This is a genomic window from Fusobacterium mortiferum ATCC 9817, assembly GCF_000158195.2.
GTDB lineage: Bacteria > Fusobacteriota > Fusobacteriia > Fusobacteriales > Fusobacteriaceae > Fusobacterium_A > Fusobacterium_A mortiferum.
Genome location: NZ_GL987988.1, coordinates 431,728 through 489,398, shown reverse-complemented (window position 1 = coordinate 489,398; position 57,671 = coordinate 431,728). Strand labels below are relative to the sequence as shown.

The window sequence follows — 57,671 nt, the reverse complement described above, 5'->3', positions numbered from 1 at the left end:
AATTAAAGAGAGCTACTCATGCTGTAACTGAAAATGCAAGAACAGTTGAGGCAGTACAAAAATTAAAAGAGGGAGATATCAAAGCTTTTGGAGAACTTATGAATCAATCTCATATCTCTTTAAGAGATGACTATGAAGTTACTGGATTTGAACTTGACTCTTTAGTAGAAGCTGCTTGGGAAGCTGAAGGAGTAATCGGAGCTCGTATGACTGGAGCTGGATTTGGTGGTTGTACAGTAAGTATAGTTAAAGATGAAAATATAGATGCTTTCATTAAATCTGTAGGAGAAAAATATACAGCTAAAACAGGACTTGTAGCTGATTTCTATGTTGCTAAAATTGGAGATGGAAGCAGAAAGTTAGGTGAATTTTAATGAGTATATTTAAAGATATAAAACTTTTACTTGCCTTTGGATTAAAAAATGGACTAATAGGAAAGTATGATAAAATAATTGCTAGAAACGAAATACTACACCTTTTAAGATTAGATGATTGGGAAAATGTGGAATATAAAGAGGAAGAGATTCCTGAATATCCAACAGAAATTTTAAACAGAATATGTGATTATGCAGTAGAAAAAGGTATCATAGAGGATACAATTACTATGAGAGACCTTTTTGATACAGAGATTATGGGAAAATTAACTCCTACTGCTACTCAAATAATAGAAAAATTTGAAAAGATCTCTCAAGAAAAAGGAATAGAAGAAGCTACTAATTTCTATTATGACTTTGCTCAAAAATCTAACTATATCAGAACTGATAGAATAGCAAAAAATATGCATTGGTATTCAGCTACTGAATATGGTGATATGGAAATAACAGTAAATCTTTCTAAACCTGAAAAAGATCCTAGAGATATAGCAAAAGAGAGATTAATGCCACAGTCTTCATACCCAAAATGCCTACTTTGTTATGAGAATGTGGGATACTCTGGTAGGGTAAATCATCCTGCACGTCAAAATCACAGAGTTATTCCACTAACTCTAGCAAGTGAGCCTTGGTTTATTCAATATTCTCCATATGTATATTACAATGAGCATGCCATTGTATTTTCTGGAGAGCATAGACCTATGAAAATTACTAAGGAAGCCCTTGATAGACTTACAAGTTTTACTGAACAGCTTCCTCACTACTTCCTAGGTTCAAATGCAGATTTACCAATAGTTGGAGGATCTATATTAAGTCATGACCACTATCAAGGTGGACACCACGAATTCCCTATGGCTAAAGCTATGGTAGAAAAAAATATTACTTTCAAAGGTTATGAAGATATCACAGCTGGAATTGTAAAATGGCCTATGTCTGTAATTAGAATTAATGGAAAAGATAGATTAAAACTTGTAGAGTTGGCTGATAAAATTTTAAAAGCTTGGAGAGAGTATAGTGATGAGTCACTTGGAATATTTGCTTATACTAATGATGCTCCGCATAATACAGTTACTCCAATAGCTAGAAGAAGAGGAGAAAACTTTGAACTAGATTTAGTTCTTAGAAATAATAGAACAAGTGAAGAACACCCACTTGGAATCTTCCATCCTCATGCTGATGTTCATAATATTAAAAAAGAAAATATAGGACTTATTGAGGTAATGGGACTTGCTGTATTACCTGGAAGATTAAAAGAGGAATTAGAAATTTTAAGTAAATATATAGTTGAACCTGACTATGAAGATAAGATTAAAAATGATAATAAAGTAGAAAAACATTTAGAGTGGATAAAAAATATTATGAAAAAACATGAAAATATATCTTCTCAAAATGCTCATGATATATTAAAATCTGAAGTAGGAATTACTTTCTCAAGAATTCTTGAAGATGCTGGAGTATATAAAAGAGATGAGAAAGGACAAGCTGGTTTAATAAAATTTGTTGACCATGTAAATAGTATTTAAAATTTAAGGAGGCTATAAAAATGGCAGTATTAGTATGTGGAGGAGCTGGTTACATAGGAAGCCACGTAACTAGAGCTTTAATAGATAGTGGAGAAGAGGTTGTAGTATTAGATAACCTTATAACAGGACATGTGGACGCTGTTCATGAAAAGGCAAAACTTGTTCTTGGAGATTTAAGAGATGAAGAATTTTTAGATAAAGTTTTTACAGATAACAAAATAGAAGGAGTCATAGACTTCGCTGCTTTCTCACTTGTTGGAGAGAGTATGACTGAACCATTAAAATATTTTGAAAACAACTTCTATGGAACTCTTTGCTTATTAAAAGCTATGAGAAAACATAATGTAAAAAATATAGTTTTCTCTTCAACAGCAGCAACTTATGGAGAGCCAGAAAATATCCCTATATTAGAAACTGACAGAACTTTCCCAACTAATCCATATGGCGAAAGTAAATTAGCAGTTGAGAAAATGATGAAATGGTGTGATGTAGCTTATGGAATAAAATTCACAGCACTTAGATATTTCAACGTTGCTGGAGCACATCCTACTGGAGAAATTGGAGAAGACCACAATCCAGAAAGCCATCTTATCCCTATAATTTTACAAGTTGCTCTTGGAAAAAGAGAGAGCATAGGAATCTATGGAGATGACTATCCTACTCCAGATGGAACTTGTATCAGAGACTATATCCATGTAATGGACTTAGCTGATGCTCACATCCTTGCTCTAAAAAGACTTTACAATGGAGGAGAAAGTGCAATATTTAACCTAGGAAATGGAGAGGGGTTCTCTGTTAAAGAGGTTATTGAAGTTACTAGAAAAGTAACTGGACACCCTATCCCTGCTGTTGTATCTCCTAGAAGAGCTGGAGACCCTGCAAAACTTGTAGCTACTTCTGAAAAAGCTATGAGAGAATTAAATTGGAAACCTAAATATAACTCACTTGAAAAAATTATAGAAACTGCTTGGAATTGGCATAAATCTCATCCAAATGGATATGAAGATTAATGAATACAACTAAATAGTAAAAAAGGTATATATCCACTCTTTCACCCTATCTCTCTTTGTGGATATATACCTTTTTTTTATTTTAATCAATTTTTTATAAAAATACACCTATTAATTTTTATATATTTTTTTATTTTTTTTGATAGTTGTGTTTTTTTATAGTTTTTTATATACTTTTAATATACAAAATAAAAGGAGAAAGATACGATGATAAACTCTAAAGAATTATTATTACATGCTCAAAAAAATGGATATGCAGTCCCTGCTTTTAATTGTCATAACTTAGAAACAATTCAAGTTATTGTTGAAACGGCTAATGAATTAAGGTCTCCCGTTATTATAGCTGGAACTCCAGGAACTTTTGATTATGCTGGAAGAGATTATATTCAATCAATTGTTGAAACTGCTGCTAAAAAATATAATATTCCCATTATTCTACACCTAGATCATCATACTAAAATAGAAGATATAGAAGCTTCTCTTAAATTAGGAACTAAGTCTGTTATGATAGATGCTTCTCATCATTCTTATGATGAAAATATTGCTATTGTTAAAAAAGTAGTTGAAATAGCTCATAAATTTGATGCTACTGTTGAAGCAGAACTTGGAATTCTAGGCGGTCAAGAAGATGATTTAGTAGTTAATGAAAAAGATAGTAAATATACTAATCCTCAACAAGCAGTAGATTTTGTAAAGAAAACAGGTATTGATTCTCTAGCAGTTGCTATTGGAACTGCTCATGGATTATATAAAGAAGAACCAAAGTTAGATTTTGAAAGATTAAAGGAAATAAGAAATTTAGTTACTATTCCTCTTGTTTTACATGGAGCTTCTGGTGTACCAGAAGAAGCAGTAAAAAAAGCTATATCATTAGGAATTACCAAAGTAAATATAGCTACTGAATTAAAAATTCCTTTCTCTTCTAAATTAAGAGAATACCTAGTTACTCATCCAGAAGAAAATGATCCTAGAAAATATATGAAGGATGCAAAAAAAGCTATGGCTGAAATAGTTAAAGAAAAAATTCTTATGTGTATGAGCCAAAACAGATATTAATTGAAGGAGGGAGATTTCAATGTTATATACTTTAACTTTAAATCCTGCCATTGACCTTTTTATTGATTTAAATGAGCTATTACCTAAAAAAGTTAATAGAAGTAACTATGATGATTATCAAGAAAATGGAAAAGGAGTAAATGTTTCAAGAATTTTACATAGACTTGGAATTGAAAATACTGCTTTGGGATTTATAGCTGGATTTACTGGCAATTTTATTAAAGATAAACTTGAAGAAAGTGGTATAAAGACAAATTTTATAGAAGTTGATGGAATTACTCGAGTAAATGTTTTTCTAAATGCAGAAACAGAATATAAAATTGTAAATAAAGGTCCTCTTATCCCAGAAGAAAAAAAAATTGAGCTTCTAAATCAGTTAAATCTTTTACAAAGTGGAGATTATCTCTTTGTATGTGGAAGTTTACCTAGAGGAATTGATGTTTCTATTTATGAAGAAATTATAAAAATCTGTAAAAATAATAATGTTAAATTAATTTTAGATACAAGTTCTAAAGAAGTTTTAGAATATTTACATCATGGAGTATATTTAATAAAACCTAATGATGAAGAATTAGCAGATTTTTTTAATATAAAACATTCATTAAGCGAAGAAGAAATAGAAATTTATGCTAAAAAGCTTATTGAAATGGGATGTGAAAAAATACTTGTTTCTCGTGGAGAATATGGAGCTATCTATTTTGATAAAAATCATACAGTTGCTGTTACTGCACCAAAAGGAGTTGTTATTAATACAGCTTGTTCTGGAGATACTTTACTTGGAACATTTATTGGAAAAAGTTATCTTGGAGAAACAATAGAAATGGCTCTTGCTTATGCTTCTGCTAGTGCTTCATCTACAGCATTTACAGAAGGAATAACAAATTTTGAAAATGTACCTGAACTTTTAAAACAAGTTAAAATAATAAAAAATATATAAAATATAAAAAGAGGTGGAATTATGAAAATATTAGGAATTACTGGATGCCCTACTGGTATCGCACATACATTTATGGCTGAAGAAGCTCTTAAAAGAGCTGCTAAAAAATTAGGAGTAGAAATTAAAGTAGAAACACATGGGCAAGCTGGAATAAAAAATAATATCACTCCTGAAGATATAAAAGAAGCTAGTGGTATAATAATTGCTGCAGATAAAAATGTGAATCCTGAGAGATTTAATGGTTGTCATGTTATAGAAGTTAGTGTAAGTCAAGGAATTAAAGATGCTGAAAAATTAATACAAGCTGTAATAGATGGTAAAGCTCCTATAAGAAAAGGAAATAAAATCGAAAATGAAGAAAAAGAATTAGAGATTGCTAAACCTACTATTGGAAAGCAAATATATAAGCATCTTATGAATGGAGTTTCTCATATGTTACCTTTTGTTGTAGGTGGAGGAATTTTAATAGCAGTCTCTTTCCTATTTGGTATTTATTCTTCTAATCCAAATGACCCTAGTTATAATGAGTTTGCGGCTCTTTTAAATAAAGCTGGAGGTTTTGGATTCCAACTTATGGTGCCTATTCTTTCAGCATATATTGCATCTTCTATTGGAGAAAGACCTGCTTATGTCCCTGGATTTGTTGGAGGTATGATGGCCAATGTAGGTGGAGCAGGATTTTTAGGTGGTATTGCTTCTGGATTCATAGCTGGTGGAATTATTTGTGTTCTAAAGAGAGTCTTTTCTAAATTACCAAAATCTTTAGAAGGACTAAAGGCTATTTTCTTATATCCTGTTTTTGGAATGTTATTTATAGCTATTATAATGAGTGTAATTGTTTCTCCAATGGAAACTGTTAATGAAGGAATGAAATCTTTCCTTGCTTCTTTCCAAAACTCTAATCCTATAGTACTTGGAATAATAGTAGGAATAATGTGTGCTTTTGATATGGGAGGACCTGTAAATAAAGCTGCATATGTTACTGGTACAGCTTTACTTGCTCAAGGAAATTATTACTTTATGGCTGGAGTTTCTGCTGCTTGTATTACACCACCATTAGTTATCTCTATTGCAACTTTATTATTTAAAAACAGATTTACAGCAGACCAAAGAAGTGCTGGATTAGCTAATATTGTTTTAGGAGCTACACACATCACAGAAGGAGCTATTCCTTTTGCTGCTGAAAAACCAATTGTAGTACTTCCTATACTAATGTTAGCCTGTGCTATTTCTGCTTCATTAACATATATTTTTGGTGTACAAGTTCCTGCTCCTCATGGTGGTTTCTTAGTATTACCAGTTGTTACTGGTGGATTTAAATGGGTTTTCTCTATACTTGTTGGTTCTACAATTGGTGGAGTTTTATATGGTATTTCTCGTAAAAATGTAGAAATTAAAAACTAAATATTATATAATAAAATAAAAAATTTAGGAGAAATTAAAATGAACTTAAAAGAATTTTTAATTGAAAAACAAATTATCGTTACAGATTTAACTACTAAACAAGACTTTTTTAAAACTATAGCTGATTTAGCTTTTGAAAATAATATTCTTTCAGATAAAGAAGAAGTAATACTTGGTCTTAACGAAAGAGAAAGTAAGGGTAGTACTGGATTATTAGATGGTTTTGCTATACCTCATGCTCAAACTCCATCTATAAAAAAAGCGGCAGTTGTAATTGTAAAGAGTACTAATAAAGTCGGATGGGAATCTTTAGATGGAGAACCTATTAATACAGCTATTTGCCTTCTTGTGCCAAAATCACAAGCTGGAACTACTCATATTGATTTTTTAACTGAAATATCAAAATTATTAATGGATGATGACTTTAGAGCTAATCTTAATAAATTAAATGATAGCCACTCTATTTATGAAGCATTTTTATCTCAATTCTAAGTTTTGATATAAAATAAAAAGTAGAAAGAGGTCATTAATATTATGGCCTCTTTTTTGTTACTGGAGGAATTATGACACTATCAACTCGAAATCTACTTATTTTAGATTTTCTAATAAAACATAAACAAAGTTCTATTAAAGAAATTGCAGAAAAATTTAATATTTCTGAAAGTTCTGCTAGATATGATCTAAAAAATATAGAAGTTTTGATTGAGAAAAAGAATGCAAATATAGAATTTTTAAGTAAGGGGAATATATATTTTAATAATTTTGAAAAAAATATTTTCGATTTTTCTCAAGATAATTTACAATATATTTTAACCTCTGAAGAGAGAGTTGAATTTTTAGAAATTTTTATATTACTCAATAATCAACCTTTTAATATTCAAAGAATTATTGAAATATTAGACATCACTAGAAATACTTTTAAAAGTGATTTTGAGAAAGTTAAGCAAAATTTCTATAAAATGGGAATTACTCTTAATAATGATGGGACTTTTTCTTTAAAAAGAGGTTCTAGTAGAACATATATTTTAATCCCTCTCAGTAGATTGATTAAAAGATTTATATTCCAAGAGGAAGTTTATTATTATCCTAACAAATTTATTTTTAATAATGCTTTCAAGCATATATCTTATGATAAAATCAATATTATTACACAATATATAAGAGAGGTTCTAGAGAGAAGTAATAAAATTTTATCTGATGAATCTTATCAAATGCTTATTGCTTATATAATTATTGTCGTAGAAACAGTAGCAAATAACTATAAATTACAAACTAATACTAATAATGAGGAGTTTTTTAAATCAAAAGAAGAATTTAAAATTCTAACCTCTAAAAAATATATTTTAGAAGAAGAATTTAAAATAAAAATAGATGAAACCGAATTAATTAGACTAACAAATTTTTTTCTTGGAAGTCAAACTTATACAAAAAAAATAGATTTTTATGAAAATTGGATTAGAAGTGAAATTTTTATTGAAAAGTTTATTAGAGATGTAAGCTCTCAACTAAAATATAATTTAACTAAAGATACAATTCTCTTTAATGGGCTTTTAAACCATTTAAAACCTGCTGTATATAGAATAAAAAATAAAATAAATCTTGAAAATTCAATCTATGAAGAACTTATTCTTAAAGAAAAAAAATTATTCGATATAGTCAAAAAAAGTATTGAAAATATACCTGAATTAAAAGAAATCTCTAATGATGAAATTGCTTACCTTGTCGTTTACTTTAAAGCTAGTATCGAAAGAATTGAACAGAATAAAAAAGTTAAGAAAAAAATCCTTATAGTATGTAATTTTGGATATGGAACATCTAGGCTATTAAGTCAAAATTTACATGAAAATTATGAAGTGGAGATAGTTGCAACTCTTCCTGTTTATGAATTAAAAAATTATAAAAATCTAGAAAATATCGACTATATTCTTACAACTACAACTTTTAATCAAAATAGTATTAATATTCCTATAATACAAGTTAATCCTATTTTGGATAAAAATGATTTTGCTCTTTTAGATTCATTGAATTTTAAAAGAAATAAAAATAAGATCTCTCTTAAAGTGCTTATAAATTTAATAAAAAACAATATTAAAGAAAATGAAATTTCTACTGTTATTAAAGCTTTAAAAGAAAATTTAGATGATTTTTTTATTGATGATTATATTCATTCGCCTATTCCTATTTTAAACCTTAAAACTTTACTTCCTGCAGAAAATATAGTAATTACAGATGAAGGCTTCAACTGGAAAAATGCTATTTGGAAACTAGGAGATTTATTCATTGAAAAAAAATTGGTATCTTCTTCTTATATTAAAGATATAATTAAAATAGTAGAAGATAATGGTGCTTATATGGTAGTTGATGAACGCTTTGGTATTTTTCATGCTAAAAATAATGATAATATTTTTCAAACTTCTTTAATGTTATTAGTATCCAAAAAACAAATTCAAATCAAAGATAAAAAAACTCATCTTATTTTAATTCTTGCTAGTAAAGATGGACATGAGCATTTACAAAGCTTAATTGAATTTAGTAAAATTTTTGAATCTAAAGAAAATATAGATAAAATTCTAAAACTTTCTTCAAATAAAAGAATTTTTGACTTTATTTCAAAAAATATTTAATAAAAAAGATAGGAGCTATTCTACTAAAAACTACAATAGCTCCTTTTTATTAATATATACTATTTATAACTTTTCCATTTAAATAATTTTTTAAATTTTCTTCTGCTATCTTCATTATATTTTGACGAGCTTCAATAGCAGCCCAAGCAATGTGAGGAGTAATATTTATTCTATCATTTTTTAATAGTTCAGAATCTTTTTGAGGTGGTTCATTTTTTAATACATCGAACCCTACTCCATATATTTTTCCAGATTTTATTGCTTCTAATAAATCAGTTTCATCTACTAAAGGTCCTCTTGAAGTATTTATTAGAATTACATCTTTTTTCATCTTCTTTATTGTCTCTTTATTTACCAATCTATAAGTTTCCTCTGTCAAAGGAAGATGTAAACTTATAACATCACTTCTTTTTAAAATCTCTTCCAATGTAACTTGATTATCAATATTTAAATTTTTTCTATCATATATTAAGATTTTCATACCAAAAACAAGTGCTATCTTTTCAACCTCTTTTCCTATATTTCCATATCCTAATATCCCTATTGTTTTTCCTTCTAAACTTATTATTGGCTTTTTCCAATAACAGAAATCTAATTTTTCACTCCATTCTCCATCTTTTACTGATTTACTATGCAATCCTACATTGTTAGTTATTTCTAAAAGATGTGCAAACACCATTTGTGCAACGACCTTTGACCCATAATTTGGAGTATTAGTAACTATAATATTTTTTTCTTTGACAGCTTCTATATCTATAATATTATATCCAGCAGCTGTAATTCCTATATATTTTAATTTAGGTAATCTTTCAACTCTTTCTCTATTAAAAGGAACTTTGTTTGTTATTATTACCTCTGCATCTTTTGACCTCTCATATACTAACTCTTCAGGAGTTCTATCATATATTTCAACCTCTCCATACTTTTTTAACCATTCCCAAGATAAATCTCCTGGATTTTCTGTATAACCATCTAATACTACTATTTTCATAATTTCTCCTTAACTAAAAAAATTCAAGAATAATTTTTTATACTAAGAAAAATAATTTTGATTTATAAAATATTTTTCTTTAATTATTCTTGAATTTTACTATATATATTTTTTATTTACAATATATTTTTTATTCTAATTAGAAATTTTTCTCAACATATTCTATAATTGCTTTAATCTCTTTTTCTTGCTTATCATTAACTTCTAAAAATGGTTTTATACTATAATCAACTAAATTTATTCCACGTAATGTCATAGCTCTTTTCATTACTGGAATAAATGGTGTTCCCACTTCATAAATTTTCATCATTCTATCTACTATTTTTTGTATTCTAGTTACTTCATCCATATCTTTTTCATTAATAGCTTTTACCCATTTTGCAAAAACTTCTGGATAAAGATTTGATAATCCTCCAATACATCCATTTCCATCTGATAACATAACATGAGCTAAGTTTTCATCATATCCTGATAAAACTACAAACTCAGGGAACTCATCTCTTACAGTTGCTAATAATCTTCTTGTGTGTCCCATTTCGCTTACAGTATCTTTAAATCCTACTATATTTTTATTTTTACGTAATAAATTTAGTGTAATTTCAGCAGTTAAATCATATCCATTTCTGTCTGGGAAGTTATACAAATAAATGTCTCCTTTTACTTGTTTTGCAACTTCATCAAAATAATATTCTATACTTTCTGGTGATAATGAAAAATAGTAAGGTCCTATTATCATAACAGCATCAGCACCTTTTTCTAATGCATAATTTGATAACTCTACTGTTTCTTCTATTGTCATACAGCTAGTTCCTATATATAATTTTACTCTTTTATTGATATAATCAGTTGCTAAATCAATTAATTCCTTTTTAGCTTCCATTGACATTGAGAAAAATTCTCCTGTACTTCCCATTATAACGATTCCATCTATTCCACCTTTTATTAAGTGTTCCCAAACATTTCTATTTGCCTGAGCATCTAGTTTTCCTTCCTTATTAAAAGCTGTTACTACTGGTGTTAAAAACATTGCTTTTTTCATAAACTTCTCCTTTATTCTACTTTATTTATTAATTCTCCTATTTTTTCTATTTTACATTTTACAATATCTTCTTTTTTTAAAAATTTAGGTGGATTATATCCTAATCCCACTCCATCTGGAGTTCCTGTTATAATAATATCTCCTGGCTCTAAAGTTATTCCATTAGATATCTCTGAAATTATTTTTGAAACATTAGACAGCATATACTTAGTATTAGAATTTTGTCTAATTTCATCATTAACTTCACTACAAATCTTTAATTCTAGTGGATGTGGAACTAATGATTTATGTAAAATTACTGGTCCCATAGTAGAATAAGTATCTATACTTTTTCCTCTATACCATTGAATATGTTCTTTTTGTAAACCTCTTGACGAAATATCATTAAATATTGAATATCCAAAAATATATTTTTCTGCCTCTTTTTCAGCTATATTTTTTCCTGCTTTTCCTATAATTACTGCTAATTCTACTTCATAATCTAGCTTCTCATCTAGATCTAACCTACTTTTAATAGATTGGTTCGTTCCTATTATTTCACTAGCTCTTTTTGAAAAATAAACAGTTTTTTCAGGAGTTTTAAATGAATTATCAAATTTCTCTTGAGTTTCTATTAAATGTTTTCTATAATTTACTCCAACACAAATAATATCATGAATTGGCTTTCTTATAGGAGAGCAAATTTCTACTTCATCAACTTTATATTTTCCAATTTCATTATCTATTTTACTTTTTATATTTTTTAATACTTTATCATCGATTTCCTCGATGAACTCAATCATTGAATCTCTTTTATTTTTGTTTGTAGTAAAAAGTTCTATAATATTTTTTTCACTTTTGTCTAATACTCCTATTTTTTCTATATTATTTACTATAAATCTTATAAATTTCATGGAAAAACTCCTTTTAAAATTTATATCTAAAAGCAGAGAAATAATATTCCCCTGCTCTTAAGATTAATTATTATACATAGTTACAAAGTCTAGCTATTGCTGTTTCTGTATATCCTAATGTTTCAGCCTTTGTTTGTTTTCCATTTGCTACTTTTAAAACTTCTTCTAATAATTCATTTCCTAATTCCTTTAGTGTTTGTGGTCCATAAATTACTGGACTTGCATCAATATCAATATTATCTTTCATATTTTCAAATGTTATTTTATTTCCTGTTATTTTTATAACTGGTGATATTGGATTTCCTGTAGGTGTTCCTCTTCCTGTTGAGAATACTATTATTTGAGCTCCTCCTGCAACCATTCCTGCTACTGAAGAAGGATCATTTCCTGGAGTGTCCATTATCACTAATCCTTTTTCAGTAACTGGTTTTCCATAATCAAATACTGCATTTACAACTGAATGTCCACCTTTATGAATACATCCTAAAGATTTTTCTTCAAGAGTTGTTATTCCACCAGCTATATTTCCTGGAGATGGATTTCCTTCTCTTACTTCTTCACCGACTAATTGAAGTGCTTTTTCATATCTGTGTACTATATCATAAATTCTTTCTTTTACTTCTTCATTTTTTGCTCTTGAAGCTAATATATGTTCTGCTCCTATAAATTCTGTTGTTTCTGATAAAATCGAAGTTGATCCTAACTCTACTAAACGATCACTTAATTCTCCAATTAATACATTAGATGCGAGACCACTAGTTGGATCTGAACCACCACATTCTGTTCCTATTATTAATTCTGAAATATCACACTCTTCTCTTTGTTGCATAGAAGCTTCTTGAGCCATTCTTCTTCCAGCACGTACTGCTCTTTCTATTGTTGTGATTGTTCCACCATTTTCTTGAATTATAAATGTTTCCATTGGTTTATTTGTTCTTTCTCTAATAGCATCTACAACTAAATCCATTTGACAATTTTCACAACCTAAAGATACTACTATGATTCCATAAACATTTGGATTTGCTGCCATTCCAGCCATTACATCCATAGTTAATTGTTGATCTCCTGCTACTTGTGAACAACCATTTTGGTTATTAAAAGTTACTGCCCCTTCAATTTGTGAAGCAATTATTCTAGTTGTATCTGAAGCACAAACACTTGCTGGTAATATAAATATTTTATTTCTGATTCCTACTTTTCCATCTGGTCTTCTATATCCTAAAAATTTCATTTTAACTTCCTCCTTAAATTTAAAGTTCTTCCCTATGACTTTCTACATTATGTACATGTACATGTTCACCCTTTTGTATATCTCTTCCAGCTATACCAATATGTTCTCCATACTTAACTACTGGCTCACCTTTTTTTATGTCTTTACTTGCTAATTTATGATAAATTTGAACATCTGTTAAAGCTTCTAAAGAAACAGTTTCATTATCTAATTTATAAGCTACCACTTCTCCTTTTTTTACTGTTTCTATTGCTACAGCTACATTATCTTTTTTATCAATTACTACAGCATTTATTTTCATTAAACTTCCTCCTTTATTTTAAAATATTTTTATTTATAAAATAACATTTTTTATTACTTTATACTAGCTTTAATTCATTTCTTCTTTTATTTTATCAAATTGTGGACAACCATATTTTTTTGCCCAATAATTTGTCATTAATGGAGCTAATATTGCTGTTACTACTACTGCTGCTGCTACCTGAGTTGTAGCTCCTCCTACATATGGAGCCCAAGCAGGATCTATTATTCCTACTGCTGCGGGTACTGCTACTGCATTTCCAGCTGTTGTTGCTACTGCCCAACCTGCATATCCAGGTCTTCTTCCTATTACTCTATCACAAAATACTATAAAAGCTCCTCCTACAAATACTGATATTAATCCTAATACTATTCCTGGAACTCCACCTTTTAAAACATTACTTAGGTTTATTCCTGCTCCTAATGTAAATCCAACAAATGGTATTAAAATATCTCCAGCTGGAGCCATAAAATCTCTCATAGATTTATCAAGATTTCCTATTATCATTCCTACAATTATAGGAATTACTGTAGCTACTAATGCCATAAATGGTACATTAGCTAGTCCTGATGCTCCTAGTGCTATTAATGTTAATAATGGTCCATCATTCAACGCTAGAAGAGCCATCGCAGCACAATCTGTAGTATCTCCATAAGTTTTCATCAATGCTAAATATACACTTCCATTACTATTAGTAACTGCACTTATTATTGCTAATGTTGTTAATCCACAAACTCCAGCAAAACCAAACATTTTTCCTACCGCTATTCCTATAGCTGCACCTATTATAAATTTAGAAACTAATAATATCCCTCCACGTTTAACAACTTTTGGCATATCTGCTAATTGCAAAGTAGTTCCCAAACAAAATAATTGAATTCCCATTGCTGTTGCTGCTCCTGCACTTGAAAATGTTGCAGTTGTAAAAGATCCTATCTTCAAAGCTTCTGGAAAAAAAGTATTCATAAAAGACCCAATTAAAAGTGGAACAATCATCATTCCTGCTGGAACTTTTCTTAAAAATTTTAATATCATATCTTCCTCCTAAACAATCTTTTCGTAATTACGTACCTGGTACTTTAATTCGTATCACTATAATCTGATAATAATATATTTTTTTTTACTTGTCAATAGTTTTTTAAAAAATATTTTTTGTATTATTTTAAAACAGTTTTATACAATAGTCAAGATTATTATTATTTAATACATTTTTTGATAAATTTCTGATATAATATAATATAGATTTTAAACAGTTATTATAATTTTTAGAGGTGGAAATTGAAAAATAAAGAACATAATCCAACATTAAGAGTTTTAAATATTTTAGAAACTCTTGCATCTAATCCTGAAGGATTAACATTAACTCAAATTGCTGAAATAATTAATTCACCAAAAAGTACGATATTACCAATAATTCATACAATGGCTAATAGAAAATTTATCTTCTTCAATGAAAAAACTTATACTTATACAATTGGAATAAGTTCATTTTGTGTAGGTTCTTCTTATACAAGTAACATGAATGCATTACAATTTATAAAATCAGAAATGGAATATGTAGTCAAAAAAACTGATGAAATATGTCAAATGGGAATATTAGATGGTGGAGAAGTACTTTATGTAGCCAAAGTTGATTCTACTAATCCTATTAGAATTTTGTCTTCAGTTGGAAAAAAACTTCCTGCTTACTGTACTGCTCTTGGAAAAGCTATGTTGTTTAATTATTCAAAAGAAGAGTTGAATAACCTATATCCTGAAGGTTTTAAAGCATATACAAAAAATACAATTACAGATTTTGATATTTTATATAAACAACTTGAAGAAATAAAACAAACAAAAGTTGCTACTGAATATGGTGAAGTAAATGAAGATTCTAGCTGTATTAGTGTGCCTTTGACTAATAATAATAAAATTATTGCGGCTATTAGTGTTAGTACACCATCTTTTAGATTAACACAAGAAAAATCGGAACAAATAATTAGTTATTTATTAAACGCTAAGAATAAAATTGAAATATTTTTTAAAGAACATGATATTAATGATTCTCAATTAATTTTAAATAGATAATTTTTTTACATAACACTTTAAAGTGTTATTTTTTAGTTATTCTTATATACGAATCAGATATGTAAATACAAAAAAATATTGACTTTAATATATAAGTGTGATATTATTCACTTAAAGAGTATTTTATTTATATTAGGAGGTCATTATGATTTATTATATTCCACCAATTAACTTATTAGGAAAAGGATGTTTAAAAGATTTAGTTCAACCCTTAAAAAATTTAAAATGTAAAAAAGCATTTGTAGTAAGTGATAAATTTCTAACAAATAATGGAACTGTTGAGAAAGTAACAAATATTTTAAAAGAAGCTAATTTAGAATTTACAGTTTATAATGATGTAAAACCAAATCCAACTGTAACTAATGTTGAAAATGGATATAAAATTTTAGTTGAAGAAAAATGTGATATTGTTATTACAATAGGTGGAGGATCCCCTCAAGATTGTGGAAAAGCTATTGCTGTATTAGCTACTAATGGTGGAAGTATAAAAGATTATGAAGGAATTAATAAAACTTCTAATAAATCTCTTCCAATTGTTGCTATAACTACTACTGCTGGAACTTCTGCTGAAGTTACTATTAACTATGTTATTACTGATGAAGAAAGACATGTAAAAATGATTATGGTTGATACTAACTCGCTTGCAGCAATAACTGTAAACGATCCTGAATTAATGTTAGAAAAACCAGCTGCTTTAACTGCTGCTACTGGAATGGATGCTTTAACTCATGCTATTGAAGCAGTTGTAGCAAAAGGAGCTATGGATGTCACTAATTGTACTGCACTTTATGCTATTAAAGAAATTTTTGATTATCTTCCTACTGCAGTTAAAAATGGACATGATGTTAATGCAAGAGAACAAATGTGCTACTCTTGTTTCCTAAATGGAATAGCATTTAGTAATGCTGGACTTGGAAATGTTCATGCTATGGCTCATCAATTAGGTGGACTATATGATTTACCTCATGGTGTTTGTAATGCTATGTTACTTCCAATTGTTGAAGAAGAAAATGCTAAACATGTTCCTGAAAAATTTAGACCAATTGCAAAAGTTATAGGATTAGATACTGAAAATAAAACTGATAAAGAATGTGTTGATTTTGTAATTAATAAAATTAAATTATTATCTGAAGAAGTAGGAATCCCTAAATCACTTAAGGAAGTTGGAGTAGATAATCCTGATTTTGAATTATTAGCAGAAAATTCTATGAAGGATGCTTGTGCAGGAGCAAACCCTGTATTCTTCTCTAAAGAAACATTAATTGAACTTTTCAAAAAAATATCTTAATATTATAAAGAAAAAATAGCTGTTAATATAATAGCTATTTTTTCTCTTTTATAGTATTTCCTGTAATTACCAACATTTGGAGGAAAAATGTATAATATTTTACTTAAAGCTAGTTCTTTTGTTTTTATTATTTTTTTAGGTTATTTTCTCAAAAAGAAAAAATTTTTCTCTCAAGAGGATTCTAAGTTTGTTAATAAAACTGTTATTAATATAATTCTTCCTTCTGCTATTATAAGTAGTTTTGGAAGTTTTCAAAAAGATAATTCTCTTTTTATTTTAGTTTTTTTAGGTTTATTGTGTAACTTAACTTTAATATTTCTTGGTTATATTTTCTCTAGAAAAAAAGACTCGAAAATTAAAGCGCTATATATGCTAAATTTTTCTGGATATAATATTGGAGCATTTACTCTTCCATTTATACAAAATTTTCTTGGTTCTTTTGGAGTTATAGCTATCTGTATGTTTGACGTGGGAAACTCTATTAGTTGTACAGGTGGCTCATATGCTCTAACAACAATGGCTATAAATGATTCTAATGAAAAAAATTCCTTAAAAAATATTTTTGAAAAACTTTATAAATCAGTTCCTTTTATGACATATATTTTGATGCTAATCTTAGCTATAATAGGAATTAAAATTCCTGCTCCTATAATTTCAATAACCTCTTTAATTGGTGCAGCTAATGGATTTATGGCTATGTTAATGGTTGGACTTATGTTTGAAATAAGTTTTAAATGGGACTATATTTCAAAAGCTTTCTTTATTTTAATTATAAGGTATATTTTTGCTGGAATAACTGCCTTTATCTTCTATAATTTTTTACCATTTTCATTAGTTATTCGTCAAGTATTAGTTATTGCTATCTTTGCTCCTATTTCTGCTCTTTCTTCCTACTTTACTGAAAAATGTGATGGAAACTCTGGTTTATCTAGTTTTGCTTCATCACTATCTATTATCTTCAGTATTATTATTATAACATTTTTAATAATCTATCTAGAAATTTAATGAATGAGAGGATTTATAAAAATCCTCTCATTCATTATTAATTTCCTAATATTTTTAAAATTAATCTTATTTATAAATTTTTTCTAAAAACTTACCTTCCGACTCTTCATCAGATATCCCAATTATTTCACAATTAGGTAATAAATTTTGTAGTTTTTTATCTCCATTCCCCATTATTACTCCTTTTCCAACTAATTCTAACATCTCTTTATCATTCAAAGCATCACCAAACGCTATAACTTCTTCTGCACTTATTTTTTCATATTCAAGTAAGTTTTTTAAAGCTTCTCCTTTATTAACACTTTTGTCCATTAATTCTAGACAAGTAGGCTGTGAAGTAGCTATATTTAGTTCTTTATCTAATCCTAGCTCATACAATTGTTTCTCTAATTTTTCAATAACCTCCCTGTCCTTATGAATAAAAAATATTTTTTCCACCTTTTTATCCTTAAAATTCTCTAATGAACATACCTTAGGAGTAAATTTTGATTCTTTATGAAATTCAATATAATCTGGAACCATTAAATTTGTAAACCATTCTCCACCAATATAGATACTTGTTGATGTTCCTTCTTGAACTTTTAACTCTAATAACTTTTTAGTTAATTCTTTTGAAATACTTTTTCTACTAATTACTTCTCCTAATTCATTATGAACAAAAGAACCATTACCAGATATTAGATATTTTCCTGTTTCTATTTGATTAAAAAAATATCTAGCATCCTTATAATGCCTTCCTGTTGCTATAACAAATTTTATTCCCTTTTCAGAAATTTTCTTTATTATATCTATTGTGTATTGTGATAACTTATGATTAGAATTTAAAAGTGTTCCATCCAAATCAGATACTACCATTTTATATTTCATTTATTTCCTCCTAATTTTATAAAAAAGGTAACCTTTTGGTTACCTTTTAATGTTATTAATAACTATTTTTAACTTTTTCTCCTTTAATTATTTTTACTATTCTACTTGTTCCAAGTCTATTAGCTCCAAGCTCCATAAATTTTTCTGCATCCTCTAATGATGAAATACCACCAGCAGCTTTTATTTTTACATTTTCTCCTACAAATTTTTTCATTAAAGCTACATCTTCAAATGTAGCTCCTCCTGTAGAAAATCCAGTAGATGTTTTTATATATTCAGCTCCAGACTCTGTTACTACTTTACACATTTTTATTTTTTCTTCTTCAGTTAAAAGGCATGTCTCTATAATTACTTTTAATACCTTTTTACCACAAGCTTTTTTTTATTTTTTTTATCTCTTCCAAAATAGATTGATAATCTCCATTTTTTACATCTCCAATATTAATAACCATATCTATTTCATCAGCACCATTTTTTATAGCATCCTCTGTTTCAAACACTTTTACAGCAGTTGTTGAATATCCATTTGGAAATCCTATTACTGTACAAATAGCTAATTTACTATCTACATATTCTTTTGCTCTTTTAACATAAGAAGCTGGTATACATGCAGATGCAACTTCATATTTAATACTATCATCAAGTATTTGTTTAATCTCTTTCCAAGTAGCTGTCTGAGTTAGAAGTGTATGATCTACAATACTTAAAATTTTATTTTTCATTCTGTTACCTCTACTTATTTACTAATTTTTTCCCAATCTGCTAAAAACTTCTGTATTCCAGCATCTGTTAGTGGGTGTTTTATCATACTTTCAATTACTTTAAATGGTAGAGTTCCTATATGTGCCCCTGCTTTAGCAATTTCTTCTACGTGGAAAGGATTTCTTATACTTGCTCCAATTATTTCTGTTGTTATTCCATGTTTATCAAATGTATCTCTTATATTTTTTATTAATTCTATTCCACTTACACCTGTATCTTCTAGCCTTCCTATAAATGGACTAACATATGTAGCTCCTGCCCTTGCTGCTAGTAATGCTTGATTTAATGTAAAAATTAAAGTTAAATTTGTTTTTATTCCTAATTCTTTAAATCTCTTGCAAGCTTTTAACCCTTCAAAAGTTGTAGGTAATTTTATAACAACATTTTTATGAATTTTTGCTAATTTTTTTCCTTCTTCTATCATCTTTTCTGCTTCCAAAGATAATACTTCAGCACTAATAGGCCCATCCACTATTTTAGTTATCTCTGTTATTATTTTTTCAAAATCTCCATTTTCTTTTGCCACAAGTGATGGATTAGTTGTTACACCTGCTATTACTCCATAACTTTCAGCTTTTCTTATTTCATCTAAATTAGCTGTATCTATAAATATTTTCATAATCTATACCTCTTTATCTTATAATAACTCTTTAGCTTTTTTTAATATTTCTTCTGCTGTTAATTTATACTCTTTTTGAAGATAATCTAAAGTTCCTACTTGCCCAAATCTATCTTCAACTCCAACTCTTCTTAAAGGTACAGGATAATTTTCAACTAAAATCTCTGCTACTGCACTTCCTAATCCTCCAATTATATTATGATTTTCGGCAGTTACAAATCCTTTTGTTTGTTTTGCATATTTTAAAATCAATTCCTTATCTATTGGTTTTATAGTAAACATATCTATCACTGTTACTTCTATTCCCTCTTCTTTAAGAATATCTGCAGCTTTTAAGGCTTCTACAACCATTATCCCACATGCAACTATAGTTAAATCTTTTCCTTCTCTTAATACTTTTCCTTTTCCAATTTTAAATTTCTCACTTTCATCATAAAGTTTATACGAACCTTTTCTTACTGCACTTAAATAATGTATTCCATAACTATCTTTTATTTGTCTTAAAATATTCTTCATCATCGTTGTATCTGAAATCGACATTACTACTGCAGTTGGTATCGTTCTCATAAGAGCTATATCTTCAAAAGAAGTATGAGTTCCACCATTATGTTGAGCATAGATTCCTGGGTCTGATCCCAATATTTTTATATTAGTTTTTGCATAAGCTCCTGATAAAAATACTTGGTCAAAATCTCTTCTAGTTGCAAATGGACTAAATGTATGAATAAAAGGTATATCTCCAACTAATGAAAGTCCACTTGCTACTCCAACCATATTGGATTCCATAATTCCACAATTTATATAGTTCTCTTTATTTGTTTTAGCTATTGAGTTCGTAGAAATTGCTTCTGCTAAATCGGCCTCTAGAACAAAAACTCTTTTGTCTTCATTGATTAATTCATCTAATGTTGAACTATATGCTTTTCTCATTTCTAATTTTTCTAATTCATATTTTGCCATTTCAATTTCCTCCTACTCAATATCTAACTTTGCTATTTCACTCTTTAATATCTCTTTCATTTCATCTGTAAATCTAATATGATGATTAGCTTTTAAATTTTCAAAATATTCTACCCCTTGTCCTTTAATAGTATCTAATACTATGCACTTAGGTCTTCCATCTGTATCCTTACTTACAGCTTTATCTATTTCCTCAACTGAAGCTCCATTTACTTTTATAGTCTCAAAACCAAAACTTTCCATTTTTTTTATAAAATCAAATGGATTACAAATTTCTTCTGTTGTTCCATCTAATTGTTTTTTATTATCGTCAATAAAAAGAGTAAAATTCTTTAATCTATTGTGTGCAGCAAACTGAATAGCTTCCCAACATTGTCCTTCATTTAGTTCCCCATCACCAACTATACAATATACTTTTCTTTCGCTATTTTTTCTTTGTAATCCTATAGCTACTCCTACAGCTGCTGATATTCCTTGACCTAAAGAACCTGTTGTCATATCTATTCCTGGAGTTAAATTTCTATCTGGATGACTTGGAAGTATAGTTCCATTATTATTTAAAGTATTTAATACTTCCAAATCAAAAAATCCTTTTAATGCTAATGTCGAATATAAAGCCGGTCCAGCATGTCCTTTAGATAAAACTAAATAATCTCTATCCTCCATTTTAGGATTTTTAGGATCTACTTTCATATTACTATATAATACTGCTAAGGTTTCTACTATTGACATAGCTCCACCCAGATGACCAAATCCTCTATGTAAAAGCATTTTTAAAGTTTCTCTTCTTATTTCTTTACAAAATTTATTCATTTTTATATATTTTTCCATAGTTTTCTCCCTTTCATTTTAAATATTAAAGGCTATTAAAAAATAGCCTTTAAATAACTTCTATTTTAATTTTCTTTTTTTTGATTTCTTGGGAAAATAAAAGCTAATAAAATAAATACTGCAAATACTACCAAAATTATATATTTATTAAAGTTTCCTGCTAATACTCCTAATAATGCTCCAACAACTCCAAAGTCAGCATCTGAGAATGTTGTATTTGCAAATCCTAACTCTCCTAATATTGGAAGTAAAACCACTGGTACAAATGTTATAAATACTCCATGTATAAATGATCCTACAGCTGCTCCCCTTCTACCTCCAGTTGCATTTGCAAATACTCCTGCTGTCGCACCACAGAAGAAATGAGGAATAACTCCTGGTATAATTAACACCCAATTTAATACTCCCAAAATAAATAATCCTACTATTCCTCCTAAAAAACTACATAAAAATCCAATTAATACTGCATTTGGTGCATATGGAAAAACAACTGGACAATCTATTGCAGGTTTTGCATTAGGCACTAAAGTTTGTGAAATTCCTGTAAATGCTGGAACAATTTCTGCTAAAATCAATCTAACTCCTTGTAATACTACAAATACTCCTGCTGCAAATGTTATTGCTTGAAGTACTGAATAAATTATGAAGTTTTGTCCATTACTTAAATTAGTTTGAACATAATCTGCCCCTGCTGCAAATGAAGTAATTAAATATAATACTAACATTGTTAAAGATATTGATATTGAACTATCTCTTAAGAAAGATAAGTTTTTAGGAAGATTCATCTCTTCAGTTGATTTTGATCCTTTTCCTACTAAAGCTCCTATCTTAGCTGCTAAAACATAACCTACTGTACCAAAATGTCCAAATGCAACATCATCAGTTCCAGTTATTTTTTTCATTGTTGGATGAGCAAGTGCTGGGAAAAATGCCATTGAAAATCCTAAAACTACTGATCCTACAAATACTAACATTGCTCCTTGGAATCCTGCAACTGCCAATATAACTGCTATCATACATGCCATATAAAATGTATGATGTCCTGTTAAAAATATATATTTTAATTTTGTAAATCTAGCAATTAAAATATTTGCTAACATACCAAAAGCCATTATTAAAGCTGTTACAGTTCCATATTTAGCTATTGCTAAAGCAACTATTGCTTCATTATTAGGAACAATACCTTGTACCTTAAACCCTACTTCAAACATTTGACCAAATGGAACCAAACCATTTGTAAGTATTCCTGCTCCTCCAGTAAGAACTATGAAACCTAGTATTGTTTTTATAGTTCCTTTTACTGTATCAGAAAAATTTTTCTTTTGACATAGTAATCCAATTAAAGAAATTAAACCTACCAATATTGCTGGTACACTTAAAATGTCCACTATTAATTTTAACATGTCTTTGCCTCCTCAAATATTTTATATTTTTATTATAAAATTCCTTTTTCTTGAAACGCTTTTACAATAGCTTCTTTGATTTCAGCTAAATTTATAATATTTGATAAAACTATCTTATTTGAAATATGAGCACTTCCTGCTATATCTCTTGACATTATAAAGAAATCTGAATCACTTTCAATAACTGAAGCTAAATCTGTATGAGTTACTTCAGCTGTTACTCCTAACTCCTTTAAAACTTTCTTTACATTCATTTCTAGCATAAAACTACTTCCTAAACCTGTTCCACATACTGCTGTTATTTTCATAATTAATTCCTCCTTGATTTTTCTTTTTTATTTTAATTTTTTATTATAAATTATTTTTTAACTCCCCAATTGTTTTTGAAGTGATTAACTTCTCAATCTTCTCTTCATCTCCTAAAATATCTGCTAACTTTTCAATGATTTCAATATGAGAACTACTATCTTTTGCTGCTAAACAAAATAACAAATACACTTTATCTGTATTTTCTGAAAATTTAACCCCTTCATTTACTTTTAATAAAGAAAGAGAACTTTCTAATACATTTTCATCAGGTCTTGCATGTGGCATAGCTACTCCTGGTATTAAAATTATATAAGGACCTAAATTTTTTATATTTTCTATCATACTTTTAACATACCCAAACTTTATTTTCCCACTATTGATTAATGGTTGTGCTCCAATCTCTATAGCTTTTTCCCATGTTTCAATTTTTTCTACAACTTGAATCTTATCTCCTAAAATATCCTTTATCCCCATATTACCCTCCTGTATTTTTTATATTTTTATTCTATAATTATTTTTTTTGTTTTACAATTATCTTTTTTGTTCAATTTACATTTTACATTTTTTGACAAAAAAAAAGAAGGATACTAGCTTTAAAAACTTAGTAGCCTTCTTTATATTATTATTTTTTAAAATTTATATATTTCAAAACTTGTTTAACATTTTTAGCCTTTGAAAGATTTTCAATCAAATTATAATTAGTGATTAACTCCACCAAGTCAGCTAAAGCATTCAGATGTTCTTTATTATCCCAAGATGAAAAAGCTAATATAACTTGTACTTTTCTATTGTCTGGAAAAAGAATAGGTTTTTTCAAAATTACAAGTCCCATTCCTGTTTTTAAAACAGAATCATCTTTTTGAGCATGTGGAATAGCTATATTCTCTCCTATAACCACATATGGTCCAAATTTATTTATATTTTCTATCATTGCATCTATATATTCAACTTTTGTAATATGATTTTTTACTAAAACTTCCCCTGCTAATTTAACTGCTTCTAACCAATTTTCTACCTCTTGATTTACCAAAATATTATCTTCAGTTAGAAAATCTGAAAGTTTGTATTCATTTTCTTCTGTATCATTTATAAGTCTTTGCTCAAAATAAATATTTAATCCTTTAATAAGTTCTTCTTTATTTTCAATTTTACAATTTTGTTCAATTATTTCCATTAATTCTGATAACATATATCTTTTTCTTTGTTTTGATAGAGAATATTTATCTAAATTATTTATATCTTCTTGGGCTAAAATAGATTTAACTTTTACTACTGGTATTGAAAAACTGCTATCTATATCCACAGTACTTATAATTAAATCTACTTCTTCCTTTTGTAAAGTCTTTTCTAGAAGATGTCTTGGTATTGTTTTTACAATATTTATAGTATATATTTCTTTTAATTGCTGAACCAAAAGACTAGAAGTTCCATATCCATATCCACATACAACTAAAACTCTTTTTAAATTTTTTCTTTTATATTTATTTCTATCTATTGCTGATTTAAAATATATCGCCAAAAAAGCAACCTCGTCATTTGAAAACTCTATCCCAAGATACTTCTCAATATCTTTTAAAGAATTTTTGGTATTATAAAATATATTAGGATAACTATTTAATACCTCTACAAAAATAGAGTTTTCTAATTTTATTTTATTTTGTAATCTATAAATAGTTGGTTTAATATGATTTAAAAGTCCTTCTAATAACAATTTATCCTTAGAAATATCAACATCAATTTTTTTATTAAAGTTATCTATGAATTTTTTTACTAATATATCAATTTCTACCCAATTGCTATAATAAGATTTTTCAAAATTATATGTATGGCTTCCTAAAAAATAATCTGTAATTTGTAATATTTCATTCTCTTCTAGAAAAATATCATAAGATGATTCTAAAATTCCTTTTGCTTTTAAAATAGTATCATATTCTGCTGTTTCTTTTAAAAATTGCTTATTTGCTATTTTTTCTAAAACCTTTCCTTGCTTTATTCTAATTATTGTAATTATTAAATAAATTGCTATAATATTATAAGCTTCATCTGATATTATTTTATTTAGTAATTTTTGAATATAGTTAATAAAATTTTTAATTATATTTATATCTACATATTTAATATATTCTTCTACTATCAATTCTTTTCTAGTTTTTAATCCTACATTTGAGTAAAATATAAAATTTGAATACTTTCTTAGAAATTTTAATTGTTGTTTTCTTATGTCTATCTCTTCTCCAGATAGAATCAAACCTTCTTGTTGCGATATTTTTAATTCCAAATTATTATTTAATAACTCTTCTCTTATATCTCTTATATCATTTCTTATTGTTGTCCTACTCACATCAAGTATTTCACTAGCTTTTGTAAGATTTATTTTCTCATCAAATATACAGATAAAAGATAGATATTCTCTTCTTTCATATATATCTAAATTACTATTTTTATCCTCTATTTCATCATTTTCTAAAAAATTTTTATAATCCTCTAAATATATATTTCCTCCAAATTTTCTTTTTAGTGGTTTCAATTTATTTGAAATAAAGTAGTCATCTATTTTATCAAGCTCATATCTTATACTTCTTTCAGATATATTAAGAAGTTTTGCTAATTCTTTTATTGTTCCTTCACCATTATTTTTACATAAACTCTTTATAATATTATTCCCTCTTGAACTTAACAAACTTTTCACCCCTTTCATATATATTTTATAGTATATATTATTATTAGTTTTAAAAAAACTAACATTTTTTGTAATTTTTATTTTACAATTTTTTCTATTATTAAATAAAATTATCAATATCTTTCAAAATTAAAAAGAGGAGCGTATTATATAAAAAGCTCCTCTCTTTTCTCTTACAGTAATCCCTGTCCATATTGATAATATAGATATCCTGTTATTAGTAAAACAAACCCTACTTTTAATAGAAGATTTAAGCTTTTATATAAAATAAAGCATAAAACTATTATTATCAATATAGCTATTATTGTTGTACTTGACAAAATCTATCCCTTCCTTTAAAACTTTACCTTTGGTGCCTCTCTAACTTCACTTTCTACCTTAAACAATGGCTCCTCTTTAAAATTAAACATCCCTGCAAAAATATTTCCAGGTATCATTCTGATAGCCTGATTATAAGCAGTTACAGTGTCATTATAAAATTGACGAGTAAACCCTATTTTATTTTCTATATCTTTTAATTGATTTTGTAAATCTAAAAAATTTGTATTAGCTTTCAACTCTGGATAACTTTCTGATACCATCATAAGTCTACTCAATACACTTCCTAACTCTCCACTTGCTTTTATTTTTTCATCAACTGTTCCTGCAGTAGTATAATGAGTTCTAGCAGCTACTACTCTTTCTAAAGTTTCCTTTTCATGAGTTGCATATCCCTTTACAACCTCTACAAGATTAGGTATCAAATCAAATCTTTTTTGAAGTTGTACATCTATTTGACTCCAAGAATTTTTTACTCTCTCTTGTAATTTTACAAATTTGTTTTGATATCCTATTCCTATTAAAACTAATAAAATAACTAATCCCAAAATTACTAATAATACTATCATTTTTTCCTCCTACCTACAACTTTTTAGAAAGCTCCTCCACCACTACGGCCTCCACCGCCACCAGATGAACCTCCGCTAAATCCTCCTCCTCTTCCTCTTGCTGAAGAACGAGAAGATCTAGCTACACTTTCCATAGCTCTTTGAGCTACAAAGCTTGTATTTCTTTCCATACTTCTAAAAGCATGACTATATAGATACATATTCATAAGAGAATTATTTCTATAACCTCTTCCACCTATAATAGTAGATTCTTCTCCTTTTTTAGACATAATCTTACTATATCCTTTTGCTACTTTTTCAGCTACTCCAAGGGCAACAGCATAGACAAAATAGTGCTCCCATAACTCAATAGAAGCTAACTTTGCCTCTTCTAAGTTACTGTAATCTACTAAAAACTTTTTAAAAGCTTCCCATCTTGAAATAGCTTTCTCTTTTTCTAAACTAGCTCTTTTTCTAGAAAAAGTATATGGCAGTAATATAAATCCTAATAAAATCATTAATATAAAGAGTTCACTTTGAAAATATACTACTAACATTCCTCCACCTATAAAATAAGCTATCCCTGTAAATATTCCTAACGATGTAGAAAATTTATCTCTCTTATCCATCTTTAGATTTTTCTCTAGCATATCTGAGTAGACAATAGTTCTCCATCTCTCATAGTTTCTATTGAACTCCTTTGCTCCACCTCTTCCTTTTATTGAGGCTTCTACACTTTCTAAAATTATTTTTTCTCCATCTCCTAGTTCTCTAATATACCAATTCAATATAAACTTTTCCTCTTCACTTAGGGGTTTACCACTCTCTTGTAATATCAATGTAGTTGTTTTTTCTCCCTCTTCTAGTTTTAAATGTCCCTTTCTTACTAAGTCCAATAACATAGCAAAAAGCTCTCTACCACTTGGATATAGATTTCTAGATACCAAAGTTCCTGCTATTGACGGAGAATAATCATCTGGTAACTCTCTAAAATACTCTCCATACTCATTTTCTACTTTATATCTCTTGCTATTTTTTAGATAGATAAATACTACTAAGAATAGCCACCAAGCCACAGCTAGAACTAAAACTACTCTCCCTAGATAAAAACCTATAATAGCTCTTTTTCTAGCATCATTAGCCTCTTTAGCCAATTTTCCTTCCATATCCAATATCTCTTTTAAAGCACTTTTATTTTTCATAAGAAGTGGATTAAAACTTGTTAAAATATTTTTAGGAAAAAGTAGATTTACCTCTAAAAACTCCCCTGGACGATAATCATTTAATGTATATCTTACACTTTTTCCATCTAATATCTCTATATTTCCAGTGAGAGGTCCATGTCCAAAGGCATATATATCATCTTTTTTTACATTTTCAGGAAGATTTACAGTTACACTTATATTTCCTATTGAGTTTTGCCAATCTTTTCCTAACATTTTTCTATTGAGTTGAGCAATATCTCTATATACAGTAACTCCTCTTGTCAAATTATATCTAAAAATAAACTCTTTTCTTTCATTTTGACTAGGTGCATAAAGCTTTATCTTATACAAGCCATCATCTACACTTACAGTAAAATTTCCTTCACTTGGAGCTGTATTATTTCTAGCTTGCTTAAATTCTCCATCATCTTCATAAAATATTTGTAAATCAGTGAATTTTCCATATCCCAAAGCATCTATGTTGTATAAAATTCCATTTATTTTCCCTATATCATAGATAACTCTTTCCTCTACTTCTAGGCTTCCATCTCTTTCAATATTAGCCACTATATCTAATCTCTCTATCTCATAAACTGTACGACCAAATATAGTAGTAAAGAGTAGTAATGATAACACTAAAATTTTCTTAACCATATCCCACCTCACTAAATATTATATATTTTGCTGTATTTATCTCTTAAATACTCTATATAGTATTTAGGATTTAAATCCTCTCCTGTTACCTCTTTTATTATCTCTGGAGTCTCTTTTAATTTTCCATATTTATGAATTTTTTCTCCTAGCCACTCTCTTATCTTATACATCTCTCCACCCTCTAAAATCTCATCTACATTTAGCTCTTTTTTCATAGTATTATATATTTGAGCTGAGTAAGCACTACCCAAAGCATAAGATGGAAAATATCCTACAAGTCCAGCTGACCAGTGTACATCTTGCATAACTCCTTCACTATCTGTAGATGGTACTACTCCTAAGTACTCCTCCATCTTCTCCTTCCAAACTTTTGGTAAATCCTCTACATCTATACTTCCATCTATTATGCCTTTTTCTATCTCATATCTTACCATAATGTGTAGTGAATAAGTTAACTCATCTGCATCAACTCTAATAAGTGATGGTTCAACTAAATTTATCTCTCTATAAAAATCTTCAAGGGATATATCTTTTAAGAAAGTAAACTCCTCTTTTGCTTTTTCATAAAGTCCTTTCCAAAAATGTAAATCTCTACCTATAATATTCTCATAAAATCTTGATTGAGATTCATGTATTCCCATAGAACCACCACTTCCTAAGATAGTTTCCTGCAAGTTATCTCCTATCTGTTGTTCATATATTCCATGTCCTGTCTCATGTATAGTACTAAATACCGCTGACATAGGATTATCCTCTATATATTTAGTAGTAAGCCTTACATCATTTTTGGTAATATTCATAGTAAATGGATGTTCACTCTCTGCTCCTACTCCTCTATCAAAATCAAATCCCAAATACTTTCCTATAAATCTATTAAATTTTTTCTGTTTCTCTATTTCTACTTTTTGAAGAAGTTTTTTCTCTGGATTTCCTACCTCTTTTATTTTTTTAAGAAGTGGTACTATCTCCCCTTTTAATAATGAGAAAAATTCATCTAATTTTTCACTTGTCATTCCTTTCTCATAATCTTGTAAAATTACGTCATAGAGATTTTTTTCATCTTTTCTATGATAATTAGCAAATTTTATAGTATATTCAAAAATCTTAGCTAAATTTCCTTTATATTTATTGTAATTATTTTCTGCCTTTGCCTCTTCCCAAATACCTTGAGTTCTAGCTACTAATTCAGAATACTCTTGGTACTCTTGAGGAGGTATCTTTTTCATCTTCTCAATATCCTCTTTTAACTCCTCTATCTCTTTTCTCTCCACCTCATTTAATTTTTCAATATTATTTCCTAAGTACTCTACACAATCTTCAAACTCCTGTGAAGTTGTTAGATTATACTCTTTCATACTCAAATATCCTACTATCTCAGCTATATAATCCTTTCCTTTTTTGGGAGTAGTAGTCTCTAAATCCCATTGTAATACCTCTAATGCTCCCTCTATCATTTTCTTCTCTTTTATCTTTTCTCTAAATTCCTGTAACTTTTTCTCCATATCTCTGCTCCTTCAATCTATCTTCTTTTATTCCTCAATCTAAAATCCCTTGGATTTTCTGGATTTATATCTTTCCAAATTCCTTTTTTCTCTTTTCTAGCTTCCTCATAAGCTCTTCTATACTCTTTTTCCTTTTTAGCATGATACTCATAAAACCATACATTTCCACTTCTTAGCATCTCTAAGTTTATCTCTTTATTCTTATAGTAAACCCTCGCTATCTTTCTTTTATACTTATCTTCATATAATACTTTTAATTCTACTTTTTTCCCAAGAATCAGATTTTCAAGATACTCCTTCGACTCTTTACCATGCTTTTGCTTAAGTTCTGGAGCATCTACACCATACATTCTAACTCTTATTTTTTTCCCATTATATTTTGCTACAAAGCTATCTCCATCAGATACCTTTTCTACATATACATCTAAAGCATAGGAAAATATTGAAAGAATTAAGCTCAATATTATTGTAAAAATTTTCTTCATTCCTCTCTCCTAATCCTTATTCAAATTAATATCCATCTTAGGATTTTTTATACTAATATCCATTTGTGGAAATGGAATCTCTACATTTACATTATCTAAAGCTTTCTTTATTCCATTCATTGTCTCTTTATATACTGTCCAATAATTCTCATTTGATGTCCAACCTTTTAAAGCTATATTTATTGAACTATCTCCATATGAATCTACATGGGAATATACTGCTGGCTCCTTTAGTACCAAAGGATTTTCTCTCAATAAATCCTCTAATGCTTTTCTAGCTACATCTATATCAGCATCATAAGCTATACCTATTATAAATTTTAATCTTCTAATTGGTGTCTTAGTATAGTTTATTACTTTATTAGAGATTATCATTCCATTAGGTATCATTACCAAATCATTGTTATGAGTCTTTATTGTTGTTGAAAATATATCTATATCATCTATATATCCCATCTCATCACTTATATTTACTTCATCTCCTACTTTATAAGTTTTAAATAATAGAATGATTATCCCTCCTGCAAAGTTAGAAAGGTTATCCTTTAGTGCTAAACCTACACCTATTCCTAAAGTTCCAAAGAAAGCAAGTAAACTACTCTCCTTTACCCCCATTATAAGTAAACATATAGTTATTAAAAGAGCATGTACCCCTACATTTAGTATTGATTTGATAAAACTCTTTAGAGATTTATCTACTACTAAATCATCTTTCTTTTTTATATTAAATAGTGGTGTTAGTTTTTTTAATACCTTTATAGCTACATAATATATAAAGATACAAAATACCAATTTTAAAATAAAAAATATTAATTCTACAGTAAAATTAACTAAGATTTTTTTATCTGCTAATTTTGAAAATACCTCATTTATAAATTTATTCATAACTCTCCTCTCCCTTTTTCTTTATATTATAACACATTTAAAGAAAGAAAATAAAAAAATGCTGATAAAAGATTTTACTCTCTTATCAACATTTTTCTTCTATTTTAATTCTGGCCAATACTCTTTATTTGCTTCTAATAAATCATCTAGTATAGCTTTAGCTACTGTTGCACTTGGAACAGTTTTAGAAAGCATTAAAGCTTGCCATAATTTATGATATGACTTTTCAATCCATGCTTGTACAACTAATTTTTCAACAGAAACTTGTTGTTCCATCAATCCTTTTTGGAATTGTGGTATCTCTCCTACTAACAATGGTTCTGGTCCATTACTTCCAACAAGGCATGGTATCTCTACCATAGCAGTTGGATCAAAATTTTTAATAGCTCCATTATTTTCTACTATTAATAACATTCTTTCTTTTGTATTAAATGCAATAGCTGTAGCCAAATCTACTATAAATATAGAATGATTGTCAGTTGTTAAAGTTGTTCCTTCAGAACTTCCTTTTTCAGCTATTCTTCTACACTCTGTAAATACATGTTTCTCTCTTCCATCCATAACCTCATTAGCTCTTGTATAATTAGGATCTGAATGTTCTACTACATAATCTTGAAATAAATAATATTTCAAATAAGTATTTGGTAAAGTTGTAGGATCTGTTGCTAAAATATCCTTTGCTTTTTTATGAGTTTCTATCCAGCTAGGATCCATATGTTGATGATCCACTACCTCAGGAGGTAAATATCCATGTTCCCCTACATACGCTTTTAATCTTGGCATTAAATCATTTCCTTCTTTATCTCTAACATCTGTCCACCATCCAAAATGATTTAATCCATAATATTTTACAATCATATCTTTTCTTGATTTTAATCCTAAAATCTTAGCCATACGTGTCTCTGTTCCTATTGGCATATCACATATATTTAAAATCTTTGAATTTGGTCTTAAAATTCTTGTCGCTTCTGCCACAATAGCAGCTGGATTTGAATAATTTAAAAGCCATGCATTTGGAGAATATTTTTCCATATAGTCTATTAGTTCTAAAACTCCACCTATTGATCTCATTCCATAAGCAATTCCACCAGGCCCACAAGTTTCTTGTCCAACTACTCCATGCTTTAAAGGAATTTTTTCATCTAATTCTCTCATTTTATATTTCCCTACTCTTATATGTGCCATTACAAAATCTATATCTGTAAAAGCTTCTTCTGGATCTGTTGTGTATAAAAACTCTATCTCTGGAGCTTTCTCTTTTATTAAAACTTTACAAGCTTCTCCTATTGGTTCTTGTCTTTCACCATCATTATCATAAAACTTTATTTTTCTAAGAGGGAATCTCTCAAGCTGTTCTAATAACATTAAAACTATTCCTGGAGTAAATGTGCTTCCTCCACCTGCTATTAATACTGAAAATTTCTTATTCATTCTATCCTCCATTTTAATTATTTAAATAATCATCTATTTTATTTCTTATACTTCTAACTTTTATTCCATATACAACTTGTAAATTTTCATTATCTATTTTTATTATTTTATTAGGTTCTGTTCTATTTAAAATTTCTTCATTTATATTATTTGTTGATTTTAAAGTTACTCTCAATCTTGTATAACAATTTTCAATTTTAACAATATTTTCTTTTCCTCCTAATCCTTCTACAATTGTAACCGCTATATTTTCTGTTTTTGCTTCTTTTTCTTTCTTTTCTTTATAATCAGCTTTACTATATAATTTTACTTCTTTTTCATCTTCTCTTCCAGGTGTTTTTAAATTTAATTTTGTAATTAAAAATCTAAAAACAAAATAATATACTACAGCTTGCCCTATTCCTATAACAAATACCATAGGCCAACTTGTTCTATCTATTCCTACTGGAATATTCATTAGTAAAAAATCTATAACTCCATTAGGAATAATTGTTCTTATATCTAAAATAGAAAACACTACCATTCCTAAACCAGCAATTACTGCATGTGCTACAAATAATATCGGTGCTGTAAATAAGAAAGAAAATTCTATTGGCTCTGTTACACCAGCTATAATTGATGCTCCCATAGCTGATAATAATATTGCTTTTGTTTTTATTTTATTTTCAGGTTTTGCTGTTTGATACATAGCAAATACTGCTCCCCATAATCCGAATATTTTAGTAATTCCTCTAGCATCCCATACTACACTTTTCGTTAATCTTGTTACACTATCTATATTTGATAATTGAGCATTATATATATTTCTTGCTCCTTCAAATAACACTGAAACTTTTTCTCCATTTTGTATAACCTCAACCATTTCACTACCACCAAAATTAGTATATAAAAACGTTGGATAAATTAAATGATGTAATCCTGTTGGAATTAATATTCTATCTAAAAATCCATATGTAAAAATTCCAAATACTCCTGTACTTTCTATAAAAATTGATAAAGTATTTATTCCGTGTTGAACGATTGGCCATATATGAGTAGAAATTATAGCTAATAAAATCATTGTAAACGATAAAACTATAAATACTAACCTAGAACCTCCATAAATTTGTAATGCTCCTTTTAATTCTACATCAATAAATTTATTATGAACATAAGCTACTATCAATCCTAAAGCAATTCCTAAAAAAATTCCCATATCTATGATCTGAATTCCCATCATTATAGTATGTCCGCTTCCTCTTAATTCACTTAGTGGTAAGATTAAATTCTGTATTCCCATATACACATTCATACTATGAATAAATACAAAATACGATAACATTGCTACTAATGCAGCATAATGTTTTTCTTTTTTAGCCATTCCTATAGCTATTCCCACTGTAAATAAAATTCCTAAGTAAGTTCCTATAATTGGTATTAAAGATTGCCCTAATATTTTTCCAAAATTTATAAATACCCCATTATTTAAAAAAGGTATCAAATTATAAACCCTTGAGTTCGTAAAAATACTTGCAAAAGCAAATAAAATTCCTACTATTGGTAATATTAATACAGGAACAAATATTCCCTTAGCAAATGTTTGTAAATTTTTCAAAACTTTTTCTTTCATCTGTACTAATCCTCTCCCTTTTATTTTTTTTAAAAACTTATTGATTTTTTCTTGTAACTATTGTATCATGTAAAAAACATTCATGTAAATAGATAGTTCTTTTAATTTTATGTAATTTTTTTACAAAGGAGATTGTATAATGAATAAAAAAAGTAAATTATTTTTATTAGATCAACTTTTACCTAGTTTTAGTCCTGCTGAACAAAAAATAGCCCTCTTTATTTTAGAAAATACTTTTGCAGTAATTGATATGACTATTGAAGACATGTCAGAAAAAATAGGAACTTCTGTTGCTTCAATTTCAAGATTTACTAAAAAAATAGGATTTGAAAATTTTTATCTATTAAAATTAGGAATAGCAAAAGAATTTGTAAATTCTTCAAACAAAACTATTTCTTTAAATGTAAATAAAAACTCTAATGCTACTGATATTTATACAAATGTTGCTAAAACAAACTCTGCTATATTGGAAGAAAGTATTGAATATTTTAATACAGATAAAATGGAAGAAATTTCAGAAATAATATTAAATGCTAATCATATATATCTCTTTGCTATGGGAGCTTCTGGCATCTTAGCTAAAGAATCTTGGTATAAATTTATAAGACTTGGATTAAAATGCTCTATGATTGAAGATTTTCATTCTCAGCTTTTACAAGCATCTATCCTTGATGATACAGATGTAGCACTTATTTTTTCTCATTCTGGTATCAACAAAGATGTTCTTACTCTACTTGAGATTATTAATGAAACTCCAGCTTATTCTATTGGAATTACTAATTATGCTAGAACCCCTTTTTCTCAATCAGTGGACATATGTTTATTTTTTTCTGAAAACTCCACTCCTATGGATAAAGTTGGTTTTTCTTCTAGAATACCACAATTAATAATAATTGAAAGTTTATATAGAATTTTAAGTTTAAAATTAGGAAAAAAGAGTAAAATTTGCCAAGAACGATATAAACAAATTTTCAAAAAAAGAAGTATATAGTTTAAAGAAGAACTAATTTTAAAAATTAGTTCTTCTTTAAACTATTTTATCTCTATATATCCACCTTTCATTGGTGAAACTGCAAATCTTGTATAAATTCCTAGTGGTCCTTTTGTATATTTAGGAACTGGTTTTATCCATCTAGATTTTCTTTCTTTTAATATTTTATCTATTTCTTCTGGAGTTTTTTCCTCTCCTTTTACTCCTATTATTTCTAATTTTCTTTCAGCTACATTAATTCTAATTAAATCTTCATTTTCTATTAATGCAATAGGTCCTCCTTCACTAGCTTCTGGAGAAACATGTCCTATAGCTGGTCCACGAGTAGCACCTGAGAATCTACCATCTGTTATTAAAGCTGTTGATGCAGATATTCTTGAGTCTGAAGCAATTGCTTCTGTTGTATAAAACATCTCTGGCATTCCACTTCCCTTTGGTCCTTCATATCTTATTATAATTGCATCTCCTGGTTGAATTACTCCAGTAAGCACTGCTTTAATAGCTTCCTCTTCACTATCAAATGGTCTTGCTTTCAATACTGCATCTTGCATCTCTTTTGGCACAGCAGAATGTTTTATTACTGCTCCTTCTGGTGCTAGATTTCCTTTTAATATAGCTAGAGCTCCTTGCTTTTGTATTGGATTTGTAGTAGTTTTTATTATATCTTCCTTCTTTACATTACGCTTTTCTAATTCAGTATAACATCTTTCATAATATCCATTTTTCTTTAATTCTTCTAAATTTTCTCCTAATGTTTTTCCCGTTACAGTCATTACATCAAGATGTAAAAATTCTTTTATTTCTTCCATTATTGCTGGTACTCCTCCTGCATAATAGAAGTACTCTCCTGGATAAAATCCACTAGGTCTTATATTTAAAATATATGGAATTTCTCTATGTATCTTATCAAATTTCTCTGCATCTAATTCTATTCCAATCTCATGAGCTATTGCTGGAATATGTAATAAAGAATTTGATGAACCTGCTATTGCAGCATGAACCATTATAGCATTTTCAAATGCTTTTTCTGTAAGTATATCAGATGGACGAATTCCCTCTTTTGCTAATTCTAAAGCTCTTACTCCTACTTCATAAGCTTTTGTCATCAAATCTGGAGAGATAGCTGGTAATAATGCTGTTCCAGGAAGAGCTAATCCCAATGCCTCTGCCATAACTTGCATTGTTGAAGCTGTCCCCATAAAAGAACATGCTCCACATGATGGACATGCATTTTCTTTTGCATAACAAAACTCCTCTTTTGTAATTTCCCCTCTCTCAAATCTAGCACTATAAGTACCTAATTGCTCCAATGTTAACATATTAGGTCCCGCTGCCATTATTCCTCCTGTAAAAACTATTGATGGAATATTTAATCTTGCTGCTGCCATAAGATTAGCTGGCATTCCTTTATCACAGCTTGCTACAAAAACTCCTGCATCAAAAGGTGTAGCACCTGCTTGTATCTCTATCATATCAGCTATAAACTCTCTTGAAGTTAAAGAATAGTTCATTCCATCATGACCTTGAGCTTGTCCATCACAAATATCAGTTGTAAAATATTTTGCTCCCTTTCCTCCATTTTCATTTATTCCTCTTTCTATCTCTTTTACAAAATCTAAAAGATGAGCACTTCCAGGATGACTATCTCCATATGTACTTTCAATCATTATTTGTGGTTTTTCTAAATCTTTTACTTTCCATCCCATTCCTATTCTAAGTGGGTCTACTTCTGGTGCTACTTTTCTTAACTCTTGACTTTTTAACATTTTTCCTCCCTTGAAAATTAAACTTTACTTAAACTTGTCCTACATGTTGTTTTTGTTTATAGATTTATGATAATATAAAAATAAAAAAAAATCAATAATTTTGTTTTTAAATTATCAACTTTTTTTTAAAAAATATTTTTAACTATTTTAGAACACTTTTATCTTTCTAAACCATTTTTAACTTGTAGAACATCTTTAATTGTTCTCATTATATGTTTTCTCATAAACATATATGCCATGTCTTCATCTTTTTCAAATATAGCCTCTAAAATCAATGTATGTTCTTTTATTCCACTGTCTGAACCTAAAATTAAATTTAATTTTTTTTGATGTCCTATCATTATATTAGACAATATGTCACTAATCTTTATTATTATAGTATTTTTTGTTCCTTTAGCTATTAAATTATGAAACATAGCATCATAATAAGAAAACTTATCTCTATTATCTTTGTTACTTATCATTTCGTCATAAAGTTTTTTTAATTCAAGATAATCTTTTTCATCTGCATTTCTTATAAATAATTTTATATTTTCTGGCTCAAAAGTTTTTCTAAATTCTAAAATATCTAAATAATCATCCTTATTAATTATTGTATTAATTAACATATTATTAAACTCTAAATCTATAAGCTTAGATTGTACGAAAGTCCCCTTTCCTTTTTTCTTAACAAGTACTTTCATCCCCACAAGTTTTTCAATAGCTTCTCTTACTGCATTTCTTCCCACTTCTAGCTCTTTTGCTAATTGTATCTCTGGAGTAATCTGTTCTCCATCTTTCCATTCTCCAGACATAATCTTTTCTTTTAAATATTCAAAAACTTTTTCACTATTTCTACTACTCATTTTTTCTCTCCAAAACATATTAAAAATATAAAATGAGGCTGTGTATACTACACATTTTTATCATAGTATATCAACAGCCCCCTTATAGATTTTTATTTAGTTATTTTTTTATAAACTTCTATATACTTATCAGCTGAGATATCCCAACTATTATCTCTAGCCTTAGCATTTTTTATAATATTATCCCATTGCTTTTTATCTTTATAGATAGATATAGCATAAGAAAGTATCTTCAATAATACCTCTCCATTAGGTTCTTGGAAACCAAATCCATCTCCTTCACCAGTAACCTCATTGTATGGAGTAACAGTATCTTTTAGTCCTCCTGTTTCTCTAACTAGAGGTATTGTTCCATATCTCATAGCTATCATTTGAGAAAGTCCACAAGGCTCAAATAGTGATGGCATTAGGAATATATCAGCACCTTCATATACATCTATTGATAGTGGTTGGTTAAATCCTATATAAGCACAAACTTTTTTAGGATATTGACTCTCTTTCCATCTAAAGAAGTTTTCATAGTGAGCTTCTCCACTTCCAAGTAAAACAAATTGAATTCCTAAATTCATCATTCTATCAAAAGTTTGAGTTAACATATCAATACCTTTTTGTCTATCAAGTCTTGATATTATTGCTACTAATGGTACATCTGGGTCCACTTCTAATCCTAACTCTTTTTGTAGTTTAGCTTTCATCTCTTTTTTAGGTTTGTTACTTAGCTTAAATACATTTCCATCTATTCCATTTACTATTCCAGCTAGTTTGTAATCAAATTTTCTAAATAGTCCATCTATTCCTTCCCCATACTCTGGAGTTTTTATCTCTTGAGCATAAGTTTCACTAACTGTTGTTATATAGTCAGAGTAAACTACTCCACCTTTTAAGAAAGATATCATATCATAATATTTAAGTCCATCTTCTTGGTAATATTTATTTCTATCTATCTCTAGTGTTTCCTCAATCTCTTGATTAGGGAAAAATCCTTGGAATCTTAAGTTATGGATAGTGAAGACTGTTTTTATATTAGTAAGTCCTCTTTCTAATAGATATATTGGAGTAAGAGCTGTATGCCAATCATTACAATGGATAATATCTGGAGTAAATCCTGTAATATCAAAAGTCTCTACTACTGCTTTAGTGAAAAAAGTAAATCTTTCACAATCATCTAGCTCTCCATATATTTTAGCTCTTGTAAAGTATTGCATATTATCTACAAAATAATAAGTAACTCCTTCAAGTTCATAACTCTCTATTCCTACATAAGCATCATAGTGTGATGCCCATATTTTTTTATGTCCTAGATGCTTCATATTATATCTATACTTTTCAGGAATTTGCCCATACTTTGGAAGTATAACTCTAGCATCTATTCCTTTTTCTTTTAGAGCCTTTGGTAGTGAGTATGCTACATCCCCTAGACCACCTGTTTTTATAAATGGCCAAGCTTCTCCAGTAGCAAAAAGTACTTTCATATTTTTCCTCCTTATTCTTTATTAGCTCCTTCTAAATAAGCTAATAGATTTTTATAGTGCTTATCATCCCATTTAATACTTTTTTCAATTACTAATGGATAGTTTCTAGAAGCACTTAGTTTCTCATTAGATTTTATCACATTATTTTTATCTACAATTATATTTTTAAGTACAGCCCCAGATTTTACAACTGAATCTTGTAATAGGATACAGTCCTCTACTATTGCTCCAGCTTCTACTACTGCTCCTCTAGCTAGTATAGAGTTTCTTACTGTACCACTTAAGATACATCCATTTGCTACAAGGCTGTTATTTACCTCTGCTCCCTCTCTAAATAATGATGGTGGAGTATCTTTTGTTTTAGTATAGATACTTCTTTCAGGATTGAAAAGGTCTTCTCTAACCTCTTTTTTCAATAGATCCATATTGAAATCAAAGTATTCTTTAGTAGAGTTTATACAAGCTAAATATCCTTTAAATTCATATCCATTTATACTAACTCTCCCCATATTTCTAGTTACTAAATCTCTAACTGTATAATAAACTCCCTCTTGGATTCCATCACAAATCATTTTAATTAAAAGCTCTTTACTCATTACAAAAGCTTCTAGAGAAATATTCTCATCTTTTTTAAAGAAAAGGTTTTGTCCACTTCCTAAAATCTCTCCATTTTCTCCTACTTTTACACTGTCACAATTGTCAAATCTCTCATTAGCATTGTGAACATTTTTATATACTAAAGTTATATCTTTTCCACTAGCTTCATGTTTTTTCACAACATCTTTTACATCTAAGTTGCATACCATATGAGAACTTAATACTACTACGTTCTCTTGCTTACTACGGAAAAAATATTCCATATTTTTCTTAACTCTTTTTATGTTAGTAGTATAAGCAGAGTCTGCCATTTGTTTGAACATAAATATTCCATCTTTTTTTCTATCTAAATCCCACTCTGCTCCTCTTCCAATGTGGTCAGTTAATGAGTTTAAATCTTCATTTCCTGCAAAAATTCCTATGTTTCTTATTCCAGCATTTACTAAATTTGAAAGTGAAAAGTCAATTATTCTATATGTTCCACCAGCTGGTACAGAAGCAAGTGGTCTCATCTTAGTAAGTGCTCTGATATTATCTAATGTTTCATCTAAAAATATTATAGCCATATAATTGTTAAGCATATTTCCTCCCCTTGTAAAACCCTATTTTACAGCATTACTCTTTACTATTTCGCCTTTTCCTATTACAACAATCTCTTTATTATCTCCAATTACTGTATTTTTCTCTACAAATACATTTTCAGCTAGAATAGCCTTATTTACAATTACATTTTCTTCAATTGTTGTATCAGACATTATTACTGAATTAAAAACTTTACTATTTTTTCCAATTTTTACACCAGGGAAAATAACTGAGTTTTTAACTTCTCCCTCTATTTCACAACCTTTTTCTACAAGAGAGTTTATTACTTTAGCATCATCACTTACATATAGTGGTGGATATACCCCTTGACGTGTGTTAATTTTCCAATTTTTATCAAATAAATTTAATTCGTTATCCTCTTTTAATAAGTCCATATGAGCTTCCCAGAAACTTTCAATTGTTCCAACGTCTTTCCAATATCCTTCAAATGGATAAGCAAATAACTTCATATTATCTTTTAATAGATTTGGAATAATATTTTTACCAAAGTCATTACTTGAGTTAGGATCTTTTTCATCTTCTATTAGATATTTTTTTAATACACTCCATTTAAATATATATATTCCCATAGAAGCTAAAGTGCTTTTTGGCTCTTTTGGTTTTTCTTCAAATTCATAGATTGAAAAATCCTCGTTAGTATTCATTATACCAAAACTTGGTGCATCTTTTAAAGGAACGTTAAATACTCCTATAGTAGCATCTGCATTTTTTTCTACATGGAATTTTAACATCTTGTCATAGTCCATTTTATAGATATGGTCTCCTGATAAGATAAGTACATGTTCTGGTTCATATTTATCAACAAAAGCTATATTTTGATAGATAGCATTAGCTGTTCCTTTATACCATCCACCTTCATCATTTTTCTTAGTATGAGGTTGTAATACTGTAACTCCACCATTCATTCTATCTAGGTCCCAAGGTGAACCATTTCCAATATGCTCATTTAATACATGTGGCTCATATTGAGTAAGTACTCCTACAGTATCTATACCAGAGTTTGAACAGTTACTCAATGTAAAATCTATTATTCTGTATTTTCCACCAAATGAAACAGCTGGTTTTGCTATTTTTTCTGTAAGTTTTTTAAGACGGCTTCCTTGTCCCCCAGCTAGTAACATAGCTATTATATATTTTTTCTTCATACCTATCCTCCCAATGTTTATTTTATACCTCTTCTTTTTTAGTTTTAATTACTCTTTTTTTAGTTGTTTTTTCTTTTTTCTCTTCTTTAACTTCCTCCTCCGTCTTTATTTTTTTCTCTTCAGCTTTTAGAAAAATAACAGAGTTTCCACAAATATCTACTTCAATATGTTGAGGTCTGCCATTCCATTCCTCAGCTATTGCCTTATATCTCTTTCTCTTACTAAAGTTTGTCCCCCCATATTTTTCATCATCACTGTTTAGAACTACTCTATATATTTTATCCTCTGGCACACCTATTTTATATCCTATTTTGCTCTCCCCAGAGAAATTAAATATCCCTATAATTTTTTCACTATTATCTTTAGTTTTTCTTAAAAATGTGATTGTATTCCCATTATGATTTTCATGTTCTATCCATTCAAAAGTATCCCAACTATCTTCCCAAAGAGCTTTTTCTTTTAAATACATTTTATTTAAAGCTCTACAGTAATCTTGCACCTTTTTATTTTCTTCTCTATCTAAAAGTTGCCACTCTAACTGCTCATAAAATCTCCATTCCAATCCTTGAGCAAAATCATTTCCCATGAAGTTCAATTTTTTTCCTGGATGTAGCATTTGATATGAGTATAGAGCTCTTACATTAGCTAGTTGTGCTCCAAAAAATCCTGGCATCTTATTTACAATAGATTTTTTCCCATGTACTACCTCATCATGTGATAATGGCAAAACATAGTTTTCTGAAAAAGCATACATAAATGAGAATGTAAGTTTTCCATGATGATCTTTTCTATATAACGGATCCTCTTCAAAATATTTTAAGCTATCATTCATCCAACCCATATTCCATTTGTTATCAAATCCAAGCCCTCCATCAACTGCATGTTTTGTTACATTTGGCCAAGCTGTTGAATCTTCAGCCATAACTACACAATTAGGAAAATCATCATGTATAGCACTGTTAAATTTTTTGAAAAAATCTACAGCTCCTAAGTTTTCTTTTCCACCATAACGATTTGTAAGTCCATCTACATTAGGAAGATATAACATATTTGCTACAGCATCTATTCTTACGCCATCTATATGAAACTCTTTAAACCAAAAATTTACGTTAGATATTAAAAAGCTTTGAACTTCATATCTAGTTAAATCAAAATTACAAGTTCCCCATTCTCTATTTTCACCAATTCTCTCATCTGCATATTCATAAGTAGCTGTTCCATCAAATCTATACAATCCATGAGCATCTTTACAAAAATGTCCTGGCACCCAATCTAAGATTACCCCTATATTATGTCTATGCATATAGTTAACAAAGTACATAAAATCTTCTGGTAAACCATATCTACTAGTTACAGAATAATATCCTGTACCTTGATATCCCCAAGAAGCATCTAATGGGTACTCATTTATTGGCATTACTTCTATATGAGTATAGTTCATATCCTTTACATATTCACATAACTCTTCTGCTATCTCTCTATAATTTAAAAAATCTCCGTTTTCTTTCTTCTTCCATGAACCTAAATGCACTTCATAAATATTCATAGGCTTATTAAGCCCTGTTATTCTTTTATTCATCCATCTAGTATCAGTCCATTTAAACTTTGGTATATCGTAAAGTAATGATGCTGTATTTGGTCTTAATTCAGAATAAAAAGCATAAGGATCAGCTTTAAAAACTACATTTCCATCTGCTTGTTCCACTCTAAATTTATACAAATCCATCTTTTTTAATCCAGGTATTTTTAATTCCCAAATTCCCTCTGGGTTTATCTTATTCATAAAATGATTATCTCCATTCCAGCCATTGAAATCTCCAACTACTGAAATAGCTCTAGCATTAGGAGCCCACACTCTGAAGATGACACCGTCATCTTCAAAATGTGCTCCCATATATCTATATGCTTCTCTATGTTCTCCTTTATGAAAAAGGTATCTATCTAATTCTTTTTCCAATCTTACCCCCTCCTATGTTTTATTATAATTTTACTGGAGTAATATTCCAAATCTCCTCAGCATACTCTTTTATAGTTCTATCAGATGAGAATTTTCCAGCATTAGCTATATTTTTCAACTGTTTTCTAGCCCAGTCCATTCTGAAAGTATACTCTTTATTGATTAATTGTTGAGTTCTTCTATACGCTTCATAATCCTCTAATACAAAGTATTGGTCAGCTTGATGCCAAGGAGCATTTTCCATTAATGATCTGTGAATAGTTCCATATACTCCATTTCCTAAGTCACTGAATGTTCCATCTACTAAAGAATCAACTATTTTCTTAAGCCCTTCTACACAATTATATGGAACATGTGGGTCATATCCATTTGCTCTCATCTCTTCTACTTCTTTTACTGTAAGTCCAAAGATATAGTTATTTTCTTTTCCAGCTTCTTCTACTATCTCAACATTTGCCCCATCCATAGTTCCTAAAGTTAAGGCTCCATTTAACATAAATTTCATATTTCCTGTACCTGAAGCTTCTTTTCCAGCTGTTGAAATTTGTTCAGATATATCTGCTGCTGGGAATAGTTTTTGTGCCACTGATACTCTATAGTTTTCTACAAATACTACTTTTAATTTAGAGTTTACATCTGGATCTTTATTTATCATTTGTGCTACTTCGTTTATTAATCTGATTATTCCTTTAGCTACAAAATATCCAGGTGCTGCTTTAGCTCCAAATATATATGTTACTGGAGTAAAGTTCATGCTAGGATTTAATTTTAATTTATTATATAGCCCTATGATTTGGAATATATTTAATAGTTGTCTTTTGTATTCGTGTAATCTTTTTATTTGTACATCAAAGATAGAATCTGGATTTATCTCTATTCCTTGAGTTCTCTTTAAAAACTCTGCAAGTTCTACTTTTTTCTCATGTTTTATATCTAAAATTCTTTTTAAAACTTTTTCATCATCTAAATAAGCTTCCAATTTTTTTAATTCACTTAAATCAGTTATCCAAGCATCTCCAATTAATTCAGTGATTAAACTAGCTAATTGTGGGTTAGATTGTAATAACCATCTTCTTTGTGTTATTCCATTTGTTTTATTTAAGAATTTTTCTGGATATAATTCATACCAATCTTTTAATTCTTTATTTTTTAAGATTTCAGTATGTAGAGCAGCAACCCCATTTACTTTATGGCTTCCATAGATAGCAAGCCAAGCCATATGAATCATATTTCCATTGATTATTCTCATTCTATCTTGTCTAGCTTTATCTCCAGGGAATTTTTGCTCTAATAACTCTCTTAATTGGTTATCTATTCCTTGAGTTATTTGATAAACTCTTGGTACAACTTGCTCATATAATCCTACCCACCATTTTTCAAGAGCTTCTGCTAATATTGTATGGTTAGTATAAGCAAAAGTTTTCTCTACTATGCTCCAAGCTTTTTCCCAAGATATTCCTTCAATATCTATAAATATTCTCATCAATTCTGGAATAGCTATAACTGGGTGTGTATCATTTAATTGGATAGCTGTAAATTCTGCAAATTTATCAAAATCATTTCCATGAACTTTTTTATATCTTTTTACTATATCTTGTAATGATGCTGATACAAAGAAGTATTGTTGTTTTAATCTTAACTTTTTACCTTCATCAGTTGAATCATTTGGATATAGTACTCTTGAAATATCTTCAGCTAAAGTCTTTTGTTGAGTTGCATGTAGATAGTCTTGCTGATTGAATTTTCCTAAGTCTAAGTCTACTAATGAGTGTGCTTCCCAAAGTCTTAAAGTATTTATATTATTAGTTCCATATCCAATTATTGGCATATCATAAGGAACAGCTCTTACACTTCCATCTCCAAATGTAACTATTACTTCATCATCAGGTCTCATTACTGACCATACATCTCCATATTTTAACCAAGTTTCTGGTTTTTCTATTTGATATCCATCTCTAAACTCTTGATTAAATATTCCGTTTCTATATCTTATTCCATATCCTTTTCCTGGTAGGTTAAGAGTAGCTAATGAATCTAAGAAACATGCTGCTAGTCTTCCTAATCCTCCATTTCCTAAAGCTGAGTCCTCTTCAGCATCCTCTACTTTATTGTAGTCTATTCCTAATTCGTCGAATAGCTCTTGTACCTCTTTTAACATCCCAAGGTTGATTAGGTTGTTTCCTAATGCTCTTCCCATTAAAAACTCTGCTGATAGATAGAAAGCTTGTTTTTGCTTTTCATAAAGCTTTCCTGTGTCATACCAGTTATCAGCAATATTTTCCATTACGGCTTGCCCTAATGCTCTATAAATTTCAAAATCTTTAGCTTCCTCAAGCTCTTTTCCAAAACTTACTTTTAAGTTTCTTTCAATTTGTTTTCTTAATACCTCTTTTTCTACTCTCATTCCTCTTACCTCATTAATATTTTATTTTATCTATTAAATAATTTTGTTATCTCTTTTAATCTCTCTTTTATATCTTCAGTTAAATCTTTTTCCTGAAGTCTCCATTTCCAGTTTATTCCAACTGTAGATGGAGTATTCATTCTTGCAAAACTTCCTAATCCAAGTAAATCTTGCATCTGAATTATTACCATTTGGGCATCTGAGCTCCAAAGAGTTTCTATTCCTCTCCACTCTATTGGATTCCAATAATTTCTGTCTCTTTCCAAGAGCCATTTTTTAAGATACTCATCACATCTATTTTTAGTTTCTGGACTTAAATTTTCATACCAACCGACAACAGTATCATTATCATGTGTTCCCATATATGCTACACAATTTTTTTCATACTTATGCGGTAAGTAATCATTATCCTCATTATCAAAAGCAAACTCTAATATTTTCATACCAGGGTACCCTGTTCTTTTTAGAAGCTTTTTAACTTGTGGAGTCAAAAGCCCTAAATCTTCAGCTATTATTGGAAGTTTTCCCAATCTTTTTTCAATAGTTCTAAATAGCTCTATTCCAGGTCCTTTCTCCCAATGCCCTCTGATAGCAGTTTTCTCTCCATATTTGATACTCCAATATGATTCAAAACCTCTAAAGTGGTCTATTCTTACAATATCATATATTTCAAAACAAAATCTTATTCTATCTATCCACCACTTATAATTATCTTTTTTTAATTTTTTCCAATCATAGAGAACATTTCCCCATAATTGTCCTGTTTTACTAAAATAATCTGGTGGACAACCAGCTACTCTTTTAGGAACTCCTGATTCTGTAAATTGAAACATCTCAGGATTACTCCAAGTATCTGCACTATCTGTTGCAACGAAGATAGGAATATCTCCAACTATTTTTATACCTTTACTATTAGCATATTCTTTTAATCTCTTCCATTGCTTATAGAAAGTATATTGCAAAAATCTATAATATTCAAGCATTTTTTCTTCAATTATATCTTTTTCAAATTTTTTTCTAATTTTATTCTTATAGATTTTACTCCACTGTTGCCAAGGTAATCCGTTAAATTTATCTTTTAGTACCATATATAGAGCATAATCCTCTAACCAATAACTATTTTTATTAATAAACTTTTTATACTCCTCTTTTGAGTCCTCTCTTTTCATAAACTCTTCAAATACTACTTTTAAAAGTTTTTCCTTCTCATATTTTACTTGCTCATAGTCTAAATTATCATCATAATTTATTTTTTTTAAAGGAATAAGATTTTCATCTGCTGTATATCCCTCTCTTACAAATTCTTCCATATCTATGAAAAGAAAATTTCCAGCAAAGGCTGAATAAGATTGATAAGGAGAATCTCCATAACCTGTTGGACCTAGTGGAAGTATCTGCCATAGTTTTTGTCCTGTTTCATTTAGAAAGTCTACAAATTCATAGGCTTTTTTTCCAAAGTCTCCTATTCCATATTCACTAGGTAATGATGATATATGCATCAATACTCCACTACTTCTTTCAAACATCTTTCCTCCTTATACTATAAAATTCCTTTTTTCATGAAGAGTATCTATCTTTATTTTTTCATTAAAAGTCTCCTCATAAATTTGGGCTAACTTTGCCATATATATATCACTATGTATATGCTCCGATATTATATTTATAAATACTTGATTATCAGTATAAAATCCACTGATTTTATCTCCAACTTTTGTCACTACTAAACTTTTATTAAGGTCAGCAACTAACATTATTCTACTAGGATTTTTGAAACTTTCTTTCTCTTTACTTTTATGATATATCTCTATTCTCAATCCCATATTATCTAATTTATTAAAGCAGAAAGCTATTACTCTTACTCCTCTATCTATTGCGTTTTTTAAATCCTCTCTTATCTCCTGTAAATCAAAATCTGTATTAAGATATATTTCTTTTTTAGAGTTTTTTATTATATTCTTCAATGTTGCTTTTATTTTCTCATTATCCTCTAATTTATAGAAATAATTTTCTTTTATTGGATTCTCTATTTTTTTTAAATCCCTTTTTAGGTTTAAGGAGTTTTCAAAAAAAAGTCTCTCTATCTCTTCAAATAGTAATTCTGGGTTTTTAGCTTCATACTCTTTACTACTATTTGGTATCAATAAAATATATCCATTTCTATACATTGTTTCAAGAGATTGGTAAATAGTAGATTTTGATAGCTCTAACTCCTTCGCTAGCCTATATCCATTAGCTTTCCCAATCCTTAATAAAGTTATGTATATTATTGCTTCTGTTTTAGAAAAGCCTACCTTTATTAATCTATTTACTATTTTTTCCAATTTAATCCCCCACATTAGTAGTTTTTTATCGAACTACTATTTTCATTTATCATTATACTCCTTATTTTGTTTATTTTCAAGAAAAAATATATTTTTATAGGAAATTTTGTTTTTTTATAGTTGTGAAAATAAAAAAAACTATGAAGATATTATATTTTTAATATAATAACTCCATAGTTTATATTTTTTTAGCTTAATTTTTGAAGTAATAACTCAGCTATCTTATAAAGAATAAAAACTCCTATTCCACAATATGAAACTAAAAGTAATAATGCTCCTAATCTATTGTCATACACATAATTATCTTCAAGCTCTTTATTATCACTTTTACTAAAATCTTTATTCATTTTTTCTAACTCATCTAATTCTAATCTCTCTTTTACTGTTAACATATTTATCCTCCATTTTAATTCTATAATATTTATTTTTTTAAAATGGAAGTTTTTAATTACGTAATACTCTTTTTTTATCCCAGAGTATTATTCCTGCTAATCCTCGCTCTTTTCGATATCTAAAAAACTTTTCTTTAACTACATAGATAGTTAAAACTGTCAATACCATCTCTATAAGCAATGGTATCATATCTTTGTAGTAATCTACTATAAAGTTGTGATTATCTCCTAATGATAAATCTAATGGTATTATCTCTTGAGGATTAGAATTATTTTCTGCTAAAATTACAATATTTTGTGTAGCTCTGTTTTCTAATAGAGGTGGTTTATTATGAGAGTTAAATAGATTTGTCATCATCAATGAAAATATAAAAATAAACAACATCAATATCTTTTTTAATCTCATCTTTAACACCTCCTCTACTACATTCTACAATTATTTTTCAGTTTTTTAAAATTCTTATTTTATACCGTTGTCATTTAAAAATTTTATCATTTCACTATTTTTATTTTCTTTAGCTATTGAGATAGCATTATCTCCATAAGAAGCATAGTTAGGATTTACACCTAGTTCTAACACTCTTTTTATAACATCAGTAAAGCCATTAGCTACTGCTCTTAAATAAACTTCTCCTAATATATTCTCTCTATTGAGATTTCTCTTTTTTAAATCATAACCTTTTATATTTAAAAGCTCCATTAGATTCTTCTCGTCATAGACATAGTATATAGGATAGTTACCTCTCTCATCAACCTCTAAAAAGTTTGCCCCTCTTTCATTCATCTTTCTAATGAGCTCAGGATTCCCAACTATTCCACTCCAAAACATAGCACTCCAACCATTTTTATCCTTCAATTGAAAATCTATATTTTGAGTGATAATATATTCAGAATAAGATATAGGCTTATTTTTTAAGAAGTAGATAAATAGTGGCTCCCCTTGATTATTTAAGACATTTAACTCAGCTTTATCCTCACAAAGTTTTTTTAAAGCATCAAAGCTTCTTACATAAAAAATTGGAGTTTTTCCAAAGTTATCCCTTTTATTTTTATCAATATCCTTATTTAATAAAATATCTATTGAATTTAGACTATTATTTTCTAATGCTATTACAAGTAGATTTTTTCCATCACTATTTTCATAATTTAATGGAAAACCATCTATTAAATATTTATTTAATCTATAAGCATCATCTAATAATATACTACTATATACTTGCTCTATTGTTGGGATAGTACTCTTTTTTTGAAAAAGAGTACAACCACTTAATATCACTATTAGAGTAAGAAAAATTATACCTTTAAAAATACTACTCTTCATTTCTCTTTTCATATTTTCTTCTCTCTCCCTCTTTCAGATATTTCTTTCTTAATCTGATGTTCTCAGGAGTTACTTCTACAAGCTCATCATCAGCTATATAATCCAATGCTTGCTCTAAAGTAAATTTTCTAGGTGGAGCTAATTTTACAGCATCGTCACTTCCTGCAGCTCTCATATTTGTAAGTTTTTTAGTTTTACATACGTTTACTACAAGGTCATTCTCTCTGCTGTGCTCTCCAACTATCATTCCCTCATATACAGGAATTCCTGGGTCTAAAAATAGAGTTCCTCTATCTTGAATATTGTTTAATGCATAAGCTACAGTTACTCCTGGCTCAGTTGCAATAAGTACTCCTCTACTTCTTGTAGGAATCTCTCCCTTATGTGGCTCATAATCGTAGAAAGAGTGGTTTAATATTCCTGTTCCCTTTGTATCTGTTAAGAATTCATTTCTAAATCCAATAAGTCCTCTTGCTGGTACTTTGAACTCTAAACGAGTATATCCATCAGTTCCAGGTATCATAGATACCATTTCCCCTTTTCTTATACCCATTTTCTCAATAACTACTCCTGTGTAGCTATCATCTACGTCTATAAGTGCCATCTCAATCGGCTCAAGTCTCTTTCCATCTTGCTCTTTCATAAGAACTCTTGGTTTAGATACTTGAATTTCAAATCCTTCTCTTCTCATATTCTCTAGTAATATAGAAAGTTGAAGTTCTCCTCTTCCTTTTACAACAAATGCATCTGGAGTATCAGTTGCTTCTACTTTCATACTTACGTTAGTTTGTAACTCTTTTTGAAGTCTTTCCCAAATATGTCTTGAAGTTACAAATTTTCCCTCTTTTCCAGCAAATGGAGAATCATTTACCATAAATGTCATAGCTAAAGTTGGCTCATCTATATCTATTAATGGTAGAGCTATTGGCTCATTTACATCAGCTAATGTCTCTCCAATATCTATATTATCTATACCAGCTATACAAACTATATCTCCAGCATGTGCCTCTTGAATCTCTACTCTTTTTAATCCTTCATATCCATAAAGTACAGAGATTTTTCCTTTTATCATCTTTCCATCTCTTTTTATAAGCATAACATCTTGGTTTCTTCTTACGATACCATTGTGGATTCTTCCTACTGCTAACTTTCCAACATAGTTATCATAAGCTATGTTTGTTATTAAGAATTGCATAGGTTTATTGTCGTCTCCCTCTGGATCCTCTACATGCTCAAGGATAGTTTCAAATAGTGGAGTCATATCAGAACTTTCATCTTCTAAGTTTCTCTTAGCAAATCCACCTTTTCCTGAAGCATATACAACTGGGAATTCAAGTTGTAAATCATTAGCATTTAATTCAATAAATAGCTCATAAACCATATATAATACATCTTCTGGTCTTGCATTTGGTTTATCCACTTTATTTACTACAACTATTGGTCTATGTCCTTGCTCTAAAGCTTTTTTAAGAACATATTTAGTTTGAGGCATTGGTCCCTCAAAAGCATCTACTAGAAGTACAACAGAGTCAACCATTTTCATAATTCTTTGTACCTCTCCTCCAAAGTCAGCATGTCCTGGAGTGTCTACAATGTTGATTTTGTAATCTTTGTATCTAACAGAGGCATTTTTAGAGAAGATAGTTATTCCTCTCTCTCTTTCAATGTCGTTAGAGTCCATTACTCTCTCTTCTACTTTTTCTAATTCGTGAGAACCAAAAGCTCCCCCTTGTCTTAAAAGACAGTCCACTAGTGTTGTTTTACCGTGGTCAACATGGGCAATAATTGCTATGTTTTTTATTTTCATTATTCTTCCTTCCTTTAGGGTTAAAAATATTTATACCCTTTTAATAAATTGTTATTTACATTTGCTAAACCTAAGAATTTATTTTGACAATAAACTCTATATCTACCATTTGGACTTTGATGTCTGATAGTATTTCCGTTTAAAAATAGAGTAAGATTTTTCCCCTCTTCAATCTCTAGTTGAGGGTAGGTAAAAAACTCTTCTACACTTTGAAGAAAGCTACTATTTCCTTCATTGTGTAATCTCTCTATATCCTCAAGAGTAAATGCTTTATCTATACTAGAATCTCCTACCTTTTCTCTAACTAATGAGTTCATAGTAGCTAGAGTCCCTAGCTCTCTTCCCATATCATCTATTAGAGAACGTATATATGTTCCTTTCGAAACACCACATCTAATTTTTCCCTTTACTCCATCAAACTCTAAAACTTCAATAAAATCAATATGTATATCTCTAGCTTTTCTCTCTACCTCTATACCTTTTCTTGCTAAGTCATAGAGCTTTTGTCCATCTACTTTAAGAGCTGAATACATAGGTGGTATCTGCTTTATATCCCCTATAAATTTTTTTAAAACTATATCTAGCTCATCTCTAGTGGCAGACTTTTTCTCTGATTCTTCTATAGTTTTACCCTCTATATCATAGGTATCTGTCCTATACCCTAGCTCAAAACCTGCAGTGTATATTTTAGAATATCCCTCTATATCTTGAACTAATCTAGTAGCTCTTCCTAAACACACCACTAAGACTCCTTCAGCTAACGGATCTAGAGTTCCTGTATGTCCTATTCTTTTCTCTTTTAATACTCTTCTCAATACTCTTATCACATCAAAAGATGTAATTCCACTAGGTTTATTTATATTGATTATTCCTTCCAAACTTTCAACTCCTATATTAGAACTATTTCATATTGTACCATATATTACTGATTTTTAAAATAGTTTTTTATTCTATCTAACTATTTTTCTACAATTCCATATCTATTGCTTGGGCTCCACAATAAGTATTGATTTATTCCTAAATCCTCTAAAGCTTTTACCTGAGCTTCTATCTCTTTTTTACCATAAGGAATATATCCTTTTACCCACTTAGCAGTAAAAGCTTGTAACCAAGGTCTGATTTGAGATGGATAAGTTAAGTTATAATTTCTATTTATTCCATCTAATGTTGTATGATAGATAGTCTTATATGGCTCTGCATCAGGTACAGGTATTCCATACACTCCCCTTCCATAATGGCTAGGATATGCCATAGGAGAGATTACGTCTACCTCATTACTTATTACTTCCCAGTGCTGTCCAAGCCCCATATCATCATCTGAACTTGGTACTTGTCCATAGATATCTGCTGATATATATACCTCTAATGGTTCTAACTCTTTTCTAGCATATTTTAGATATTTTTGAATAGTTTCTGGTTTTGATTCCCCAGTACTATTTCTATAATCTAATTCCTTATCAAGTTTCCCTCCATTTGAAGCTGGAAATCTCACATAGTCAAACTGTATCTCATTAAATCCAACCTTAGCAGCTTCCTTTGCCACAGCTATATTGTATTCCCATAGATATCTATCATGAGGGGATACCCATATTACTCCATCACTATTAGTGAAAGGTTTTCCAGTAGCTCTCTTTATAATAGCTTTGTCTGGATGCTTTGCTGCATAAGTAGGATCTTTAAAAGATACTATTCTAGCTATTGCGTATATATTGTTGTCTTTTAATTTTTTTATAAAAGCTTGTATATCATTTATAGGATATCTCTTATCATTTTTACCTATATACTTTAATTCTGCCTCTGTTTTAAATAACATCTTTCCAAAATCCTCTTTGACATCTATTACAAAGGCATTTATCCCTGTTCTCTTAGCTAGCTCTATCAACTCATCCATTCTTTTTGTTGATGAAGCTGTATTTACTGTTAAATATATCCCTTTAACATCAATTCTAGGATTATTTACATACTCTTTTTTAGGGACAGGAGTAAAATCTATATTTTTTAAGTTAGATGGTATTACCTTATGTATATCCTCAGTCAAGCTTCCTGTTCTTATCCATCCTTCTCTTATCTCATTATTTTTTCCATAAGTTATTCTTCTCCAATAACTTTTTTCAATATTAGTTTTTGTCTCATAAGTCCCATCTTCTTTTTTTATTTTTATTTCCTTTGGAGTTTCTACTATTTTTTCTTCTAAAACTTCCACCTTTACTGCTTTTTTCAAGCTATCCTTTTGTATTTTTCCATCAGGTTCAGCATAGATAGGAGTTTTAATATTTATCGTATAAGCAAAAATCTTTTTAGGTGCTTTTTCTGGTATTTTTATCTCCTTTAAAGGTAGTACCTGTTCCTCTTGTTTTTCAACTACATTTACATCTGTTGCTTGTTTATTTATATCTTGCTCTACCATAATATTTGTATTATTTTTACCAATGTCTCTAGTTATTCCAGCTGTAGTAGTAATAGTTACTATATATAGTGCTATGACTCCAAGTATGCTAATCATAAATTTCTTATTTTCTCTCATATTATCTCCCTTTTTGTTATACTATACTCTGATATTTTATACTATTTTTCAAAAAATATCTAGTTTGAATTTTCTATAATATAAAAAGAGAAAACTCTACTTTTACCCATTACTATTTAGCACTGAGTACTGCAGTAAAATTTTCTCTTTCTACTTCATTTTTTTATTAACTTCTATTATTTATTTACTTTTCTTTTTTCCTTTGGCTGCTTTTTTCTCTACAACTGGATTCATTTTTTCTAATAAGTTTTTACCAGGTTTGAATTTTGCAACTTTTCTTGCAGCAATTTTCATAGGCTTTTTAGTTTGTGGATTGATGCAAGTTCTTTCTGCTCTCTTTGCTGCTTCAAATTTTCCAAATCCTATAAAAGCTACGCTATCTCCTTTTACTAATACCTCTTCAAGTGTTTCTAAGAAAGCCTTTGTTAATTTCTCAGCTTCTACTTTTGTTTTTAACTCTGCTTTTGCTCCAAATAATTCTACAAATTCCTTTTTTGTCATTTGAAATCACTCCCAATCATTTATTTGTTGCCCTTACTATTAAAATAGCACGTTTTTTCAATAAACACAATACTTTTCTTAATTTTTTTATTTTTTTCTCTTAATAAATAGCTGTACCCAATAATTTTTACCATTTTTATCTTGAGCAAGCCCTATTCCTGTTTCATCATAAGCTGGATTTAATATATTTCCTCTATGACCTTTAGACTCTATCCATCTATCAGCTACAAACTCGGGAGTATCATGCCATCTTGCAATATTTTCTGCAGCAGCACTATATCTTATCCCTTTCTCTTTAATAAGATTAAAAGTCATTCCAAATTTTTCACTGTTATGTGATAGCTTTTCTTCCTTTGCCATATCCTTTGCTTTAACTATTGCTATTTTATTTAATTCCTTATTCAATTTTAATGGCTTCAGCCCACTCTCTACTCTGAAATTATTAACTTTTCTCAAAATTATATCTTGATAATCTTCAGCATTTATATAGAGAATATTCAAAAAAAATAATAAGATTACAATAAAAACTTTTTTCATTTTTACACCTCTCTTTTTATTTTCTATTATACCATCTTTTTTTAAGCTTTTGCACTCTTTCTTTGTTTGACTTTTAATTTTCTACATTATATAATTTATTTATAGAAGTATTTATAAAAAAAGGAGAGATTATGTATAGTGTTGATTTTGGTTTTCCTGTACTTGGAGCTACTGTTCTTGATACAGGAATTAACTTTGGTATCTATTGTAAAAATAAAAAAAACGTTATTCTAAATATATATGATTTTGCCCACAATACAGAGCCAACACTCTCTTTGAAGTTAGATGAAAAGATTAATAAAACTGGGGATATTTGGCATATTTTTCTAAGGAGAGCTAAAGAAGGAGTAATATACTCTTGGAAAATAGATGATTCTCCTGAACTTTTAGACCCCTACGCTTTTTCATATACCAATCACAAAGAGTGTAAAAATAAAAAATCTATCGCTGTAAAAAAAGAACTTTTTAAAGAGAGACATCTTGATACTCCAATGAGTGAGAGTATAATATATGAAGTCCATATTAAACTATTTACTCAAAATTCTAACTCTCTTGTAAAGTTTCCTGGAAAATATAAGGGATTTATGGAAAAAATTCCTTATTTAAAAGAACTAGGAATTACAGCAGTAGAGTTTCTCCCTGTATATGAATGGGATGAATATACTGGTAGGTATGATTCACATAATAAGGTTTTAGAAAATGTATGGGGATATAATCCCATTAGCTTCTTTGCTCCTACAAAAAAATTCTCTAGTAAAAAAAATCTAGATAGTTTTGATGAAGTTGTAGAGTTAAAAGAACTTATTAAAGAGTTACATAAAAATGGAATAGAAGTCATTTTAGATGTAGTATATAACCATACTGCTGAAGGTGGAAATGGTGGTCATCTATATAACTTTAAAGCTATGAATAAAAGTGGATTCTATATATTAGAAAAAGATGGAGAAAATTATACTAACTACTCTGGCTGTGGTAATACATTTAATTGTAACACTGTAATGAGTAAGGACATTATTCTAAACTCATTAAAATATTGGTATCTTGATATGGGAGTTGATGGATTTAGATTTGACTTAGCACCTATCCTAGGAAGAGATGAATATGGACAATGGGGAGGTCAATCTATACTTAATGAGATAGCTCAAGATCCTATTCTATCCCATTGTAAACTTATCTCTGAAAGCTGGGATTTAGGTGGTTACTATGTAGGAGACATGCCTGCTGGATGGAGTGAATGGAATGGAAAATACAGAGATGTAGTTAGAAAGTTTATCAAAGGAGATTTTGGGCAGATTTCAGATTTAGTTAAGAGAATTTCAGGAAGCCCTGATATTTTTAAAAGAGGAAACCGTTCTCCATACAACAGCATTAATTTTATCAGTTGCCATGATGGATTTACTCTCTATGATCTAGTTAGTTACAATACAAAACATAATTTAAATAATGGAGAAAATAATAGAGATGGAGAAAATCATAACAACTCATACAACTGGGGAGAAGAAGGAGAAACTAAAAATACAGAAATCTTAAATCTAAGAAAAAAATTGATTAAGAACTTCTTCCTTATTCTTATGATTTCTCAAGGAACTCCTATGTTTTTAATGGGAGATGAATGTGGTAGAACACAACATGGTAATAACAATGCCTACTGTCAAGACAATAAATCAACTTGGCTTGATT

At 29.0% G+C, this 57,671-nt stretch carries 52 protein-coding genes and 1 pseudogene (2 of these 53 only partly in view); 13 read left to right on the top strand and 40 right to left on the bottom strand.

Annotation, left to right across the window (positions count from 1 at the left end; genetic code table 11):
• The 8 genes from FMAG_RS03330 to FMAG_RS03295 form a co-directional block, all read left to right on the top strand.
• Positions 1–374, top strand: the final stretch of a protein-coding gene (locus tag FMAG_RS03330) for a galactokinase (protein ID WP_005884015.1). It extends 802 nt beyond the left edge of the window; 374 of the gene's 1,176 nt are visible here — the last part of the coding sequence; its start codon lies off the left edge, out of view; the stop codon is at positions 372–374.
• Positions 374–1,894, top strand: coding sequence for a UDP-glucose--hexose-1-phosphate uridylyltransferase (galT, locus tag FMAG_RS03325; RefSeq protein WP_005884013.1), 1,521 nt, complete (start codon positions 374–376; stop codon positions 1,892–1,894). The genes FMAG_RS03330 and galT overlap by 1 nt, the downstream gene beginning before the upstream one ends.
• 20 nt (positions 1,895–1,914) lie before the next feature.
• Entirely contained in the window at positions 1,915–2,904 is a 990-nt protein-coding gene (gene galE / locus FMAG_RS03320) for a UDP-glucose 4-epimerase GalE (protein ID WP_005884012.1), read from the top strand.
• A 207-nt stretch (positions 2,905–3,111) separates the two neighbouring features.
• Positions 3,112–3,960: a tagatose bisphosphate family class II aldolase gene (locus tag FMAG_RS03315; protein ID WP_005884009.1), complete on the top strand. Its 849-nt coding sequence runs from the start codon at positions 3,112–3,114 to the stop codon at positions 3,958–3,960.
• Positions 3,961–3,979: 19 nt separating this feature from the next.
• Positions 3,980–4,897 (top strand): 1-phosphofructokinase, encoded by a 918-nt coding sequence (pfkB, locus tag FMAG_RS03310; RefSeq protein ID WP_005884007.1) that lies wholly within the window; start codon positions 3,980–3,982, stop codon positions 4,895–4,897.
• A gap of 21 nt (positions 4,898–4,918) precedes the next feature.
• Complete coding sequence (locus tag FMAG_RS03305; protein ID WP_005884005.1) at positions 4,919–6,301, top strand: PTS fructose transporter subunit IIC; 1,383 nt, start codon at positions 4,919–4,921, stop codon at positions 6,299–6,301.
• A 39-nt stretch (positions 6,302–6,340) separates the two neighbouring features.
• Positions 6,341–6,793, top strand: a complete 453-nt coding sequence (locus FMAG_RS03300) for a PTS sugar transporter subunit IIA (RefSeq protein ID WP_005884004.1) — start codon at positions 6,341–6,343, stop codon at positions 6,791–6,793.
• Between the two features lie 71 nt (positions 6,794–6,864).
• A complete protein-coding gene (locus FMAG_RS03295) occupies positions 6,865–8,925 on the top strand; it encodes a BglG family transcription antiterminator (RefSeq protein ID WP_005884002.1) in 2,061 nt (686 codons plus the stop codon).
• Positions 8,926–8,974: 49 nt separating this feature from the next.
• On the opposite strand, the gene FMAG_RS03290 is transcribed toward FMAG_RS03295, so the two are convergent.
• The 6 genes from FMAG_RS03290 to FMAG_RS03265 form a co-directional block, all read right to left on the bottom strand.
• A complete protein-coding gene (locus FMAG_RS03290; protein WP_005884000.1) occupies positions 8,975–9,916 on the bottom strand; it encodes a D-2-hydroxyacid dehydrogenase in 942 nt (313 codons plus the stop codon).
• 139 nt (positions 9,917–10,055) lie between these two features.
• Positions 10,056–10,955, bottom strand: coding sequence for a dihydrodipicolinate synthase family protein (locus tag FMAG_RS03285; RefSeq protein ID WP_005883998.1), 900 nt, complete (start codon positions 10,953–10,955; stop codon positions 10,056–10,058).
• Between the two features lie 11 nt (positions 10,956–10,966).
• Complete coding sequence (locus FMAG_RS03280) at positions 10,967–11,848, bottom strand: fumarylacetoacetate hydrolase family protein (RefSeq protein ID WP_005883995.1); 882 nt, start codon at positions 11,846–11,848, stop codon at positions 10,967–10,969.
• 70 nt (positions 11,849–11,918) lie between these two features.
• Positions 11,919–13,079: a UxaA family hydrolase gene (locus FMAG_RS03275; protein WP_005883993.1), complete on the bottom strand. Its 1,161-nt coding sequence runs from the start codon at positions 13,077–13,079 to the stop codon at positions 11,919–11,921.
• A 19-nt stretch (positions 13,080–13,098) separates the two neighbouring features.
• The gene (locus FMAG_RS03270; protein ID WP_005883991.1) at positions 13,099–13,380 is read right to left on the bottom strand and encodes a UxaA family hydrolase; all 282 of its coding nucleotides are present in this window, start codon (positions 13,378–13,380) and stop codon (positions 13,099–13,101) included.
• Positions 13,381–13,449: 69 nt separating this feature from the next.
• Positions 13,450–14,415: a 2-keto-3-deoxygluconate permease gene (locus FMAG_RS03265; RefSeq protein ID WP_005883989.1), complete on the bottom strand. Its 966-nt coding sequence runs from the start codon at positions 14,413–14,415 to the stop codon at positions 13,450–13,452.
• Between the two features lie 243 nt (positions 14,416–14,658).
• Here FMAG_RS03265 and FMAG_RS03260 point away from each other — a divergent pair, with 243 nt between their 5' ends.
• The 3 genes from FMAG_RS03260 to FMAG_RS03250 all read left to right on the top strand — a co-directional run bounded on the left by FMAG_RS03260 (position 14,659) and on the right by FMAG_RS03250 (position 17,740).
• Positions 14,659–15,447, top strand: coding sequence for an IclR family transcriptional regulator (locus FMAG_RS03260; RefSeq protein ID WP_005883987.1), 789 nt, complete (start codon positions 14,659–14,661; stop codon positions 15,445–15,447).
• Positions 15,448–15,592: 145 nt separating this feature from the next.
• Positions 15,593–16,735, top strand: coding sequence for an iron-containing alcohol dehydrogenase (locus tag FMAG_RS03255; protein WP_005883986.1), 1,143 nt, complete (start codon positions 15,593–15,595; stop codon positions 16,733–16,735).
• An 87-nt stretch (positions 16,736–16,822) separates the two neighbouring features.
• Entirely contained in the window at positions 16,823–17,740 is a 918-nt protein-coding gene (locus FMAG_RS03250; protein ID WP_005883983.1) for an AEC family transporter, read from the top strand.
• 66 nt (positions 17,741–17,806) lie between these two features.
• Here FMAG_RS03250 and FMAG_RS03245 read toward each other — a convergent pair whose 3' ends face one another.
• The 17 genes and pseudogenes from FMAG_RS03245 to FMAG_RS03170 form a co-directional block, all read right to left on the bottom strand.
• Complete coding sequence (locus tag FMAG_RS03245; RefSeq protein ID WP_005883981.1) at positions 17,807–18,607, bottom strand: Cof-type HAD-IIB family hydrolase; 801 nt, start codon at positions 18,605–18,607, stop codon at positions 17,807–17,809.
• Positions 18,608–18,662: 55 nt separating this feature from the next.
• A pseudogene (gene deoC / locus FMAG_RS03240) lies at positions 18,663–19,329 on the bottom strand (deoxyribose-phosphate aldolase).
• Between the two features lie 14 nt (positions 19,330–19,343).
• A complete protein-coding gene (gene fsa / locus FMAG_RS03235) occupies positions 19,344–19,988 on the bottom strand; it encodes a fructose-6-phosphate aldolase (protein ID WP_005883979.1) in 645 nt (214 codons plus the stop codon).
• Positions 19,989–20,006: 18 nt separating this feature from the next.
• A complete protein-coding gene (locus FMAG_RS03230) occupies positions 20,007–20,948 on the bottom strand; it encodes a transketolase family protein (protein ID WP_005883977.1) in 942 nt (313 codons plus the stop codon).
• A 12-nt stretch (positions 20,949–20,960) separates the two neighbouring features.
• Positions 20,961–21,779, bottom strand: coding sequence for a transketolase (locus FMAG_RS03225; protein WP_005883975.1), 819 nt, complete (start codon positions 21,777–21,779; stop codon positions 20,961–20,963).
• A gap of 65 nt (positions 21,780–21,844) precedes the next feature.
• Positions 21,845–23,182: a PTS ascorbate transporter subunit IIC gene (locus FMAG_RS03220; protein WP_005883973.1), complete on the bottom strand. Its 1,338-nt coding sequence runs from the start codon at positions 23,180–23,182 to the stop codon at positions 21,845–21,847.
• A gap of 32 nt (positions 23,183–23,214) precedes the next feature.
• Positions 23,215–23,490, bottom strand: a complete 276-nt coding sequence (locus tag FMAG_RS03215; RefSeq protein WP_005883972.1) for a PTS sugar transporter subunit IIB — start codon at positions 23,488–23,490, stop codon at positions 23,215–23,217.
• A 43-nt stretch (positions 23,491–23,533) separates the two neighbouring features.
• Entirely contained in the window at positions 23,534–23,965 is a 432-nt protein-coding gene (locus tag FMAG_RS03210; protein ID WP_005883970.1) for a PTS sugar transporter subunit IIA, read from the bottom strand.
• Between the two features lie 148 nt (positions 23,966–24,113).
• Positions 24,114–26,171, bottom strand: a complete 2,058-nt coding sequence (locus FMAG_RS03205) for a BglG family transcription antiterminator (RefSeq protein ID WP_040493586.1) — start codon at positions 26,169–26,171, stop codon at positions 24,114–24,116.
• A 173-nt stretch (positions 26,172–26,344) separates the two neighbouring features.
• On the bottom strand, positions 26,345–26,491 hold the full coding sequence (locus tag FMAG_RS13725; RefSeq protein ID WP_154499296.1) for a hypothetical protein: 147 nt from the start codon (positions 26,489–26,491) through the stop codon (positions 26,345–26,347).
• Positions 26,492–26,506: 15 nt separating this feature from the next.
• The gene (locus FMAG_RS03200) at positions 26,507–27,058 is read right to left on the bottom strand and encodes a LemA family protein (RefSeq protein WP_005883966.1); all 552 of its coding nucleotides are present in this window, start codon (positions 27,056–27,058) and stop codon (positions 26,507–26,509) included.
• 23 nt (positions 27,059–27,081) lie between these two features.
• Positions 27,082–28,896, bottom strand: coding sequence for a DUF2207 domain-containing protein (locus tag FMAG_RS03195; protein ID WP_005883964.1), 1,815 nt, complete (start codon positions 28,894–28,896; stop codon positions 27,082–27,084).
• A gap of 11 nt (positions 28,897–28,907) precedes the next feature.
• Positions 28,908–30,398: a carboxypeptidase M32 gene (locus FMAG_RS03190; RefSeq protein ID WP_005883962.1), complete on the bottom strand. Its 1,491-nt coding sequence runs from the start codon at positions 30,396–30,398 to the stop codon at positions 28,908–28,910.
• Between the two features lie 17 nt (positions 30,399–30,415).
• Complete coding sequence (locus FMAG_RS03185; protein ID WP_005883961.1) at positions 30,416–30,883, bottom strand: thermonuclease family protein; 468 nt, start codon at positions 30,881–30,883, stop codon at positions 30,416–30,418.
• Between the two features lie 9 nt (positions 30,884–30,892).
• Positions 30,893–31,768 carry a mechanosensitive ion channel family protein gene (locus FMAG_RS03180; protein ID WP_005883959.1) on the bottom strand — a complete coding sequence of 292 codons (876 nt, stop codon included), beginning with the start codon at positions 31,766–31,768 and terminating at the stop codon, positions 30,893–30,895.
• A gap of 99 nt (positions 31,769–31,867) precedes the next feature.
• Positions 31,868–33,199 (bottom strand): 6-phospho-alpha-glucosidase, encoded by a 1,332-nt coding sequence (locus FMAG_RS03175; RefSeq protein ID WP_005883957.1) that lies wholly within the window; start codon positions 33,197–33,199, stop codon positions 31,868–31,870.
• 13 nt (positions 33,200–33,212) lie between these two features.
• On the bottom strand, positions 33,213–34,808 hold the full coding sequence (locus tag FMAG_RS03170; protein ID WP_005883955.1) for a PTS transporter subunit EIIC: 1,596 nt from the start codon (positions 34,806–34,808) through the stop codon (positions 33,213–33,215).
• 139 nt (positions 34,809–34,947) lie between these two features.
• Here FMAG_RS03170 and FMAG_RS03165 point away from each other — a divergent pair, with 139 nt between their 5' ends.
• Positions 34,948–35,799: a MurR/RpiR family transcriptional regulator gene (locus FMAG_RS03165; protein WP_005883952.1), complete on the top strand. Its 852-nt coding sequence runs from the start codon at positions 34,948–34,950 to the stop codon at positions 35,797–35,799.
• Between the two features lie 41 nt (positions 35,800–35,840).
• Here FMAG_RS03165 and ilvD read toward each other — a convergent pair whose 3' ends face one another.
• The 17 genes from ilvD to FMAG_RS03080 form a co-directional block, all read right to left on the bottom strand.
• Entirely contained in the window at positions 35,841–37,565 is a 1,725-nt protein-coding gene (gene ilvD, locus FMAG_RS03160) for a dihydroxy-acid dehydratase (protein ID WP_005883950.1), read from the bottom strand.
• Positions 37,566–37,723: 158 nt separating this feature from the next.
• Positions 37,724–38,410, bottom strand: coding sequence for a FadR/GntR family transcriptional regulator (locus tag FMAG_RS03155; RefSeq protein WP_005883948.1), 687 nt, complete (start codon positions 38,408–38,410; stop codon positions 37,724–37,726).
• Between the two features lie 92 nt (positions 38,411–38,502).
• Complete coding sequence (locus FMAG_RS03150; RefSeq protein ID WP_005883947.1) at positions 38,503–39,882, bottom strand: glycogen synthase; 1,380 nt, start codon at positions 39,880–39,882, stop codon at positions 38,503–38,505.
• 11 nt (positions 39,883–39,893) lie between these two features.
• Positions 39,894–41,060 (bottom strand): glucose-1-phosphate adenylyltransferase subunit GlgD, encoded by a 1,167-nt coding sequence (gene glgD, locus FMAG_RS03145; RefSeq protein ID WP_005883944.1) that lies wholly within the window; start codon positions 41,058–41,060, stop codon positions 39,894–39,896.
• A gap of 21 nt (positions 41,061–41,081) precedes the next feature.
• Positions 41,082–42,227, bottom strand: a complete 1,146-nt coding sequence (locus FMAG_RS03140) for a glucose-1-phosphate adenylyltransferase (RefSeq protein ID WP_005883942.1) — start codon at positions 42,225–42,227, stop codon at positions 41,082–41,084.
• Positions 42,228–42,249: 22 nt separating this feature from the next.
• Positions 42,250–44,184: a 1,4-alpha-glucan branching protein GlgB gene (glgB, locus tag FMAG_RS03135; protein ID WP_005883940.1), complete on the bottom strand. Its 1,935-nt coding sequence runs from the start codon at positions 44,182–44,184 to the stop codon at positions 42,250–42,252.
• A gap of 22 nt (positions 44,185–44,206) precedes the next feature.
• The gene (locus FMAG_RS03130; protein ID WP_005883938.1) at positions 44,207–46,588 is read right to left on the bottom strand and encodes a glycogen/starch/alpha-glucan phosphorylase; all 2,382 of its coding nucleotides are present in this window, start codon (positions 46,586–46,588) and stop codon (positions 44,207–44,209) included.
• Between the two features lie 26 nt (positions 46,589–46,614).
• Positions 46,615–48,114, bottom strand: a complete 1,500-nt coding sequence (gene malQ / locus FMAG_RS03125; protein WP_005883936.1) for a 4-alpha-glucanotransferase — start codon at positions 48,112–48,114, stop codon at positions 46,615–46,617.
• Between the two features lie 9 nt (positions 48,115–48,123).
• Positions 48,124–48,909: a TrmB family transcriptional regulator gene (locus tag FMAG_RS03120; protein ID WP_005883934.1), complete on the bottom strand. Its 786-nt coding sequence runs from the start codon at positions 48,907–48,909 to the stop codon at positions 48,124–48,126.
• A gap of 188 nt (positions 48,910–49,097) precedes the next feature.
• A complete protein-coding gene (locus FMAG_RS03115; RefSeq protein ID WP_005883932.1) occupies positions 49,098–49,301 on the bottom strand; it encodes a hypothetical protein in 204 nt (67 codons plus the stop codon).
• 52 nt (positions 49,302–49,353) lie between these two features.
• Complete coding sequence (locus tag FMAG_RS03110; protein WP_005883930.1) at positions 49,354–49,707, bottom strand: hypothetical protein; 354 nt, start codon at positions 49,705–49,707, stop codon at positions 49,354–49,356.
• Between the two features lie 54 nt (positions 49,708–49,761).
• Complete coding sequence (locus FMAG_RS03105; protein WP_005883928.1) at positions 49,762–50,634, bottom strand: ankyrin repeat domain-containing protein; 873 nt, start codon at positions 50,632–50,634, stop codon at positions 49,762–49,764.
• A complete protein-coding gene (gene typA, locus FMAG_RS03100; RefSeq protein ID WP_005883926.1) occupies positions 50,612–52,429 on the bottom strand; it encodes a translational GTPase TypA in 1,818 nt (605 codons plus the stop codon). The genes FMAG_RS03105 and typA overlap by 23 nt, the downstream gene beginning before the upstream one ends.
• 20 nt (positions 52,430–52,449) lie before the next feature.
• A complete protein-coding gene (truB, locus tag FMAG_RS03095; protein ID WP_005883924.1) occupies positions 52,450–53,307 on the bottom strand; it encodes a tRNA pseudouridine(55) synthase TruB in 858 nt (285 codons plus the stop codon).
• A gap of 80 nt (positions 53,308–53,387) precedes the next feature.
• The gene (locus FMAG_RS03090; protein WP_005883922.1) at positions 53,388–54,953 is read right to left on the bottom strand and encodes a putative glycoside hydrolase; all 1,566 of its coding nucleotides are present in this window, start codon (positions 54,951–54,953) and stop codon (positions 53,388–53,390) included.
• 180 nt (positions 54,954–55,133) lie between these two features.
• Positions 55,134–55,454, bottom strand: a complete 321-nt coding sequence (locus tag FMAG_RS03085; protein WP_005883921.1) for an HU family DNA-binding protein — start codon at positions 55,452–55,454, stop codon at positions 55,134–55,136.
• 87 nt (positions 55,455–55,541) lie between these two features.
• The gene (locus tag FMAG_RS03080; RefSeq protein ID WP_005883919.1) at positions 55,542–55,991 is read right to left on the bottom strand and encodes a CAP domain-containing protein; all 450 of its coding nucleotides are present in this window, start codon (positions 55,989–55,991) and stop codon (positions 55,542–55,544) included.
• Between the two features lie 131 nt (positions 55,992–56,122).
• On the opposite strand from FMAG_RS03080, the gene FMAG_RS03075 reads away from it, so the two are divergent.
• Positions 56,123–57,671, top strand: the 5' portion of a protein-coding gene (locus FMAG_RS03075) for a glycogen debranching protein (RefSeq protein ID WP_005883917.1). Its footprint extends 416 nt past the window's final position; only the first 1,549 of its 1,965 coding nucleotides appear in the window; it begins with the start codon at positions 56,123–56,125; its stop codon lies off the right edge, out of view.

Bases quoted from the DNA above. Each gene is read 5' to 3' on its own strand.
- FMAG_RS03110 (WP_005883930.1), bottom strand. From the start codon at position 49,707: ATGAGATTAAAAAAGATATTGATGTTGTTTATTTTTATATTTTCATTG.
- galT (WP_005884013.1), top strand. From the start codon at position 374: ATGAGTATATTTAAAGATATAAAACTTTTACTTGCCTTTGGATTAAAA.
- FMAG_RS03220 (WP_005883973.1), bottom strand. From the start codon at position 23,182: ATGTTAAAATTAATAGTGGACATTTTAAGTGTACCAGCAATATTGGTA.
- FMAG_RS03300 (WP_005884004.1), top strand. From the start codon at position 6,341: ATGAACTTAAAAGAATTTTTAATTGAAAAACAAATTATCGTTACAGAT.
- FMAG_RS03140 (WP_005883942.1), bottom strand. From the start codon at position 42,227: ATGAAGAAAAAATATATAATAGCTATGTTACTAGCTGGGGGACAAGGA.
- FMAG_RS03080 (WP_005883919.1), bottom strand. From the start codon at position 55,991: ATGAAAAAAGTTTTTATTGTAATCTTATTATTTTTTTTGAATATTCTC.
- FMAG_RS03175 (WP_005883957.1), bottom strand. From the start codon at position 33,199: ATGAATAAGAAATTTTCAGTATTAATAGCAGGTGGAGGAAGCACATTT.
- FMAG_RS03285 (WP_005883998.1), bottom strand. From the start codon at position 10,955: ATGAAAAAAGCAATGTTTTTAACACCAGTAGTAACAGCTTTTAATAAG.
- pfkB (WP_005884007.1), top strand. From the start codon at position 3,980: ATGTTATATACTTTAACTTTAAATCCTGCCATTGACCTTTTTATTGAT.
- glgD (WP_005883944.1), bottom strand. From the start codon at position 41,060: ATGCTTAACAATTATATGGCTATAATATTTTTAGATGAAACATTAGAT.
- FMAG_RS03150 (WP_005883947.1), bottom strand. From the start codon at position 39,882: ATGAAAGTACTTTTTGCTACTGGAGAAGCTTGGCCATTTATAAAAACA.
- malQ (WP_005883936.1), bottom strand. From the start codon at position 48,114: ATGTTTGAAAGAAGTAGTGGAGTATTGATGCATATATCATCATTACCT.
- fsa (WP_005883979.1), bottom strand. From the start codon at position 19,988: ATGAAAATATTTATAGATACAGCTAATTTAGATGAAATAAGAAAAGCT.
- FMAG_RS03130 (WP_005883938.1), bottom strand. From the start codon at position 46,588: ATGAGAGTAGAAAAAGAGGTATTAAGAAAACAAATTGAAAGAAACTTA.
- FMAG_RS03270 (WP_005883991.1), bottom strand. From the start codon at position 13,380: ATGAAAATAAATGCTGTAGTAATTGATAAAAAAGATAATGTAGCTGTA.
- FMAG_RS03275 (WP_005883993.1), bottom strand. From the start codon at position 13,079: ATGAAATTTTTAGGATATAGAAGACCAGATGGAAAAGTAGGAATCAGA.
- FMAG_RS03165 (WP_005883952.1), top strand. From the start codon at position 34,948: ATGAATAAAAAAAGTAAATTATTTTTATTAGATCAACTTTTACCTAGT.
- FMAG_RS03195 (WP_005883964.1), bottom strand. From the start codon at position 28,896: ATGGTTAAGAAAATTTTAGTGTTATCATTACTACTCTTTACTACTATA.
- FMAG_RS03090 (WP_005883922.1), bottom strand. From the start codon at position 54,953: ATGAGAGAAAATAAGAAATTTATGATTAGCATACTTGGAGTCATAGCA.
- FMAG_RS03185 (WP_005883961.1), bottom strand. From the start codon at position 30,883: ATGAAGAAAATTTTTACAATAATATTGAGCTTAATTCTTTCAATATTT.
- FMAG_RS03115 (WP_005883932.1), bottom strand. From the start codon at position 49,301: ATGTTAACAGTAAAAGAGAGATTAGAATTAGATGAGTTAGAAAAAATG.
- FMAG_RS03250 (WP_005883983.1), top strand. From the start codon at position 16,823: ATGTATAATATTTTACTTAAAGCTAGTTCTTTTGTTTTTATTATTTTT.
- galE (WP_005884012.1), top strand. From the start codon at position 1,915: ATGGCAGTATTAGTATGTGGAGGAGCTGGTTACATAGGAAGCCACGTA.
- FMAG_RS03280 (WP_005883995.1), bottom strand. From the start codon at position 11,848: ATGAAATTTATAAGATTTATAGTAAATAATATAGAAAAAATAGGAGTA.
- FMAG_RS03290 (WP_005884000.1), bottom strand. From the start codon at position 9,916: ATGAAAATAGTAGTATTAGATGGTTATACAGAAAATCCAGGAGATTTA.
- FMAG_RS03215 (WP_005883972.1), bottom strand. From the start codon at position 23,490: ATGAAAATAACAGCAGTATGTGGAACAGGTTTAGGAAGTAGTTTTATG.
- FMAG_RS03255 (WP_005883986.1), top strand. From the start codon at position 15,593: ATGATTTATTATATTCCACCAATTAACTTATTAGGAAAAGGATGTTTA.
- FMAG_RS03245 (WP_005883981.1), bottom strand. From the start codon at position 18,607: ATGAAATATAAAATGGTAGTATCTGATTTGGATGGAACACTTTTAAAT.
- typA (WP_005883926.1), bottom strand. From the start codon at position 52,429: ATGAAAATAAAAAACATAGCAATTATTGCCCATGTTGACCACGGTAAA.
- FMAG_RS03225 (WP_005883975.1), bottom strand. From the start codon at position 21,779: ATGGAAAAATATATAAAAATGAATAAATTTTGTAAAGAAATAAGAAGA.
- FMAG_RS03230 (WP_005883977.1), bottom strand. From the start codon at position 20,948: ATGGCAAAATATGAATTAGAAAAATTAGAAATGAGAAAAGCATATAGT.
- FMAG_RS03200 (WP_005883966.1), bottom strand. From the start codon at position 27,058: ATGATAGTATTATTAGTAATTTTGGGATTAGTTATTTTATTAGTTTTA.
- FMAG_RS03085 (WP_005883921.1), bottom strand. From the start codon at position 55,454: ATGACAAAAAAGGAATTTGTAGAATTATTTGGAGCAAAAGCAGAGTTA.
- FMAG_RS03210 (WP_005883970.1), bottom strand. From the start codon at position 23,965: ATGGGGATAAAGGATATTTTAGGAGATAAGATTCAAGTTGTAGAAAAA.
- FMAG_RS03305 (WP_005884005.1), top strand. From the start codon at position 4,919: ATGAAAATATTAGGAATTACTGGATGCCCTACTGGTATCGCACATACA.
- FMAG_RS03105 (WP_005883928.1), bottom strand. From the start codon at position 50,634: ATGAAAAGAGAAATGAAGAGTAGTATTTTTAAAGGTATAATTTTTCTT.
- FMAG_RS03190 (WP_005883962.1), bottom strand. From the start codon at position 30,398: ATGGAGAAAAAGTTACAGGAATTTAGAGAAAAGATAAAAGAGAAGAAA.
- FMAG_RS03265 (WP_005883989.1), bottom strand. From the start codon at position 14,415: ATGATATTAAAATTTTTAAGAAAAGTTCCAGCAGGAATGATGATTGTT.
- FMAG_RS03170 (WP_005883955.1), bottom strand. From the start codon at position 34,808: ATGAAAGAAAAAGTTTTGAAAAATTTACAAACATTTGCTAAGGGAATA.
- ilvD (WP_005883950.1), bottom strand. From the start codon at position 37,565: ATGTTAAAAAGTCAAGAGTTAAGAAAAGTAGCACCAGAAGTAGACCCA.
- FMAG_RS03315 (WP_005884009.1), top strand. From the start codon at position 3,112: ATGATAAACTCTAAAGAATTATTATTACATGCTCAAAAAAATGGATAT.
- FMAG_RS03295 (WP_005884002.1), top strand. From the start codon at position 6,865: ATGACACTATCAACTCGAAATCTACTTATTTTAGATTTTCTAATAAAA.
- FMAG_RS03180 (WP_005883959.1), bottom strand. From the start codon at position 31,768: ATGAATAAATTTATAAATGAGGTATTTTCAAAATTAGCAGATAAAAAA.
- FMAG_RS03155 (WP_005883948.1), bottom strand. From the start codon at position 38,410: ATGAGTAGTAGAAATAGTGAAAAAGTTTTTGAATATTTAAAAGAAAAG.